The 55,146-nt window shown below is 68.5% G+C and carries 54 protein-coding genes and 9 pseudogenes (1 of these 63 only partly in view); 25 read left to right on the forward strand and 38 right to left on the reverse strand.

The genetic code is table 11. The features are described 5' to 3' along the window. Positions 1-91: 91 nt before the first annotated feature. The 3 genes from ACGFZA_RS39915 to ACGFZA_RS39925 form a co-directional block, all read right to left on the reverse strand. Positions 92-1,060 carry a hypothetical protein gene (locus tag ACGFZA_RS39915; RefSeq protein ID WP_393685839.1) on the reverse strand — a complete coding sequence of 323 codons (969 nt, stop codon included), beginning with the start codon at positions 1,058-1,060 and terminating at the stop codon, positions 92-94. A 357-nt stretch (positions 1,061-1,417) separates the two neighbouring features. Continuing rightward, positions 1,418-1,825, reverse strand: coding sequence for a (2Fe-2S) ferredoxin domain-containing protein (locus ACGFZA_RS39920; protein WP_393685753.1), 408 nt, complete (start codon positions 1,823-1,825; stop codon positions 1,418-1,420). Next, the gene (locus tag ACGFZA_RS39925) at positions 1,822-3,786 is read right to left on the reverse strand and encodes a heavy metal translocating P-type ATPase (protein WP_393685755.1); all 1,965 of its coding nucleotides are present in this window, start codon (positions 3,784-3,786) and stop codon (positions 1,822-1,824) included. Before ACGFZA_RS39925 ends, ACGFZA_RS39920 begins: the two co-directional genes overlap by 4 nt. A gap of 94 nt (positions 3,787-3,880) precedes the next feature. Here ACGFZA_RS39925 and ACGFZA_RS39930 point away from each other — a divergent pair, with 94 nt between their 5' ends. The 3 genes from ACGFZA_RS39930 to ACGFZA_RS39940 all read left to right on the forward strand — a co-directional run bounded on the left by ACGFZA_RS39930 (position 3,881) and on the right by ACGFZA_RS39940 (position 5,385). Beyond that, complete coding sequence (locus ACGFZA_RS39930) at positions 3,881-4,270, forward strand: ArsR/SmtB family transcription factor (RefSeq protein ID WP_385278231.1); 390 nt, start codon at positions 3,881-3,883, stop codon at positions 4,268-4,270. A 162-nt stretch (positions 4,271-4,432) separates the two neighbouring features. Next, complete coding sequence (locus tag ACGFZA_RS39935; RefSeq protein WP_393685757.1) at positions 4,433-4,780, forward strand: transposase; 348 nt, start codon at positions 4,433-4,435, stop codon at positions 4,778-4,780. A 197-nt stretch (positions 4,781-4,977) separates the two neighbouring features. Next, complete coding sequence (locus tag ACGFZA_RS39940) at positions 4,978-5,385, forward strand: SMI1/KNR4 family protein (protein WP_393685759.1); 408 nt, start codon at positions 4,978-4,980, stop codon at positions 5,383-5,385. Positions 5,386-5,550: 165 nt separating this feature from the next. Here the strand turns inward: ACGFZA_RS39940 and ACGFZA_RS39945 are convergent, their stop codons facing one another. Then, positions 5,551-5,745, reverse strand: coding sequence for a hypothetical protein (locus ACGFZA_RS39945; RefSeq protein ID WP_385278227.1), 195 nt, complete (start codon positions 5,743-5,745; stop codon positions 5,551-5,553). Positions 5,746-5,832: 87 nt separating this feature from the next. On the opposite strand from ACGFZA_RS39945, the gene ACGFZA_RS39950 reads away from it, so the two are divergent. Next, positions 5,833-6,966, forward strand: a complete 1,134-nt coding sequence (locus ACGFZA_RS39950) for an FG-GAP repeat domain-containing protein (protein ID WP_393685761.1) — start codon at positions 5,833-5,835, stop codon at positions 6,964-6,966. Between the two features lie 43 nt (positions 6,967-7,009). Further along, the gene (locus ACGFZA_RS39955) at positions 7,010-7,183 is read left to right on the forward strand and encodes a hypothetical protein (protein WP_393685763.1); all 174 of its coding nucleotides are present in this window, start codon (positions 7,010-7,012) and stop codon (positions 7,181-7,183) included. A gap of 237 nt (positions 7,184-7,420) precedes the next feature. Here the strand turns inward: ACGFZA_RS39955 and ACGFZA_RS39960 are convergent, their stop codons facing one another. Further along, positions 7,421-7,630, reverse strand: a complete 210-nt coding sequence (locus ACGFZA_RS39960) for an AraC family transcriptional regulator (protein ID WP_393685765.1) — start codon at positions 7,628-7,630, stop codon at positions 7,421-7,423. Between the two features lie 103 nt (positions 7,631-7,733). Between ACGFZA_RS39960 and ACGFZA_RS39965 the strand changes: the two genes are divergently transcribed. Next, positions 7,734-8,591 carry a hypothetical protein gene (locus ACGFZA_RS39965; RefSeq protein ID WP_393685767.1) on the forward strand — a complete coding sequence of 286 codons (858 nt, stop codon included), beginning with the start codon at positions 7,734-7,736 and terminating at the stop codon, positions 8,589-8,591. 326 nt (positions 8,592-8,917) lie between these two features. Beyond that, the gene (locus ACGFZA_RS39970; protein WP_393685769.1) at positions 8,918-10,165 is read left to right on the forward strand and encodes a lanthionine synthetase LanC family protein; all 1,248 of its coding nucleotides are present in this window, start codon (positions 8,918-8,920) and stop codon (positions 10,163-10,165) included. A gap of 42 nt (positions 10,166-10,207) precedes the next feature. Here the strand turns inward: ACGFZA_RS39970 and ACGFZA_RS39975 are convergent, their stop codons facing one another. Beyond that, a complete protein-coding gene (locus ACGFZA_RS39975) occupies positions 10,208-10,711 on the reverse strand; it encodes a hypothetical protein (RefSeq protein ID WP_393685771.1) in 504 nt (167 codons plus the stop codon). A gap of 1,028 nt (positions 10,712-11,739) precedes the next feature. On the opposite strand from ACGFZA_RS39975, the gene ACGFZA_RS39980 reads away from it, so the two are divergent. The 3 genes from ACGFZA_RS39980 to ACGFZA_RS39990 all read left to right on the forward strand — a co-directional run bounded on the left by ACGFZA_RS39980 (position 11,740) and on the right by ACGFZA_RS39990 (position 13,856). Continuing rightward, a complete protein-coding gene (locus tag ACGFZA_RS39980; RefSeq protein WP_385278212.1) occupies positions 11,740-11,892 on the forward strand; it encodes a hypothetical protein in 153 nt (50 codons plus the stop codon). Between the two features lie 7 nt (positions 11,893-11,899). Next, positions 11,900-13,015: a helix-turn-helix domain-containing protein gene (locus tag ACGFZA_RS39985; protein ID WP_393685773.1), complete on the forward strand. Its 1,116-nt coding sequence runs from the start codon at positions 11,900-11,902 to the stop codon at positions 13,013-13,015. Positions 13,016-13,628: 613 nt separating this feature from the next. Then, positions 13,629-13,856: a hypothetical protein gene (locus ACGFZA_RS39990; RefSeq protein WP_393685775.1), complete on the forward strand. Its 228-nt coding sequence runs from the start codon at positions 13,629-13,631 to the stop codon at positions 13,854-13,856. Here the strand turns inward: ACGFZA_RS39990 and ACGFZA_RS39995 are convergent. The 3 genes from ACGFZA_RS39995 to ACGFZA_RS40005 form a co-directional block, all read right to left on the reverse strand. After that, positions 13,827-14,561 (reverse strand): hypothetical protein, encoded by a 735-nt coding sequence (locus tag ACGFZA_RS39995; RefSeq protein WP_393685777.1) that lies wholly within the window; start codon positions 14,559-14,561, stop codon positions 13,827-13,829. The two genes, ACGFZA_RS39990 and ACGFZA_RS39995, sit on opposite strands and share 30 nt — an antisense overlap. A gap of 968 nt (positions 14,562-15,529) precedes the next feature. Further along, entirely contained in the window at positions 15,530-16,060 is a 531-nt protein-coding gene (locus tag ACGFZA_RS40000) for a proline dehydrogenase (protein ID WP_393685779.1), read from the reverse strand. Between the two features lie 314 nt (positions 16,061-16,374). Continuing rightward, positions 16,375-16,590 carry a hypothetical protein gene (locus ACGFZA_RS40005; protein WP_393685781.1) on the reverse strand — a complete coding sequence of 72 codons (216 nt, stop codon included), beginning with the start codon at positions 16,588-16,590 and terminating at the stop codon, positions 16,375-16,377. A gap of 131 nt (positions 16,591-16,721) precedes the next feature. Here ACGFZA_RS40005 and ACGFZA_RS40010 point away from each other — a divergent pair, with 131 nt between their 5' ends. Beyond that, positions 16,722-17,018 carry a DUF6225 family protein gene (locus ACGFZA_RS40010; RefSeq protein ID WP_393685783.1) on the forward strand — a complete coding sequence of 99 codons (297 nt, stop codon included), beginning with the start codon at positions 16,722-16,724 and terminating at the stop codon, positions 17,016-17,018. Positions 17,019-17,196: 178 nt separating this feature from the next. Here the strand turns inward: ACGFZA_RS40010 and ACGFZA_RS40015 are convergent. The 4 genes and pseudogenes from ACGFZA_RS40015 to ACGFZA_RS40030 all read right to left on the reverse strand — a co-directional run. Continuing rightward, positions 17,197-17,312 (reverse strand): annotated as a pseudogene (locus ACGFZA_RS40015) (LuxR C-terminal-related transcriptional regulator); the annotation flags it as partial. Between the two features lie 38 nt (positions 17,313-17,350). Continuing rightward, on the reverse strand, positions 17,351-18,010 hold the full coding sequence (locus tag ACGFZA_RS40020) for a response regulator (RefSeq protein ID WP_393685785.1): 660 nt from the start codon (positions 18,008-18,010) through the stop codon (positions 17,351-17,353). Further along, the gene (locus tag ACGFZA_RS40025) at positions 18,007-18,387 is read right to left on the reverse strand and encodes a sensor histidine kinase (protein ID WP_393685787.1); all 381 of its coding nucleotides are present in this window, start codon (positions 18,385-18,387) and stop codon (positions 18,007-18,009) included. Before ACGFZA_RS40025 ends, ACGFZA_RS40020 begins: the two co-directional genes overlap by 4 nt. Before the next feature lie 10 nt (positions 18,388-18,397). Beyond that, positions 18,398-19,144 carry a sensor histidine kinase gene (locus tag ACGFZA_RS40030; RefSeq protein WP_393685789.1) on the reverse strand — a complete coding sequence of 249 codons (747 nt, stop codon included), beginning with the start codon at positions 19,142-19,144 and terminating at the stop codon, positions 18,398-18,400. A 131-nt stretch (positions 19,145-19,275) separates the two neighbouring features. Here ACGFZA_RS40030 and ACGFZA_RS40035 point away from each other — a divergent pair, with 131 nt between their 5' ends. Next, complete coding sequence (locus ACGFZA_RS40035) at positions 19,276-20,016, forward strand: class I SAM-dependent methyltransferase (RefSeq protein WP_393685791.1); 741 nt, start codon at positions 19,276-19,278, stop codon at positions 20,014-20,016. Continuing rightward, positions 20,013-20,663 carry a DedA family protein gene (locus tag ACGFZA_RS40040; protein WP_393685793.1) on the forward strand — a complete coding sequence of 217 codons (651 nt, stop codon included), beginning with the start codon at positions 20,013-20,015 and terminating at the stop codon, positions 20,661-20,663. Before ACGFZA_RS40035 ends, ACGFZA_RS40040 begins: the two co-directional genes overlap by 4 nt. Here ACGFZA_RS40040 and ACGFZA_RS40045 read toward each other — a convergent pair. From ACGFZA_RS40045 to ACGFZA_RS40060, 4 genes and pseudogenes are all read right to left on the reverse strand, one after another. After that, positions 20,630-20,993 (reverse strand): annotated as a pseudogene (locus tag ACGFZA_RS40045) (GNAT family N-acetyltransferase); the annotation flags it as partial. The gene ACGFZA_RS40040 and the pseudogene ACGFZA_RS40045 sit on opposite strands and share 34 nt — an antisense overlap. Further along, positions 20,989-21,384, reverse strand: a complete 396-nt coding sequence (locus ACGFZA_RS40050; RefSeq protein ID WP_393685795.1) for a hypothetical protein — start codon at positions 21,382-21,384, stop codon at positions 20,989-20,991. The pseudogene ACGFZA_RS40045 and the gene ACGFZA_RS40050, both read right to left, overlap by 5 nt. Continuing rightward, positions 21,381-21,758 carry a hypothetical protein gene (locus tag ACGFZA_RS40055; RefSeq protein ID WP_393685797.1) on the reverse strand — a complete coding sequence of 126 codons (378 nt, stop codon included), beginning with the start codon at positions 21,756-21,758 and terminating at the stop codon, positions 21,381-21,383. The genes ACGFZA_RS40050 and ACGFZA_RS40055 overlap by 4 nt, the downstream gene beginning before the upstream one ends. 385 nt (positions 21,759-22,143) lie before the next feature. Beyond that, positions 22,144-22,587 (reverse strand): hypothetical protein, encoded by a 444-nt coding sequence (locus tag ACGFZA_RS40060; protein ID WP_385278196.1) that lies wholly within the window; start codon positions 22,585-22,587, stop codon positions 22,144-22,146. 256 nt (positions 22,588-22,843) lie between these two features. Between ACGFZA_RS40060 and ACGFZA_RS40065 the strand changes: the two are divergent. Further along, positions 22,844-23,125 (forward strand): annotated as a pseudogene (locus tag ACGFZA_RS40065) (hypothetical protein); the annotation flags it as partial. Positions 23,126-23,400: 275 nt separating this feature from the next. Here ACGFZA_RS40065 and ACGFZA_RS40070 read toward each other — a convergent pair. After that, a pseudogene (locus ACGFZA_RS40070) lies at positions 23,401-23,636 on the reverse strand (transposase); the annotation flags it as partial. 279 nt (positions 23,637-23,915) lie between these two features. Between ACGFZA_RS40070 and ACGFZA_RS40075 the strand changes: the two are divergent. Beyond that, positions 23,916-24,185 carry a hypothetical protein gene (locus tag ACGFZA_RS40075; RefSeq protein ID WP_385278194.1) on the forward strand — a complete coding sequence of 90 codons (270 nt, stop codon included), beginning with the start codon at positions 23,916-23,918 and terminating at the stop codon, positions 24,183-24,185. Positions 24,186-24,480: 295 nt separating this feature from the next. On the opposite strand, the gene ACGFZA_RS40080 is transcribed toward ACGFZA_RS40075, so the two are convergent. Next, entirely contained in the window at positions 24,481-25,269 is a 789-nt protein-coding gene (locus ACGFZA_RS40080; protein WP_393685800.1) for a class I SAM-dependent methyltransferase, read from the reverse strand. Positions 25,270-25,281: 12 nt separating this feature from the next. Between ACGFZA_RS40080 and ACGFZA_RS40085 the strand changes: the two are divergent. Then, positions 25,282-25,404: pseudogene (locus ACGFZA_RS40085) on the forward strand (NADP-dependent oxidoreductase); the annotation flags it as partial. A gap of 361 nt (positions 25,405-25,765) precedes the next feature. On the opposite strand, the gene ACGFZA_RS40090 reads toward ACGFZA_RS40085, so the two are convergent. Next, complete coding sequence (locus ACGFZA_RS40090) at positions 25,766-26,776, reverse strand: quinone oxidoreductase family protein (protein WP_393685801.1); 1,011 nt, start codon at positions 26,774-26,776, stop codon at positions 25,766-25,768. 137 nt (positions 26,777-26,913) lie between these two features. On the opposite strand from ACGFZA_RS40090, the pseudogene ACGFZA_RS40095 reads away from it, so the two are divergent. After that, positions 26,914-27,311, forward strand: a pseudogene (locus tag ACGFZA_RS40095) (SAM-dependent methyltransferase); the annotation flags it as partial. 271 nt (positions 27,312-27,582) lie between these two features. Here the strand turns inward: ACGFZA_RS40095 and ACGFZA_RS40100 are convergent. The 4 genes and pseudogenes from ACGFZA_RS40100 to ACGFZA_RS40115 all read right to left on the reverse strand — a co-directional run bounded on the left by ACGFZA_RS40100 (position 27,583) and on the right by ACGFZA_RS40115 (position 31,219). Next, complete coding sequence (locus tag ACGFZA_RS40100) at positions 27,583-28,770, reverse strand: PQQ-binding-like beta-propeller repeat protein (RefSeq protein WP_393685803.1); 1,188 nt, start codon at positions 28,768-28,770, stop codon at positions 27,583-27,585. A gap of 518 nt (positions 28,771-29,288) precedes the next feature. Further along, positions 29,289-29,980, reverse strand: a pseudogene (locus ACGFZA_RS40105) (NAD(P)-dependent oxidoreductase); the annotation flags it as partial. 562 nt (positions 29,981-30,542) lie between these two features. Further along, entirely contained in the window at positions 30,543-30,872 is a 330-nt protein-coding gene (locus tag ACGFZA_RS40110; RefSeq protein WP_385278182.1) for a YrdB family protein, read from the reverse strand. Then, positions 30,869-31,219 (reverse strand): hypothetical protein, encoded by a 351-nt coding sequence (locus tag ACGFZA_RS40115; RefSeq protein WP_393685805.1) that lies wholly within the window; start codon positions 31,217-31,219, stop codon positions 30,869-30,871. Before ACGFZA_RS40115 ends, ACGFZA_RS40110 begins: the two co-directional genes overlap by 4 nt. 92 nt (positions 31,220-31,311) lie before the next feature. Between ACGFZA_RS40115 and ACGFZA_RS40120 the strand changes: the two genes are divergently transcribed. After that, the gene (locus ACGFZA_RS40120; RefSeq protein ID WP_393685807.1) at positions 31,312-31,758 is read left to right on the forward strand and encodes a MarR family winged helix-turn-helix transcriptional regulator; all 447 of its coding nucleotides are present in this window, start codon (positions 31,312-31,314) and stop codon (positions 31,756-31,758) included. Between the two features lie 1,331 nt (positions 31,759-33,089). Here ACGFZA_RS40120 and ACGFZA_RS40125 read toward each other — a convergent pair. Next, positions 33,090-33,821 (reverse strand): hypothetical protein, encoded by a 732-nt coding sequence (locus tag ACGFZA_RS40125; protein WP_393685809.1) that lies wholly within the window; start codon positions 33,819-33,821, stop codon positions 33,090-33,092. A gap of 328 nt (positions 33,822-34,149) precedes the next feature. Here ACGFZA_RS40125 and ACGFZA_RS40130 point away from each other — a divergent pair, with 328 nt between their 5' ends. From ACGFZA_RS40130 to ACGFZA_RS40145, 4 genes and pseudogenes are all read left to right on the forward strand, one after another. Beyond that, on the forward strand, positions 34,150-35,502 hold the full coding sequence (locus tag ACGFZA_RS40130; protein ID WP_393685811.1) for a tetratricopeptide repeat protein: 1,353 nt from the start codon (positions 34,150-34,152) through the stop codon (positions 35,500-35,502). 450 nt (positions 35,503-35,952) lie between these two features. Then, positions 35,953-36,165, forward strand: a complete 213-nt coding sequence (locus tag ACGFZA_RS40135) for a hypothetical protein (protein WP_393685813.1) — start codon at positions 35,953-35,955, stop codon at positions 36,163-36,165. Between the two features lie 97 nt (positions 36,166-36,262). Continuing rightward, positions 36,263-36,934: a hypothetical protein gene (locus tag ACGFZA_RS40140; RefSeq protein WP_393685815.1), complete on the forward strand. Its 672-nt coding sequence runs from the start codon at positions 36,263-36,265 to the stop codon at positions 36,932-36,934. A gap of 428 nt (positions 36,935-37,362) precedes the next feature. Next, positions 37,363-37,803: pseudogene (locus ACGFZA_RS40145) on the forward strand (transposase family protein); the annotation flags it as partial. Positions 37,804-37,843: 40 nt separating this feature from the next. Here the strand turns inward: ACGFZA_RS40145 and ACGFZA_RS40150 are convergent. Beyond that, positions 37,844-38,752, reverse strand: coding sequence for an aldo/keto reductase (locus ACGFZA_RS40150; protein ID WP_393685817.1), 909 nt, complete (start codon positions 38,750-38,752; stop codon positions 37,844-37,846). A 385-nt stretch (positions 38,753-39,137) separates the two neighbouring features. On the opposite strand from ACGFZA_RS40150, the gene ACGFZA_RS40155 reads away from it, so the two are divergent. Together ACGFZA_RS40155 and ACGFZA_RS40160 are read left to right on the forward strand one after the other, a co-directional pair. Then, on the forward strand, positions 39,138-39,428 hold the full coding sequence (locus ACGFZA_RS40155; RefSeq protein ID WP_393685819.1) for a hypothetical protein: 291 nt from the start codon (positions 39,138-39,140) through the stop codon (positions 39,426-39,428). A 286-nt stretch (positions 39,429-39,714) separates the two neighbouring features. After that, entirely contained in the window at positions 39,715-40,530 is an 816-nt protein-coding gene (locus ACGFZA_RS40160) for an SAM-dependent methyltransferase (RefSeq protein ID WP_393685841.1), read from the forward strand. Between the two features lie 70 nt (positions 40,531-40,600). On the opposite strand, the pseudogene ACGFZA_RS40165 reads toward ACGFZA_RS40160, so the two are convergent. From ACGFZA_RS40165 to ACGFZA_RS40180, 4 genes and pseudogenes are all read right to left on the reverse strand, one after another. Beyond that, positions 40,601-40,723, reverse strand: a pseudogene (locus ACGFZA_RS40165) (helix-turn-helix domain-containing protein); the annotation flags it as partial. A 143-nt stretch (positions 40,724-40,866) separates the two neighbouring features. Next, entirely contained in the window at positions 40,867-41,091 is a 225-nt protein-coding gene (locus ACGFZA_RS40170) for a hypothetical protein (protein WP_385278163.1), read from the reverse strand. Positions 41,092-41,381: 290 nt separating this feature from the next. After that, on the reverse strand, positions 41,382-42,542 hold the full coding sequence (locus ACGFZA_RS40175; RefSeq protein WP_393685821.1) for a serine hydrolase domain-containing protein: 1,161 nt from the start codon (positions 42,540-42,542) through the stop codon (positions 41,382-41,384). 90 nt (positions 42,543-42,632) lie between these two features. After that, positions 42,633-43,691, reverse strand: coding sequence for an alpha/beta hydrolase (locus ACGFZA_RS40180; protein WP_393685823.1), 1,059 nt, complete (start codon positions 43,689-43,691; stop codon positions 42,633-42,635). A 181-nt stretch (positions 43,692-43,872) separates the two neighbouring features. On the opposite strand from ACGFZA_RS40180, the gene ACGFZA_RS40185 reads away from it, so the two are divergent. Continuing rightward, positions 43,873-46,419 carry a helix-turn-helix domain-containing protein gene (locus ACGFZA_RS40185; protein WP_393685825.1) on the forward strand — a complete coding sequence of 849 codons (2,547 nt, stop codon included), beginning with the start codon at positions 43,873-43,875 and terminating at the stop codon, positions 46,417-46,419. Positions 46,420-46,664: 245 nt separating this feature from the next. Here the strand turns inward: ACGFZA_RS40185 and ACGFZA_RS40190 are convergent, their stop codons facing one another. From ACGFZA_RS40190 to ACGFZA_RS40225, 8 genes are all read right to left on the reverse strand, one after another. Beyond that, positions 46,665-47,090 carry an ATP-binding protein gene (locus ACGFZA_RS40190; RefSeq protein ID WP_385281341.1) on the reverse strand — a complete coding sequence of 142 codons (426 nt, stop codon included), beginning with the start codon at positions 47,088-47,090 and terminating at the stop codon, positions 46,665-46,667. A gap of 231 nt (positions 47,091-47,321) precedes the next feature. Then, complete coding sequence (locus ACGFZA_RS40195; RefSeq protein ID WP_393685827.1) at positions 47,322-48,119, reverse strand: anti-sigma factor domain-containing protein; 798 nt, start codon at positions 48,117-48,119, stop codon at positions 47,322-47,324. 5 nt (positions 48,120-48,124) lie between these two features. Then, a complete protein-coding gene (sigK, locus tag ACGFZA_RS40200; protein ID WP_385281335.1) occupies positions 48,125-48,715 on the reverse strand; it encodes an ECF RNA polymerase sigma factor SigK in 591 nt (196 codons plus the stop codon). A 91-nt stretch (positions 48,716-48,806) separates the two neighbouring features. After that, positions 48,807-49,799 carry a 2,3-diaminopropionate biosynthesis protein SbnA gene (gene sbnA, locus ACGFZA_RS40205; RefSeq protein WP_393685829.1) on the reverse strand — a complete coding sequence of 331 codons (993 nt, stop codon included), beginning with the start codon at positions 49,797-49,799 and terminating at the stop codon, positions 48,807-48,809. Between the two features lie 55 nt (positions 49,800-49,854). Beyond that, a complete protein-coding gene (sbnB, locus tag ACGFZA_RS40210) occupies positions 49,855-50,919 on the reverse strand; it encodes a 2,3-diaminopropionate biosynthesis protein SbnB (protein WP_385281330.1) in 1,065 nt (354 codons plus the stop codon). Between the two features lie 5 nt (positions 50,920-50,924). After that, complete coding sequence (locus ACGFZA_RS40215; RefSeq protein ID WP_393685831.1) at positions 50,925-51,923, reverse strand: TauD/TfdA family dioxygenase; 999 nt, start codon at positions 51,921-51,923, stop codon at positions 50,925-50,927. Further along, entirely contained in the window at positions 51,920-54,433 is a 2,514-nt protein-coding gene (locus ACGFZA_RS40220) for an amino acid adenylation domain-containing protein (protein ID WP_393685833.1), read from the reverse strand. Before ACGFZA_RS40220 ends, ACGFZA_RS40215 begins: the two co-directional genes overlap by 4 nt. Next, positions 54,430-55,146, reverse strand: the 3' portion of a protein-coding gene (locus ACGFZA_RS40225; protein WP_393685835.1) for a Pls/PosA family non-ribosomal peptide synthetase. It continues 1,821 nt past the right edge of the window; the window shows 717 of its 2,538 coding nt (coding positions 1,822-2,538); its start codon lies off the right edge, out of view — the gene reads right to left on this strand; it ends in the stop codon at positions 54,430-54,432. The genes ACGFZA_RS40220 and ACGFZA_RS40225 overlap by 4 nt, the downstream gene beginning before the upstream one ends.

Raw genomic sequence — 55,146 nt, forward strand, 5'->3', positions numbered from 1 at the left:
CAGGCACAAGATCAGCAGACACCTACCAGATCCTGCCGACCCAACACCCAACTGCCAAGCCACCACACCGATCTCATTCTGAAACGATCAGTTAGGCAAGCACCCATCGGGGCGGGTGTCCGGGGTCGGCCGGGCACGTGAAAACGTGCAGGTCCCGGTCCCGGCCGAAGCGGAGCCGGGTGGGTTGGGCAACGGATTGGCCACCCCGGATCGATGCCTGCCCCGTCAGGAGCGGGTCACGGTCCTCCAGTGGCACCCAGCTGTGCGAGCCGCCGTCCATTTCGTAGCCCTCGGCCGTCAGCAGCACCTGCATGGGGGTTGCGCAGGACGCGCAGCCGATGGCTATCGGACCCGTCGACGTCCAGCTGGGGAAGCCGCCGACGCGCCAGCCGGGAGGGATCGACAGGTCGTACTGGTAGCTGAGGGCGTCGGGGCCGTGTTCCGCTGCCTGGGCGTCGTCCCACGCGTCGATGCTCGCGATCAGCGCGGCGGGCAACGTGTCGTCCTCCGCCCAGGGATAGGTGTCCACTTCCTCAGGGTGCAGGACACATGGCTCGGGGAGTTCGTGTTCCCATCGAAGCATGGGCACATGGGGCGGGTCGGCGAGGAAGCGTTCCGCGCCCTCGGTGTGCCTGGCGTGTCGCCACCGCAGACGGTAGCGGCGCTCCAGGTACGGGCCGTGGGTGAACGGACAGCGGAAGAGTTGCACAAGGTCCGCACCGTCGGGCCCGAGGGCAAGGCCGGGGATGTCACGGCGGAAGAGCTGGGCCAGTGCCACGAAGGGCACCGGACCGTCCCGCCCGGGAGCTCCTCTGGAGGACCAGGGCCGGCTCTGGGGCCAGACCCCTGCGGCCCTGGCCCTGCGGATCTCCTCCGGTGCGTACCCCTCGCTCTCGGGCTGGTGCGGCTCGTGGCAGAGCGGCCATGGTTCGCCGTCCGGCCACAGCATCGGCCCGCCGACGTGACTGTCGTGCATGCCGGGCCGCCCCGATCTGGGGTGCAAACGGGTCGTCCGAGCTCGGTAGGGGGCCAGCTCCGGGAACAGGGACTCCACGGACACCGGTCTGGCCGGCGTGGTCCTCGTCATGCGCAGACCGTATGCGGTCGCGCAATCGACGCGCGAGCGGGTTGCCGCAGGACCGGTACAACGAGGCCGACGGTTGGCGCCTCCCGCCCGTGCTCAGCAGGCCGAAGACCGTACCTCGGCTGCCGGCCTCACCTCGTCGTTCAGGGAAGCAGGCGTCCGCTGCTCCCTCCTGCGCCCCGACCCCGCCCAGCGCGGCCGGCTCGTGGAGATCCGTGACAACCCTCTCGATCGGATCGCTGGAGCCGATGGCGAAGGCCGGCTCGGCGAGATCGAATGACTCCGGGACCGGGGAGGGCGATGCGGACGGCCGAAGAGCACAACGTCGCGGGGTTATGTGTCGTGGAGTTCGGCTTGGACGCGGCGGGAGGGCCGGAAGGTGTAGAGGTCGAGGATGTCGGGCGGATCGGTGACGCCGGGGCCGCCGCCCCTGACCCAGGCGGTGATATCGGAGGTGGCGTCGGGGTCGTTGACCAGGCCGAGCCAGACGGGGCGGCCACCGTTCTTGCGGCCTTCGGCGGAGGGCTGGACGACGATGACGTTGGCACGCTCGCACGCGTCGAGGCAGTCCGTGACGCGTACGGTCGCCGTGCCGTCGAGGGCCTGGCGGAGGTCGCGGAGCTGTGCGGTGTGGTCGGGGCCGGGGACTTCGGGAGTGCCGCAGCAGCAGCCGCGGCAGACGGTGACGGTGGGGCGTGTCGTCCCCGGGGCGGGGGCGGCATGGCGGGCGCGTTTGTTCATACGTTGTCCTTGGCGAGGCGGGGCCAGGCGGCTTCGCGCAGCAGGCGCAGGCCGTTGAGGCCGACGATGACGGTGGAGCCTTCGTGGCCGGCGACGCCGAGCGGCAGGGGGAGGGTGCCGATCAGGTCCCAGGCGACCAGGACGGTGATGAAGGTCCCGGCGATGGCCAGGTTCTGGACGACGAGGCGGCGGGCCTTGCGGGAGAGGCCGATGACAGCGGGGATGGCGGCGAGTTCGTCGCGGACGACGACGGCGTCGGCGGTCTCCAGGGCAAGGTCGGAGCCTGCCTTGCCCATCGCGATCCCGGAGTGGGCGGGGGCGTCGTTGACACCATCACCCACGACCAGCACGCGGCGCCCCCGGGCTTCCCATTCCTTGACGGCGGCGGCTTTGTCCTGGGGCAGCAGTCCGGCGCGGAGCTCGGTGATGCCGACCTCGGTGGCCAGCTTGCGCGCGGCGCGTTCGTTGTCCCCGGTCAGCAGAACCGGGGTTCGGCCGCTCAGGCGGGTGAGGGCGGCGACGGTGGCAGCCGCGTCCGGCCGCAGGCGGTCCGCGACGCCGAGCACCCCCACCGGCACCTTGTCGCGCAGGACGAGGACCGCGGTCCGCCCGGCCTCCTCCAGCTCGGCCACCACGGCCAGGTGGACCTGCTGGGCTGCACCGTCCAGCAGCCGGGCGGGCGCCCCGACCGTGATGGTGCGGCCGTCGACGGTGGCGGTGATGCCCTCGCCGGGGGTGGAGGTGAAGTCTCCGGCGTCGGACAGGCGAAGGCCGTGTCCGCGGGCGGCGGCGACCACGGCCCGGGCGAGCGGGTGCTCACTGGGGTGCTCGGCCGACGCCGTCAGGGCGAGCAGCGCATCCTCGTCCAGTCCGCCGGCGGGCAGCGGGCGCAGGTCGGTGACCTGGGGGGTGCCTTCGGTGAGGGTGCCGGTCTTGTCCAGGGCGACGGTGTCGATCCGGCCGAGGCGTTCCATGACGACAGCGGACCTGGCGAGAACACCGCGGCGTCCGGCGTTGGCGATCGCGGACAGCAGCGGGGGCATGGTGGACAGCACCACCGCGCACGGCGAGGCCACGATCATGAACGTCATCGCCCGCAGCAGAGCCGACTGGAGTCCGTCGCCGAAGGCGAGCGGGATCGCGAAGACGGCCAGCGTCGCGATCACCATGCCGATCGAGTACCGCTGCTCGATCCTCTCGATGAACAGCTGGGTCGGAGCCTTGGTCTCGGAGGCTTCCTCGACCATCTGCACGATCCGGGCGATCACCGAGTCCGACGGGTCCCGCTCGACCCGCACCCGCAGGGCGCCGGTGCCGTTGACGGTGCCGGCGAACACCTCGTCGCCGGTCTGCTTGGCCACCGGCAGCGGCTCGCCGGTGATGGTGGCCTGATCGACGTCGCCGGCTCCCACCAGGACTCGGCCGTCCGCGCCGATCCGCTCGCCGGGCCGCACCAGGATGACGTCCCCGACCGCGAGGGCCTCCGTGGCGGCCATCTCCTCGGTGCCGTCCGCGAGGAGGCGGGTCGCGGTGGAGGGCGCGAGGTCAAGGAGTCCGCGGACCGAGTCCGCGGTGCGGGCGGTCGCGACGGCCTCCAGGGCACCGGAGGCCGCGAAGATGACGATCAGCAGCGCCCCGTCCAGGACCTGGCCGATGGCGGCGGCGCCGAGGGCGGCGACCACCATCAGCAGATCCACGTCCAGGGTCTTGTCCTTCAGTGCCTTCAGTCCCTCCCACCCCGGCTCCCAGCCTCCTGTGATGTAGGTGGCGGCGAGCAACGTCCCCCACACCCACACCGGGGCGTCGAGCAGGTAGAGCGGGAGGGCAGCCAGGAACAGGGCCAGCGAGGAGACTGCCCAGCGGGGTTCCGGCAAGGCCGACATCCGGGTGCGCCGCTTCTGCGGAGCCGGGCGCGGGCCGACCGGGGCCGGTGAGGGGCGCTGGCCCAGGATAGAAGACATGACAAAACAACCCTTCACGGGCGGATGAGGCAACACGCGTCACGATACAGGAATATCTGAACAGGTTTTCAGGTGTCATCGGTATGATGGCCACATGGGCCACAAGAACGACAGCGCCAGCCGCGCCACCACCCGGGAACGCCTCGACGCCGCCGGCACCGCAGACGTCGCCGCCACTCTCCAGGCCCTCGCCACCCCCTCCCGGCTCTACATCCTGGCCCGTCTCCAGGAAGGTCCGTGCTCGGTGGGCGATCTTGCCGAAGCCGTCGGTATGGAGGCCTCCGCCTGCTCCCACCAGCTCCGCCTGCTGCGCAATCTCGGGCTGGTCACCGGCGAGCGTCAGGGCCGCTCGATCGTCTACGCGCTTTACGACAACCACGTCGCCGAACTTCTCGACCAGGCCCTCTACCACGTAGAGCACCTGCGTCTCGGCGTCCGCGACGTTCCGGCCCGCGCATCCGAACCGGACGCTTCCGGACAGTAGGGCCCCCGCCCAACACCCCCTGACCGGTCGCTGGTTCAGTCCTGCTCGGGTCCTTCGCTGTCGTCCCCGTTCCGGTGTGTCCGGGTCGCTCGGCGGACGCAGGGCGTCGATGGCCGGGACCGGGCCGTGAAGCTGCAGCGGGCGAGCAGGTTCAGCTGCGGAATGCGGCCTGATCGACGCTGCGGGACCAGGCTCGATCACTCCGGGGTCCGGAAGGTCTGGGCCGACCAGGGCTTCGCCGGCCGCCTCGTCGACCGGGCCGCCACGATCCTCGGCCGCGAGCTGGAGATCGTCCGCAAGGACCCTGAGCAGTGTGGCTTTCAGGTCCATCCCAAGCGGTGGGCGGTGGAGCGAACCTTCTCATGGCTCACCGCCCACCGGCGCCTCGCCCGCGACTACGAGGCCAGCCCCGCCTACTCGGAAACCATGATCCGCTGGGCCATGATCGGCTCATGGTCCGCCGCCTCACCCCGGGCCGAACGGCCACACGGCCAGGCCCCAAACCGCTGATCCGCCTGCGGTAACGCGCGAGGACGCCAGTACTGTGCCGCTATGCGTGACGATGCCGATCGAAGCGGGCCCTGGGACGGTGCATGGGTGCGTGCCCGTGTCGCAGCCATGGCCCAGAAGATCCTGAGCGTCAGCGCTTCGGGGCTTCCGATCATGGATTCCGGCTTCGGCCCCCACTGGCCGAGGAGACGATCCGGATGTTCGAGGTGCAGCACGCTGTCCGACTCCCCGCTTCCTATCGGAGCTTCCTCGCGGATGTCGCCGACGGAGGAGCAGGCCCGGACTACGGGCTCGTTGGTCTGATGGAGGAAGTGGACGACGAGGGGGCTCTGTACGACGTCCGAGAGGAGGACCGACGTGCAGGCTTCCTGTCCACGTCGTTCCCGCACACCAGCGAGTGGCCCGGGCTGGGAAGGGAGGGTAACGCCAACTACCCGGTCGAAGGGAGTCTGGTCATTGCCGAGGTGGGCTGCGGCATGTTCCACCGCTTGGTCATCACGGGGAGTAACGCTGGTCAGGTGTGGCTCGACGACCCCGATTGGGGTGGCTTCACTCCAGGCCCGGACTTCCGCGATTGGTACTCGGCTTGGCTGGCTACGACCTGACCGCTACGGTCCGAGCCCGTGCAGAGGAGCCAGTCGGCAGATCTCGAACGCGGTCTCAGCACGGACCCGGCCTGTACCGGGTTGCAGCGCCCGATGACATCAGGTCGGCACGTGCGCCCTGGGCACCGGACGGCTGGGCGGGGATGGGAACGGTGTCCGGGGTCATCACACCGCTCCCTTGACCAGAGAGGCGAGGACAGCGGACGCCTGCGGGGTGTCGTCCGCGCCCTCGACGTCCTCGGTGAGGTATCGGGCGGATGGCGTGAGGATCAGGCCGACGTCCCAACCGCGCAGTTGGGCCGCGGGTATCGCTTCCGAAAGAGGCCCTGGCTCACCGCCCCAGGTATCCGTGGGCGGCAACAGAGGGCAGAGTCGTCGTGCATCACCCCCGTAACAGAATGATCCACTTTCTTGTGCGGCCCGCGTCCACGCCTGTGAAGTGGGCTGATGCACTTTCCGACGGCCGACGGTCCGTTCTTCCGCCATCTGCGCGTGTGGCACGCCGTGGTGGCCTCTCTCGCCGTAGTGGCGGCGGTGGTGGCGTTCCACGTCCTTCTCCCGTCCGACGACGACGTGCGCTCGGTACCCGGCAGTCCCTGCCGGCCGGTCGATTCCGCGCGTGATGACACTCTCTCGACCCCCGACCTCGACGGTGACGGCTTCGGCGATCTGGTGCACGAGATCTCCCGGTCGTTGAAGGTCGACGTGGTCGTCGTGCCCGGTTCCGAGCGCGGTCCGGACCACGACCGCACGACCGTCCTCACCCAGGACGACCTCGGTGTGCCGGACGACATCCAGGTGGGCGACGACCAGTACCAGCCCACGGTCGCCGACCTGGATGAGGACGGCCACGCCGACCTCGTCGTCAGCAGCGCCGCCCTGGTCCTGTGGGGAGGCCCCAAGGGTTCGCGGGCCGACGGGCCTCACGGGCGCGTCCCGTTGCCGGGCAGCGGCTACCACACCGCGCCGATCGCCGGCGACTTCGACGGGGACGGCCACACCGACCTCGCGGTCTCCAAGGACTCGGGCGAGGGGCAGGGCGAACTGGTTGTCCTCAAGGGACCGTTCAAGCGCTCGGGTGCCCCCGCCCTTACCGTGAAGATCCCCAGCCCGGTCCACGAGGGCGCGACACCCGTACTGGTCGCCGGGGACGCGAATGACGACCGCGCCACCGATCTCGCCCTCTACGACTCGCCGTGGGATCCGCCCCTGCTCTTCACCGGCGGCGCCCATACCGCAGCAGGCCTGAGCAAGGAGCCTGAGCGGCTGCCGGAGGGCGAGAACGTCGTCTTCGGCGACTTCGACGGCGACGGCCGGCAGGACGTCGCCGTCGGCCGGAGCTTCGTCGACAGCTACGACGAGGTCGACACGCCTCACCGGCGCGGCAGGGTCAGCGTCCGCTACGGGAAGGAGCCGGACGAGTGGGTCACCGTGGAGGGTGGCGACTTCAAAGAAGGCTTCGGCAGCAAACTCGCCTCCGCAGACTTCAACGGTGATGGCTGCGACGACCTGGCCGTCCAGCTCACCGCGAAGAAGGAGGAGGGGGACGCGCGGATCGAGGTGAATGCGGGGCGGCTCTGAGTTCGGGCTCGGGTCAGAACCCTGGCGTGCCACCAAGCGCTCCGTGCCGGGGGACGACGGCGCCGGCGACGGCACGCTCTTCGACACCGGCGACTGGGACGGCGACGGCCGCGCGGAACTGGCACTCTTCGGCGGGGAGAGATGGTGGATCACCGACGGCACGGACCACGACGAGGCATCCTTCCCGCTCACCCCACGCAGGAACCAAGGTGCGTAGACACCTGCTCGTTGTCCCGGGCGTGAGACAGCCGGCCGTGGGATGCCGGGCGGAACCGGTACGTGCACGGAGGTTCACGGCACTGGCCCTTCTGGCATGGCCGCTCGCACGCGATCATCCTGTCCGCCGGACTGGACCCCGGCTCGTGGGTGAGCGGGACAGCCCTTAACGACACAGCTCAGCAGTCGAACAAGGTCCACGCTGCGGCCCGTCCGACAAACCCTGGAGGGCTGGGAATTACGGACTGCGCCGGCGTTCGCTCGTGTGCTGCGCGCGCCGGACGACGTCTTCGAAGGCGTACAGCGCCGCCGAACCACCGGCAGGCTCCGGCAACGAGATGCCGGATACCCGTGCCGTCTCGCGGTACACCGTCGGCGGCATCCCGAACCGTGCCCGGAATCTGCGTGACAGGTGGAACGGGCTCGCGTATCCGCAGGCGTGTGCCACCGCTGCGACCGTCGGCTTCGGACACCGAGCGAGTTCTGGCGGGGCCCCGCTTGGCGGCGCTGCTTCCCGCCTTTCCGCCCATCGCCCGCGACCGATGCTGGCGATGGCGGCCGGCTTCTGCGTCGAGCGCGGGGCCGATCCGGCAGTCTGCGCCGAGCCGATCCTCGGCGGCGTCCACCGAGACCTGCTCGACGCTCTGGAGTTCGCCCGCCGCTGGGCCTCCACCGGCGCGGCCGAGGACGAACTTCCGGAGCCGGACGAGAAGATCATCGACGAAGCACTCCTGGCCCGTCTCGGCGGCGACGTGCACGAGGCCACGCAGTTGGCGCTGGCCTGGTGCTCGGTCGAGGAGTGGCAGCCACCCGCGTTGGCCGTGCTGTGTCGCAGCGCCGAGGTGCGCAGCCGGCATGCATCCGTGATCCTTCCCGCCTGCCGCGACCTGGCAGCCCTGGAACGGCACGACCTCAAATGCCTGGCCTACGCGCTGTCGGTTCTGGACGACGAGCCGCTGGTGGTGCTGCACCGGCCCACCGGGACCGGGTTCGAGGTGCGCATCGGCGGCATCGGGGACAACTTCCAATTGCACACGCTGCTCGGCCACGTCCTCGTCGGCGGCGGCCATGTGCCCGGTACTGCTCCTTCGGCGGAGAGCGTCCGCCTGGCCACGGATCCCGAGCCCGCCCGGGGGCGCTCCCAGGTCGCCGCGATTGGGGTCTTCGAGCTCCTCGCCCCGGACGGCGAGCGGATCTGGAACGAAGGGCTGCCCGACGACATCCCCGTAATGGAGGGGCGTCGCCTGCTCGTGCTCGACGAGCCGACATACCGGCGTAGTTGGAACGCCGACCGGTTCTTCCCTCATCTCCCGGGCACGGTCCAGCTGATCCGCGTCCTGACCGCGGATGAGACGCGGACATGGTTCGCCCGCACGGCGCTCGGCAACGGGACCCGCCGGCACTCCTGACTCGGTTGGCCGGGCCGCCACCGCTTCGGGGCTGGTGGGGCCAGAAGCCGCAGTTCGGAACTGGTCCTCTCCAGCGAACAAGCACTGCCAGGGCGCTGTCGGAACCGCGGTTCTGACTCACTTTCCGTGCAGGGCTGACTGGGCGTGATGTCAGCCGTGTGGAGTGGATTGGCCGGTCTTCTGCTGCCGTGTCCTGCTGGGAGTCCGCCTTTCCGTTGGGCCGCGCGAGCCCACGACGACTCGACCTAGACCTGTCGGCGAGCCCATGATGACGAGTGCTGTTCTGGGGCTCGTGGGACACCTGGTCCGTGTGGAACGCTGAGGTGATGACCATCAAGCCAACGGACAACGCGGAGTCGCTCGCCCTCGGAGCCCTTGAGTGGCTGCTCAAGGCCGGGCGCGACACGGACGGCGGTTTGGGCTGGCCGGACAGACTCATCGACGATCAGGTCACCCCGGTTCTGTACAGCGGGACATCGGGCGTTCTGGCGACCCTCCTCGACGCATGGCTGTACTTCGCCGACGACCGGTACGCGGACGCGGCCGTGCGCGGTGCGCGGAGCGTCGCGGCCGCGGTGGAGAACTGGGAGGCCAGCGGCCTCTATACGGGCGTGGCCGGAATGGCCGTTGCCCTGCGAGGTGTGCACCGCGTGCTCGGCGACTCCGCGGCGGGAGCTTCCGCAGACCGCGCTCTGCACATCCTGCGGTCGCGTTACGACGGCACGGCCTGGAACGACTGCTACGAACTGATCGTCGGTAACGCCGGCATAGCGCTGGCCGCGCTGGAGTGCGGCGACGTCGACCTCGCTTGCCTGGCCGTCGAACGCTACCCGCACACCGCCGAAGCCACCACCGCTGGTGTCCAGTGGGAAGGTCGGACCGGCGCGGTCCCACGCATGCACCACATGTCGCACGGCACCCTTGGCATCGTGTACGCGCTCGCCGCCGTGGGGCGGGCCGCTGACCGCCCCGATCTCGTCGACCTCGCACTGGCCGGTGCCGCTGACGTCGTCTCCCGCGACGAAGCCGGTCCGGACGGCTTCCTCGTCCCGCACTCGGACCCGCAACAGCAGCACGAGAAGATAGAACGGCACAGCTACGGCTGGTGCCACGGAACGGCCGGCGACGCCCAGGCGTTTCGCCTCCTGAGCGACATCGTGCCGGATGACCCCGCGTGGCCGGCTCTCGCCGACCGGTGCTGGCACACGCTCGTCAACTCGGGCATCCCGCAACGGATCCGCCCCGGCTTCTGGGACAACAACGGCCGCTGTTGCGGCACGGCAGGCGTCCTTGCCCTCGCCGGCGACCGGCAGGTCGAATGCGGCGACGGCGGAGACTTCGCCGACGTACTCGTCGCCGACCTGGCGGCCCGGGCGGGTACCGACGCCGACGGAACGCACTGGTCCAACGTCGAGCACCGCGAAACCCCCAGCGTCCTTCCGCCGACGACGGGCTGGGCCATGGGTAACGCAGGCATCATCCGCGAGCTTCTCCGCCACGCCCGCATCACCACGAATCGAGACCCGCGCTATGCGGTTCCCTTCCCGGACCAACCGCAGACCGCGTCGCTGTGACCGCAGTTGGACTGGGTGCGCGCGGAAGACTCGTAGATTCGATCAGCCGGTGCCGGACCCATGCACGGCCTCTTCCCAGAGAGCCAGCCCTGCGCGGAGGAGTTCACGCACAGCCGCGGTCTCCTCGCCCGTCCAGGCTCCCTCGCCGGTGGTCGGCCCGAGAGCTTCGCCGCCGAAGATCTTTTCATAGGCGCTGTCCTGGATCGATCCTCGGGAGGGAAGGGGCGGGTCAGCCTTCAGGCTGTGGGAGAGGTCGTCGAAGAAGTTCCACGCGTCCAGCAGCAGTCCTGCCTGGGCCGAGCCAAGGCCGAGGTGCTCGACCCACTGTCGTACGACGCCCAGATCGAGAGTGGCTGCGCCTTCTCGGACGAGGTCCCAGCCCTTCTGATCGCAGTATTCCTGCAGCGTCTTGAGGTCATGGAACGCGAGGAGTCTTCCGAGGCCGTCAACCGCGAGCTCATCGCGGGCGTCGCCCTCTCCGGGTTGCCAGATCAGCGTCAGGACCCCTCTCCTGGTCGCGATCCGGTACGGATAACAGTCAGTCATGCCGAGTCTCCCTGGTGCTGCTGTGGCCCCCGCCGTCTGAGGGCTGTCCCGTAATCCCTGGTGGATCAGCGCGCGGCGTCGGATACGGTGCATCGCAAGGCGGAGGGACGCCCGCATACTGGATGTATTCGGGCGTTCCGAGAACGCGGCGAGGTGCCGTAGCTGTCGTTGTGCGCCTGCCATGGACTACGGGACAGTCCTCAGTCATTCTGCCTGGAATGATCGTCGTGGGGTGACTTCGCATCAGGTGGAGCCGCGGGGTGCGGAGCCGGCAGATCCGGGGCGGCGGGTCGCCGCGTGTTCCGATCGATCCCGACGACGGCCTCCGTGGCCGCCCCACGAAGAGTTCCGGCACGGGCATCACCCGGGAGAGCGCTACAGCCGGTCGGTTGCCGGCAGACGGCCCGTGAGCAGGTCCACGATCGCCGCGTGGACGTCTGTCCACGCACGGGCGGGCGGATGCCCGCTGACCGTCTGCGACAGCCCGAACATGCGGCAGGTGGCGCATCCTCACCGGACGCGCCACCTGGCGGGCGCCGCGCTGGAACGCGGTGTACCCGGACCCTGTTTCATGGTGCAGCCATGGCGCCAGGGAGCCTCCGCCGACAGGTGCCGGAGGTAGCGTTGAAAGGACCATGGCATTCCCGGACCTGGTTGAGCAATGGCACCTGGACGAAAACGCACAAAAAAAGCAGTTTCCATCTTCCCACCTGCTCATTTCGCAAGTTCGGAATCGTACTCGGCCATCCGTTCGCCATCTCCTGGGGATTAGGCCCTGGACGATCGTGCATCAAAGACCTGACTCGAGAGGCCACTCATTGTGATTGTCCCGATGCCGGTGAGAGGATCAGTCCCGCCGACGGGCCGACCTGGAAGTCGCCGCCGGCGTTCACGGTGCAGCCAACTCCCCACGCCTACACAGGGCGTGACACCAAAACAGGCAGGTAGACATGCGTTCCATTCCCTTATGGCAGGATCCCGTCCCCCGACCCGCACATGACGGCCTCACGGCGTCGGAGGTGCGCCTCGTGATCGTGGTCGTGGTCGTGGCCGCAGCTCTCGCGGCCCTGGGCATGCCGGTAGCGGGCGCCCTGGCCTTCGTGGGCGGAGCCCTGGGCATCGCCGCCCACTCCGTCCAAGCCCTGCGCGCGTCACAGGCTCCGCCACCCACCGTCGCCTGAGGCATTAATGGGACGGCGTGAGAACGCCGTTGCCGCCGAAACCCGACAGGCCGAGGCGCTCGCGTTATGGCTCCGTGCCCAACGCGAGCGTCGAGGTCTCACCTATGCGGCAATGGCCCTACTGACCGGTCACCAGTTCACTGCGTCGGCGCTTTCCCGTGGTGCCTCCGGGCGCACGGTTCCCTCCCGCCGCCTGGTGGTCTCCTTCGCGGCCGCGTGCGAGGCCGATCCCGATGAGGCGGTGCGCCTTTGGAAGGCGGCGCGCAGAGCCAGGGAGGAACGTCGGCGTCAAGCAGGCATCTCCCCGGAGTTCCGCGACCTGGCGACCTCGGTGCGCTCGGTGATGACCCACCCCGACGTCGTTGACAGCTTCGGCAAGCTCCACGACGTCATGGTCGAGATGCGGGCGCGCAAGGGACAGCCGTCTCTGAACGAGTTGCAGACGATGGCCGGGCGTACACGGGACGGACGCCACAGGCTGCCCAAGAGCAGTCTCAGCCTCATCCTCAGAGGCGAGGCCGTCCCCTCGCGGGAGCACCTCACGGCGTTCATGGAATCCCTGGAGGTTCCCCCGAACGGCGTGCGCCGCTGGCAGCAGGTCTGGGACCGCATCTCCAGAGCCGAGAGGCCGCCTGCAGCGGCCAGGAAGATGACGTTCCCGGTGGATGCCCCGCGGGGTGAAAGCCCCGCCCGGGCTGACGCCGCGTTCCATGTGCTCGAAGACGAGACCACCCTCGACTTCCGGCGCGGGCAGATTTCTTTGAAGACCATGTTCGCCACCGGCCCGCGTGGACAGCATGGCCCGCGAAAGGCTCACCCGCCGGCCGGGACAACCCGCTCCGGGCTGCCCGTCAGGACGCCATACCGCTATCCGGTCTTGGTTCGAGCCGGCGGAAGTCCTACGGTCGGGATCCTTACCCTGCAGCCCAAGGAAGCACCACTGGAGCTACCCCCGGAAGCCCGCAGCCCTCTTTCTGTTGCCCCGCAGGTTCAGGTCGAGACAAGCGGTGTGCCGCCTGCCCGGTCGCCTCGTCCCGCTGTGTTACGTAGTTTCGGCCGGGCGATCGAGCGCTGGCGCCCGAAGAGCGCAGCATCGGACCACACCCGCTGGCCCAACTTCTGACGACCTGTCCAGAGGTAGGCCGTGGTCCTCGCAGGCATGAGCGACTACGAGCAGCAGCCAGGCGCTGGGCGCGCAGCTGCGAGCGGCCATGCCGTCCGAGGCCCCGCAGGTGCCTGGACGGGCGGCGCAGGTTGCACGGGCCTGACGAAGGCGGCCGGCATCTCGGTCCCGCGGCCCGTTCGGTTCCGTACGGAGGAAAGGCTGTTCAGCAGAGGTGGTCTCATCCTCCACGGGGCTGACGGGACTGAACCTTGGGGTTATCACCTACATACCCGGAGTCGTGTACGCGCGGGCGTGCACATACTCACCCGGCCGCCTAAGCGCTTCTTCGCCGTGTCCCGAGAGTTGCACCTGTCGGCGGGCAGCAGGCAACCAGGCGGCGAAGTGTGCGCGATCCCACGGGGAGGCGATCTCGCCAGGGAAGCCGAAGTCGTCCGGCTGGAGAACACAGGGGACCTCGACTACGTTTTCCAGGCCCTCGACACGGTCACCACCCGCCGGGGGATAGCCCCGCTACGGACGCGACGGCCAGCTCGTCGGCTGCACCAGCCTCGCCCCCTCCGCACCCCGGCTCCTTGACAGTGGCCTGTTCGCCTGACGCACGTTCTGCCTCTTGCCCCACGACCGACCCAGCTGGCCTGCCGGTCTCGACCGCCCCTACACGGCCGGCTCAACCCTCGAAGCCGTCGACCCCCGGACCATCGACGGGGCTGTTCAGCGCAAGGAATCGGAAAGAACGGCGAGCTTCGCGACCAGCCCGATGCAGCCGGAGGCCGCCGGGTTCGAGAGTCAGGGGCTGCTGGGTGCTTGCTCAGCCAGCGGTGACTCGGTCGGCGACTGAGAAGTCGGTTTCGCAGTCGGGGCAGGTCGCGTTCCCGAAGACGTAGGTCAGCACGTGGGCGACTTCGTGTTGGCCGTCATTGAGTGCCATTTTGTGGAGACGCGAGCCGATGCCTTCCAGGAATTCGGGGCTCGTCGGGCGGAGCGGGCGGGTTTCAACCGTGCCGTCCGAGAGGGCATAGTCCTCGCTGGTGCAGAAGAACTCGCGTTCGCCAAGGACGATGAACAGGTTGCTTTCGCATTCTGGGCAGGAGACTTCGTATTCCTCGTTCCCGATTCCCCAAGCCAGGTCCTCGCTCCATCCCGCGACGCCCTCGAAGTCGAGCATGGACTCCAGGAGGTCGACGTACTCGGTGCGGTCCGTCGCGGTTCGGAGATGGCGATTCACCGATGCCAGCAGGGTCGCGATCTCCGCCGAATACTTCGTGTGGACGTGGCCTGCTCCATGTGGCTGCTCCGAGCCCGCCATGATGGCGCCGGCCAGGGCCAGAGCGTTCACAGCTTGCTCCCGGTCTTCGTTCTCGGCCATGTCGGCCAACCAGGGCAGTGCTGCGAAGCTTGCCGAGTAGACGCTGCCTTGATGACAGAGCGCAGACCACAGGTTGTCCCAGAGGCCCCCCTTGGCCTCGGACGCGATGCGCGCCAGCAGGATGGGTATGTCTTCGGCGGAACCGTAGGCGTGGGTGAGGCGCGTCCAATCTGTCATGCCGGGGATCTAACCATGCCCGTGACTGCCGGAATCGAAGAGATGGCTGCTCGCGGCGTGCGACGTGGTCCGGCGCGTGTGCGGCATGCCCTTGTCGGCATCCGACCGCCAGAACGGCTGCGAAGAGATGCCCACAACCGCGGAGAGCGTGCTGACAGCAGACCGACGTTGCATGGAGCCATGCGAGCGAGCGATCTCAGCAGACCCCTCTTCCTGCCCGAATTCCCATCTCGCCCACGCACAGAAATTCCATTGTCCCTTCGGACCAAGGCATTGGGCTCATCTCACCGAAGGTTGAACGAGTCACGCAACTGACAATGGGTTGGTCCCGTTCGCGAAGGTTCGGTCAAACGAACGAGGCAGGTCAGCGGGTGCCCGTTCTAGATTTCTACGCCAAGTCGCCCCCAGCGGCAACGTACTCGGAGCCGGAATCGGCACCAGCCTTGGGACTGGGAATTGGCTGTGGGGCCGGTCTGCCTCGATGTTCCCAGTGGCGTCCACCTCCGGGAAGATCCAACCGGTAGCTGTGCGCGCGTTCTACCTCGCTCCCGCCGCGAGCGCCGCACACCGCCCCGGCGCCCTGCCCGCTGCCCTGGGCGCCTGATCCTCGCGGGGACCAACTGGCGGCGAACCGCTTTGCCGCAGCCATGGGACGGTCTGACCTACGGTTCGGCTTGCTTGCTGACATGTGGTCGATCTCAACGGCCCTCCCTCGTACCCAGGAAGACCGCGAGACCGACGACCCGGCGTGCCTGCGGTCTGCCTTATTGGCCGACCACTCACGGCGACTCACGGTCACGAACGGGCAGCATGCACACGCGAACGGCCCCCTGGCCGATGTTCCTGGTCAAAGGCCCTCGACCTGCGTGGTGGGGTGTGGGAATCGAACCACGGTGACTCTCGCCACGACGGTTTTCGAGACCGCTGGCGGTCAGGGCACCTCGTTCAAGGTTCCTTCGGCCAGACGGCTACGAGACGCGCATCCGTCGGTCGCCGAGGATGTCCGATGCCGCTGCGCGGAGACCCTTGACCGCCTGGTACAACAGGTGCTCCCGTTGGGCAGCGAGTGCGAAGTCCGCAGCCTTGCGGGTTGGGTCACCCGCATGCGCATCACGCACCATTCGCCCCATGACCTCAGCCAAATCGTCGGCCGCATGCACCGCGCGATAAAGCGCCTGCACCACGGATGACGGACCTTCGAGGATGACGATCTCGGCAGCCCGGTGAACGTCGCGAGCGTGGACAAAGTACCGCTCCATGTTCTCGTCAATGTCCCGCAGGTTCGGGCGGTCTGCCTGCAGCGCGTCGCGTACCACGTCCAGGGCGGCATCACGGTCGTACACCGCGGCCAGGTAGTTCGCGTAGGCGTCCCGGCGGTGTTGTCGGCGCCATTGAGCGAACTGCGAGCGCGCAGCCACGCGCCCGGTGACCATCGCGGAGCCGAGGGTGGCGAGTGATCCCACAACGGCGCCCAGCAGTGCAGTCAGTCCAGCATCCATGGCCCAATTCTGCCGATGCCATCGGTTCCGCACCGAGCTACAGCAACTTCAGCAATCGAGCACACCCAGCAGTGCCCCTACGAGGCCCACGCACGGCCTGTTTGCCCTTCACTGACTGCTCCGCACAGAGCTACGGATCAGAAGTTCCCCGTGCCACGACCGTGCCGGATGGGAAGACGGCTCACGGAGAACTGCGGCTGCCGGCGGGGCCGCGGCGGGGTGGCAACGAAGCCGGCTGACCGCAGCTCAGAACCTGAGGCGCCCCACCTTGCTCCGTGAGTAGCCCGCGCAGGCCGTCTGCCAGGCCTGCCATGTTACACGCTTCCTATCCGGGCACGTCCCTCGGGAATGGGGGAGAAGGGTGAGATCTCCGAGATCGCCCACCCGTACGTGTCCGGCAGAGCCTTGCAGTCACCCGGCAGCCTGGCTCCTGGCGCGACTTCGGCAGCAGCCCAGTCGATCTGCTCGCCGCCTGCGAAGTCTGCTGGTACGAGATCGAGCAGTTCGGCGACGTCGGGAAGAATGCCCAAGGCGAAACCCCTTGAGTTCAGTGGGCAGCAACCATAGTGCCGCATCAGACAACGTTCGCCCTGCTCGCGGGGCGAGGGGAGCAAGGCGGTCGGGGCTGGTGATGAAGGACAGTGCCTCTATCCTGTGCGGCGTGGCTGATGATGAGCAGATGGAGCGCTACCGGCACGAGACCGTGGAGCTGACGGTGGGGGGACTGCGCGAAGCCCTCGACGGACTGCCTGCTGAGGCTCCAGTGCGGGTCGACGTTCCGCTGCGTCCCAGGTCGGGTGAAATGCGCGAGTCGGTCGACTCGGGTATCAGCCACTTTGTGGTCAGCGGAGTTGTACTTCATGACGCTGACCAACTCAGGCAGGATGAAGTGGTCCTGCAAGCAGACTTCTCTTCGGAGTGGTACGTCCGTCCTGTCGAGCCGGGGTCTGCGGACTGATCCACCGGAGCATGGAGTTGCAGCTCAGGCGACGTTCGCCCGGCGACCACCCCGCGTAGGCGCTCGTCCTGGGCGTGCTCGTTCCTCCCGATGACGCAGCGGCGGGCGCCTCGGGTATCTGTGAAGCCGAAGAGGCGTTTCTTGTGCGCCTGGTCAGCTGAGTGGGGCGCCGGGCGTGTCAGCGTGTGAGGCCGGCATCGCGTGCCAGGAGTGCGGCTGTACGCGGTTGGTGACGTTCAGGGCGGTCAGGATGCGGCTGACGTGTGCTTTGACGGTGCTTTCGCGCATGCCTAAGGGTTGTCCCGCAATTCCTGGCGGGCGCACGACGACAGCTACGGCACCTCGTCGCGTTGTCGGAACGCCCGAATACATCCAGTATGCGGGCGTCCCTCCGCCTTGCGATGTACCGCATCTGACGCCGCGCGCTGATCCACCAGGAATTGCGGGACAACCCTTAGCCTGTGGGCAATGTCGGCGTTGGTGTCGCCCTTGGCGAGCAGGGCCAGGACGTCCTTCTCGCGGGGCGTGAGAGGCTCGACGAGATCGCGTGCGGCGGCGGCCTGTGGGTGGTTGGTGTGGTGGTAGCGGTCGATGAGGCGGCGAGCCGCGCTGGGGTGGATCATGGCGGAGCCTGCGGCGACGAGGTGGACGGCGCGCAGGATCTCGGCTGGGTCGGTGTCCTTGAGCAGGAAGCCGTCAGCTCCTGCGGCGAGGGCGTTGTAGACGTATTCGTCGAGGTCGAAGGTGGTCAGCGTGATGACTTTCGGCGGATGGGGCAGGGCGCGCAGCCGTGAGGTGGCGGTGATGCCGTCCATACGGGGCATGCGGACGTCGACGAGGGCGACGTCGATGTGGTGGGCGGTGGCCCTCTCGATGGCTGCCAGTCCGTCGGCGGCCTGGGCGACGACTTCGATCTCGTCGTCGCTGTCGAGAAGGTCGGTCAGTCCGAGGCGTACGAGGGCGTCGTCGTCGACGACCATGGTGCGAATCACGTGCGGGAGCCGTTCTGTTCGGTGTTGGGGTGGGGGATGCGGGCGGCCAGTCGCCAGGTCCCGGCGCCGCCTGGGCCGGCGTTCAGGTGGCCGCCGAGTGCTTCGACGCGTTCGCGCAGGCCCACCAGGCCGAACCCGGAGGGAACCGCCGGAGCGGCGGGGCTGCCGGGAGGGTTGGTGACCTCGACGAGAGTGGCGGGTGGGCCGTAGTCGATACGGACGCGGACGGGTGCGTCGGGGGCGTGCTTGCGGGCGTTCGTCAGGGCTTCCTGCACCAGTCGCAGGACGGCGAGCCGGTGCGCGGCGGGGGCCTGTTCCGGCTTGCCGTAGATGGCGGTCTCGATGTGCTGTCCGGCGGTCCGCGCCTGCTTGATCACCTCCGCGGCATCAAGCAGGACCGGTACGAGCCGGTCGGCTGAGGGGGGAGGTGGGGGCGCTGCGCAGGGCACCCAGGACGTCACGCAGGTCGGTCAGGGCGTCGGCGGAGGCGTTGCGCAGCAGGGTGAGGCGCTCGGTGACCTGGGCGGGCAGGGGATCCTTTTTGGCGGTCAGGACGCCAGTGTGCAGGGCGATCAGGCTGAGGCGGTGGGCGAGCACGTCGTGCATTTCCGCGGCGATCGCCGTCCGCTCTGCGTCGCGCGCGGCCTGCTCGCGCAGTTTCCGCTCGATGCGCAGGTGCTCGACCTGCCCGGCCAGGGCCCCGACCAGGCGGCGGCGACTTCCTGCCCACAGGCCGAGGGTGACTGCCAGCGCCAGCAGAAGGGCAGGTCCGTAGGAGCGGGGAGTCAGCAGGCTCAGCGCGGGATCCACCAGAGCGTTGGTGATCAGTGCGACAGCGGCGCCCGCGACAGCCAGCCACGTTCGGCCGCGCGAGGCGAGATGGAACAGGGCGACCAGCAGCGGCAGCACCGGGCCCCACAGCCCTGCAGCGGCCACCGTCACAGCGGTCACCGCCAGAGGCCGGCGCCGCCGTCCGGCCAGCGACAAGCCCGCGACTGCGGCGGCGGCCACCGACGGCTCGCTCAGACCCTGACCGGACGAAATGGCGGCATCCCGCATCGATGACGCGGTCACCAGGAGGACCATCACCACATCGGCCCACGTAGGCCACCGCATCACGCTGTTCCTGTTCACCCCGCCACCCTAGGCAGCCGGGCTTCACCCGCCAGCCGCCGACCAGCCACCGGAACCCCCTACTTTCGTAGGGGAAGAGCGCCGCACAAGGGAGGATTCATAGAGGAAGGGCGATTCGTAGCGTCGAAGTCATGGACGACTGGACCACCTCACACGATCGTGTCCTCGAGCAGCGCAACGCCGAGGGCTGGATGTTCCTCATCGAAGCAGCACGAAGCTTGCGCACCACCGGCGCCATCACCCCCAGCAGCAAAGCCCTGGCCCGCCTGCTCACCGACCCGGTGGACGAACACGGCTCGCAGCCTCTGAACGTCCTGGAGGTGGGAGCGGGAACCGGATCGGTCACCCGCACCCTCATCCGTCGGCTCGCCCCGGGCGGCCGGCTCGACATCGTCGAGGCCAACCCCCGCTTCGCGGCCCAGCTGCGCCGACTCGTCCGTTCCCATCCGCACCTGGGCGACGAGCAGGAGCGGGTCCGGGTCCACCACGCCCTCGTCGAGCAGTTCGAGACCGACCGCCACTACGACGTGATCGTCTCCGGCCTGCCCTTCACCAACTTCACCCCCACCCAGGTCGAAACGATCATGAACCGGTACCTGGAACTGCTGGAGCCCGGCGGCACGCTCACCTACTTCGCCTACCGCGGCACCCGCTACGCCCGCGCCCTGACCGCCTTCCCCGCCGAAGCCCGCCGCCACCGCGCCGTCGAAGACGTCCTGACGGGCTACCAACGCCGGTACGCCATCGGCCGCTGGAGCGTGTGGGGCAACCTGCCCCCGGCAAGGGTCTGGCAGCTGCGCCGACCTGCCCACCCAGCCACCTCCGCAGCCCCCGCGAAACCGCTGACCCTCATGGGCGGCGCGAGCCGGTGAACACGCTGATCGGTCAGGTTCCCGCGCTGACCGCCTACGGAATCCTGGCCGCCGCGGTGCTTGGCGAGTCCTTGCTGCTGATCGGTGCGTTCGTTCCCACCCTGACCCTGCTGCTGACCGCCGGTGCACTGGCTCGCACCGGCGAGCTGAACCTGATCCTGGTCATCACCACCGCCTCGTGCGCGGCCGTCGCCGGTGACGCTGTCGGCCACCGCACCGGACACTTGCTGGGCAGCCGTCTGCGCACCGGCCGTCTCGGCCACCGCATCCCCAAGGCCGCCTGGCAGTGCGCCGATGCCCTCATGACACGACGCGGCGGCCAAGCCGTCCTCCTCACGCGGTTCGTCCCCGTCGTACGCACCCTGGCCCCGCACCTGGCAGGCGTCACCCGGATGCCCTACCGCCGCATCGCCCCCTACAGCCTGCTTGCCGCGCCCTTGTGGTCCGGCGCCGAAGCCGGTGCCGGATACGCTGCGGCCACATCCGTTCAGCGCGTCAACGCCCTCGGCGGCCCTGTACTCGCCATCACAGCCGGCCTGGCTGCCGCCACGATCCTGACCGCGGCCAAGATCCGCCGCCGCAGGCGAACTCGCCCCGCCGGCCCCGATGCCGAGAAGGGACGCAGGTGCTCCTCGAAGTCGACGTGAAGCCACTCGCACCTCGCGGCACGGCCTCTTCGGCCGCAGTCGCGACGAGCGCGGCTCCGACTCCACTCGACTGGTGATGCTTCGCGACTGCGTGTCCAGGGTGAATGCATGAGCTCCACCGTCCCAGACCACGTTGACGAAGCCGATCAGAGAGCCGTCTTCCCGTACACGGATCCAGCCGAGGCTGTGGCGCTCAAGTCGCTCTTGCCAGTCGGTCTGAGTGACCGGGTGACCGAAGCCGTCGACGTGCAGAGCGTTGAGGGAGGCGTTGTCGAAGTCGCCTCGCCATTCGTGTTGAGTCGTCTGAGAGGCGGTCTGGACGGGTTCAATGGTCGTCCGTGAGCGGGAGGACGGGGCGTGGCAGTGGCTGACGCCAGTCGTTCAGCGTCGTGAGGAGGACCTGGCGGGCGAGAGAGCGTATGTCGTCCCACACCGGATCTGCGGCCAGCGCGTTGCCCCAGAGGCCGGCGCGGGAGGGGGCGTCGATCTCGCCGAGCCGACGGCCGATGGCCCGAAGGTCGCGCAGGTCGCCGGGCGCGAAAGCGCCGCGATCGGCGAGTCCTTCGGAGGCGCGGCAGAGCAGCTCCAGTTCTTCGACGACGTCCTTCGTTTGCAGTTCGCGCCCGCCCAGCCAGACAAGCTGATCCGGGGTATCGGCGGCCAGAAGGGCCATGAAGCGCAGCGTCCAAGTGCGCAGGTGTGCGTCGCCAAGAGCGTTCATCCATGCAGGATCTCACCAGGCTCCCGCAACCGTGTTCGATGACGTTGTCGTGGATGATGAGCACCCGGGCCTGGTCGGGGTCGTGTTCGGTCATCCGTCCGCCAGCCTGCCGCAGGCGGAGTTTGGCGCGGCCATCGGTCGCCGACGACGATCGTCGCCTCGGCCAGGAGCCGTCGGTCCCACACCTGATACGCGATCTCAGCGAGCACGTAGGCGGCAGCCGCGCCGGCCGCCCACGCGGCGTCGGCATTCGCCCACAGCACCAGGACGAACAGGCCGGCACAGCCGGCCGTCACCGCTGTACGCCGCAACCGCGGAACGGTCCGCATCCCCTTGTCCGCCGCGTCCCAGCGGAGACGTTCGCTGATGACCATTCCGTCATCATCGGTATTGCCCGGCGCCCTGAAAACCCTCGCGACCCCAGCCGGATTCCGGCACACGTCGGCGCCGAGGCAGAGTCGGAACGTGGCGGATCGGGGGTGGCGTTCGGCCGTTCGCGCCGCGTCCCACGCGCTCACGCCCGCTCAAGCCGTGGTGGCATCGCTGACCAGCGCCGCTGCGTCCCCCTCGGCACAGCAACCGCCCCTCCTCCTTACCTGGCCTGGCTCTGCGCATGCTCGGCCGGACCGCTGCGGGCGGTGCGCGTCGCCGGCGCGGGTACGGGGCGCCGGTGGCGGTTCTCCGTACCCGCAGCACCCCATGCCGCACGTGCCGCGGGGATGCGGCCCATCCGCGCGGTGCAGGGCGCCAACCTACGCGTCAGCCGAGGTCCACCACCACCAGATTGCTGCATGTGGATTCGATGATCTTCTTGGTGCCCCACTCGCCACCACAGGCCTCGAACTTCAGCGTTCCGTACTCGTAGAAGTTCTTGTTGAGGTAGCGCGTGGTGATGTAGCCCGAGGTGTTCCAGACCGTGCCGGAGCGGTACAGCGAGCCGTCGAGCAGGTACATCCGCCACCGCAGGGCCGCGGAGTGGCCGTCCTCCTTGACGTCCTTGATCCGGAACCAGTCGCCGTCCCAGGTGAAGCAGCCGTCGCTGGCGACCACGTTGGCAGATGAGCACTTCCAGGTCGGGAAGCCGGAGGGGCCGTTGTAGTCCGTGGCCGCTTGGTTTCCGTCCGCCGCGACTGCGGGAGATGCGGCCAGCATCACGAGAGCGGCGGCCGACCCCAGAAAGGCCGATACGCGGAACTTGGTCATACGAGTGCCTTCTTGTCTTCTTCGGTAGCGCGGTTGGACCCGGCGCATAGCCCCGATCTGGTTGTCCTGCCGATCAACGCGACGCTGGCGCAGGGAGGTTGCCGGGTCATGATCATCGGCCACCTTGTCACTTACGTCACAGGTGTCAATGGAGATGATCAGACCTGCTCATGCGGAACAATTGATTCCCTGCCGTATCGTCGTCATCCGCCCGGCACGACGAACGCGGTTTGGACCACAGCGCCGGGAGCAACCGGTGCCCGACCCGCAACTGCTCATTCCCGAGGAGAAGCTCACCGCGCGACGCAGCTGCTGTGCCTCCCGCGTAACATCGCGATCTGCGGCTCCACCCACTTCATGGCCGCGATGCACGAGGCCGACCTGCGCGACCAAAGCCGGAAGGATTGTCGTCGAACCGAGCTGTGACTTGAAGTCGCCGCACGCACTGTGGTGCGATCCTGTCGAGGCCAAGGCGCTGAAGGAGCGACTCGACGATCTGCACCGGGCGAAGATCCGGCTCGCTGGCGAGATGCTCGTCGGCGACGTTTGATCGTGGCGTGGACACCCATGGAAAACACTTCTCCATCAGGGCATCAAGCCAGGTCAGCGGCATGTAGGACGTCGCAGCCCGATGGGTGACGCTTGCATGCTCGACCTACCGTCACAAGACACCAGCCCGCGGGCGGGCATCGGAAGAGCCGTCGCACACCGCGGCTCCAGACAAGCCCTATGCGAGTCGCCGGGCACAAGGCGCTTCGGACCGCCCGCGGGCGGTCCGAAGACACCCTGCTGATGCGGGCGTGACATTTGACGAGCCCTTAGGCTCTCCAACAGGTCCTCGAACACGCCGGCGTCACGCCACTGACGGAAGCAGTTGGAAACGGTCGACCAGGCACCGAACTCCTGCGGCATCTCCCGCCGGTCTTGAACCGCCCAATCACACCCTCGAACTGCTGCCGCAGCCGCTCGGGATACGGACCGTACACGCCAACCGGCAAGCGCGACCCGATGAGCTCCCACTCCTCGTTGATCAGTTGCGCACGCGTCACCCAAAACGGTCTACCTCATCAGGCTCCGCGATGCGGGCGAGTCCCGCCGATTGATCGCGACTGGATACGCGTCCTAACGGGCGGACAGGGAGGGGGTCACAGGTAATTCCCGGTGGGCACGGTTCGGACACGCCGCCTCCGCCGGCGCCGGTGCATGTCGAGGCGCGTGGCGGGGCGGGTGGCTGGCCGGCTGTAGTCGACGGGGATGCGCCGCATCCGGGAGGTGGGGGTGGCAGCCGACGGGGTACGTACTCTCGTCGCTTCCATACAATCTCCCCAATGAAGAGACAGGTGCGGTTCACAGAGCAGGTTGCCCGGTTTCGGGACCACTACATGCCGGCCACAGACCGGGAGACGTTCCTGCGTCTCGTGGACAGGATTGTCTCCGACCCTGAAGGTGCCGACAGCCATCTCGCCTTCACCAATGACACGGTGACGCGCGAAGTGCGGGAGGACCACGTGATGATCAATTACGTTGTGACGAGCTACTTCGTGATCATCATTGATCTGGACATCTACGACTGGGCGCGTGGCTTCAACGAGGTGTGACAGCCCGTTGGAGCTCAGGAGGTCTGAAGTCATTTGCTGCCCTCCCCGACCCTATGACACGGCGGCAACGGCGATCCAACCCCTCTGCCAGGACTGGTCCATGAGCAACCCGAGGTCGCGTCGCAGTCAGCCGGCATGTCCGGTGGGACGGCGAGTTGGACGACGCCGCGCGGGCTTTCGTCCCGCCAGTGGCCGCCTCGCCGGTCGACGACGCTGTCGCGGCCCGAGCACCGACGAGAAGAGGCCGACGACGAGAACAGCTGACCGCTTCCCAGCGGTCAGGCCGTTCTGGTTGCTACTCGGCCTGCAGGACGAAGAACAGGAAGCACAGGAAGCGCGGCGCGTCCGCGATGGCCTCAGGGAACATCTCACGGGCGGCTGGATCCGGATCCGGCTCGCTGATGACCGTTACCCGGAAACCGGCCCCGATGAAAGCCTCGATCATCGCGTGCAGCGGCCTGTGCCATCTGCTCACCAGGGCGGTCTGGCCGCCCACGGTCCACTCTACGGTCCATTTGGTGGTGTCGAAGTAGTTGCACTCGGCCTCGCAACCGGCCTCGCGGTGGATGAGGTTGACGGCAAAGGGATGGTCGACAGACGCGATCAGCCGACCGCCGGGCCTGAGTACGCGTCGCAGCTCGGCCAGCGCCGGCCCCCAGTCCTCCAGGTAGTGCAGCACCAGGGACGCCGCTACATCATCGAACGTGTCATCAGCGTAAGGAAGCGGGCTGCCCAGGTCCGCCATCTGCAGGTCCGCACCGTCGCCGAGCCGCTGCCGAGCCAGCTCCAGCATCCCCGTACTCGTGTCGAAGCCACTCACAAGGGCGCCACGGTCGCACAGCGCGGCAAACAAGGCCCCCGAGCCGCAGCCGGCATCGAGGATCCGCCGGCCGACCACGTCTCCAGCGAGGGCCAGCATCGCGGGCCTCTCGTAGTAGGCATTGACCAGGTTGGTTTCATTCGCGGCGGCATACGCCTCGGCGAAACCGTTGTAGTCGCTGGTCTTCGACGGATCCACACCCACCGCGGACGGCGAGACCAGCCTGGTGGAAATCGCGTGCTCTTGGCGCTCGCTTGAGATCATGGTGCGGGAGACGTGCGCTGCAGCAGATCGGTTCCTGGCTGCGGCCGGCTGCTGCGCTGCGTCGTCGCCGAGGAGCCCCACGCGGGCCCAGGGCAGGTACGCATCGCAGTGGGGGCGGCGGGCGTGAGCCTTGTTGCCCTTCCAGATCGTTATCGGGGGCGGAAGCAGGCAGTCCTCGCCCGGCGACGGGTAGGTCAACGGGGCCGGGAGATCGAGCCACCCGTATCCATACGCGTGCTGCCGCATGCGCAGTGGTCTGATGTTCGCCAGCCACCACCGCATGAAGGGCGGCGCCCGGCTGCCTGGCGGGCACGCCGAGCAGCCCGGCGCCGCTTCGACACGTACGAAGAAGAGGAGTGACCCGGATACGCCAGAAACCCGCCGGAACTTGATCCTGGCCTGCTGAGTGCCTGACGCTGTCGGGGACCTGGGCGATGACGGTCGGCGATGCCCTCGACATCTCAGTCTCCAAGATCCCCGACCTCGTCACCCGCGATCAGCTCTGCGTCTCCTCGCGGCGTCCAACGGCGGCCGCATCGGGTACGACGAGCAGCTTGCCGGTGGTACGCCGAGCCTCCAGATCGCTGTGGGCCTGGGCGGCCTCGGACAGTGCGTAGCGGCCCGTTACGGTGACCTCAAGCGCCTTGGAGCGTACCCACCCGAACACATCGGCGGCCCGTCGGAGCAGTTCGGACCGATCGGCGATGAAGTCCCCGAGGCTGGGCCGGATCAGGGTCAGCGAACCGCCGTGGGCGAGCCGAATCGGATCGAACGGCGGCACGGCACCACTTGCCGCGCCGAAGAGCACGAGATGGCCGCGGGGTCGCAGGCTGGCGAGGCTCGCATCGAAGGTGTGCGCGCCGACGCCGTCGAAGACAACCGGTAGTCCCTGACCGCCGTTGAGCCGCTCCACCTCGGCTGCGAGATCGTCGACTGCGGAGGAAAGGATCACCTCGGCAGCCCCGGCACGCTTCGCCAGCTCGGCCTTCGCCGTGGTCGACGTCGTGCCGATCACCCTGCCGCCGAGATGGGTGATGAGCTGGGTCAGAAGCAGCCCCATGCCACCGGCAGCCGCATGCACGAGCACCGTGTCGCCTCCCTGAACCGGGTAGGCGTCCTTGATGAGATAGTGCGCGGTCATGCCTTGGAGGAGCACGGCAGCGGCTGTCTCGAAGCCGATATCGTCGGGCAGCGGCACCAGCCGGGAAGAGTCCACGACGGCCCGCTCGGCATACGTGCCGGGAATCTCCACCCAACCGACCCGGTCCCCGACTGCGACGTCAACGACGCCGGGTCCCACTTCGACGACCGTGCCGGCGCCCTCAGAGCCCGGGGTGAAGGGCAGCGGGAGGCTGTACCGGCCCTCGCGGTGGTAGACGTCGAGGAAGTTGACCCCGGATGCGGCGACCTCCACGACCGCCTCGCCCGGCCCCGGCCGCGGCTGGTCCACCTCGGCCTCCTGCAGCACCTCGGGACCGCCCACTTCGTACACCTGAATTGCTCGCATTACTCTCCAATGATCGGCTCATCCCCAACAACCCCGTTGGTGGGGATCCGATTCCCGGCAGACAGACCAGCCCGCCGCCCCGGTGCCCGAGCTCGCCAAGGCCCTCAACGTCCCCACCCGGCCCGTACGCAAGCACGGCACGGCCTGGGCGGACGCCGACCTCGTCGTCCACGCTGCCCTCTCCCGTGCTGCGTATGGGGCCGGACGCCGACGTGCAGGAGGGGCACACGGCGCTGGAGATCGGCACCGGGACCGGCTACTCGACATCGCTCGCCTGCGAACGCTTCGGCTCCTGCGACATCACGTCCATAGAGGTCGACGGCTGCCGCCCGGAGACGGCGGCGAGCGCGCTGTACGAGCTGGGCTCCACGCCGACGCCGGCGGTGACGGACGGTCTGTACGGGTACCGGCCCGACGCATCGTTCGACCGGATGGTGGCCGCCTGCTCCTTCCGGGCCGTACCGCCCGAGCTGCCGCCCCAGAACCGGCCGGGCGGGATCTGCTCACCTCGTCGGGCTTGCTGTACGGATACGCCCACGGTCGGACAAGGTGCGCTACACGCTCGCCACTCCTCGCTCACTCACCCGGCCGGCGGAATCCTCTCCGACTCGTCGCAGAACGCCTTCCTCCTTGGCGAGGGCTGGTCCAGATACCGCTTCACCAGGTCGATGGCGTCCAACACTCGGCCGGTAAGCAGTGTTGTTGTACTTCGCCGTGCTGACCGGTGGTCACGCCCAGGTCACCGTCAGGCCCATGGTGGCCGGGCCAGGGGGTGGTGGCCGGGCCCGGCCACCACCCCCCACTACTCACTGCCCGTACGCGACCAGCAGATCGGTAGCAGGCACGACCACGAGCCCGCCGCCCGCACCGAGACCGGTCAGCGGCTGGGACACGTTGTGCTCGTCGGGCTCGTCGATCGGCGCGCCGACATCGGTGGACCAGACGGACTGACCGGTGGCGCCGTTGAGCGCCCACAGTTGACCGCTCCGGGAGCCGACGTAGACGTAGCCGTTGACCACGATCGGCGCTGTGCTGATCTGGCCGTCGCCCTCGAACTTCCAGCGAGTGGCCAGGGTGCGGCTGTGCCGCTCCTGGAGGATGCCGCCGTCGACGAAGTAGCCTTGGCGGCCGTCGAAGGCGGGCGCGGGTGACCAGCCGTTGGCCTCGTAGGTCCCGCGGACCTCCCCGTCTGCGGTATTGAGGACCGAGGGAGTCATCCCGGCATCGTCGCGAACCCAGACACCGCCGTCGGCGAGAACGGGGGTGCGCCCCCCTCCGCCGGAGCAGTCCGTCTGGTGGTGCCAGATCGGGGCGCCCGACTTGGGGTCAAAGGCGTATGTCTGCTCACATGCGTACGAGACGTAGACGCCGTTGGCCGTGACGGCGGGTGAGCTGTTGTCCCCATTTGCAACGGGCTGGGTCCACATCACCGCACCAGTGGCAGCGTCCACCGCGTACAAGGTGCCGCCCGAACCGGCGCCGCCCGTGTACACCACGCCGCCGGCGAAGGTGGGCGGAGAGGTGAAGGAGTACTGGTCGGGCAGCTTGACGGTCCAGATCTCCTTCCCGGTGGCCGGGTTGAACGCCGTCAGCACTCCGTCGTAGTTCTGGGCGAAGAGTCGGCCTCCCCCGTAGGCGAGCGCGGACCACCAATAGGTGCCACCGAGGTCGACGGGGTTCCAGGCGTTCTCGCCCGTGGCTGCGTCAATGGCGTAGAGAGTGGTGCCGTACCCGTTCGGCGAAGCGGCGGTGGCGAAGACGCGCCCGCCGGCCACGACGGGGTAGGAGACTTTCCCGCCCAGGTCGCGGGACCACTTCTGATTGAGCGGCGGCGCGCCCACAGCGGGGTCGACGAGGCTGCCGTCGTGCCGGGCGTTGATCTGGTATGTGGTCGAGACTCCGGCAGGCGCCGACTGCGCGCCAACCGGCGACACGAGCGCGGCAACCGATAACGCGGCACCGAACAGAACGGTGATGGTTCTTCGAAGCTTCACTCGGACATCCCTCATCATTCGGCATCGCCATGGCGATGCACTCAGGGCGGACCGGCCCCCGGGGACTGGTGGCCGCGTTCAAGCACCCATGATCCTCCAACTCGTCTCAACCACCATTTATTTTGCAGTAGTTGCGAAGAGCCATGGCTGCCCTCCACTCTTGCTCGGCGCGCGGGACCCGAAGCCTCACTCGCCGGCGTGCAGCCGCTGCCGCCGCCGGCACTGATGCCGACCTCAAGCTCGACCGGGCCTGCCTCGGGCGAGTGGACGCGCCATGAGCTGACTGACGGGTAGGGGCGCAGCGCCTCCCATTCACGGACGGTCCGTAGAGGACGCGTTGGACCGGTTCCACCGAGCCCTGGGCGCGCATCTGGCCAGATGGGCCAAGGAGAGCGCCGCTTTCCCGGACAACGTGCTGTCGGAGGGACGCCGCTGGGGTGCGTTGTGAAAGTGCTGGACACAGAGTCACGTTGAGGACTGTGACCAGCACGAGAGCTTCTGTGGTGGCACGTGGCCGGTCAGTGCACCAGCAGGTCGATCACGCCCGTCAGGTCTTCCTCTGCCCCTGCCCTCGGCCAGACGGCGGCGCATCAGCTCGAAGTAGGGGGCGAGCAGTTCCGGGCTGACGCCCTGCTGCTCGGCGGTGCTCATGAAGGTCGGCCACCTGCATGGCGAGGTTGGAGACGACGCCCTTGGTGTAGTCGCCGCTGCGTAGCTGGTCGGCGGTCCGGCGAGCCGCTGGGGCCATCGCGACGAGCCAGTCGGTGAGCAGCGGGGCAGGCGCCGCGGGGGCGATGTCTTCCTTGCGGATCAGGGCGAAGGCGTGGCCGGCCCTGGCGAACATCCCGTACATGGCGCTGAGCAGGGCCACGTCGTGCAGGGGCCGCGAAGCCCGCGTCCTCGCCGGCGTAGGTGGTGCCGGCGGGGACGACCAGGGTCTGCTGGTGCCGCTCGAACAGCTCCCGTGAGCCGCTGTAGAAGACGTAGCCACCGGCCTCGGGGGCGCCGATCATCGGCGGGACGGTCACGAGCCCGCCGTCCAGGTAGCGGGCGCCGCGCTTACGGGCCCACTCGGCACGGGTGCGGGCCTGGGCGGGGGTGCTGGTGGTCAAGTTGACCAGGTCCCTGTCGGCCAGGTCGGCGCCGGCCAGCACCTCGGTGACCGAGGCGTCGTCAACAGGCAGGCCACGACTAGGGTGTTCGCCGCGACTACGGGGATCGTCTTGCTCATCGAGGCGGGGCTCATCTGCTACGAGCATTGGGGATCCGGCGCGAAACGGAGCCGGGAGCACGACCTCGGTCCGGACAACACCAGCGGCGGAGGCGGCTGACGCCCACGGTTCCGCCGAACCGCCTCAGCCCGAACCTGCCGCCGATCCCAGGACCGCGCTGCAGCCAAGCATCGGACTACAGCCTGGATCTCGCCGGACTCCCCTCGCGATAGATCGGTGCCTTGGGTTACGCGTTGCCGCTTCGGGTTGAGGACGGACGCGGCGATTGACGGCATTCGATACGGGCTGCACCGGGACTTGCGGAAGACCGGCCACGACTTCAACCGTGCGACACCATGCCCGACCGAAGCCCGTGCCGCGGACAGCACGCGGTTGACGGTCTGTTGGGTGGGCATGAGGGCACGGCCTGACGCGCGTCTGAGGGGCGCCCTCACGCCCGAACTTGAAATGCAGTGGGCTTCGACGAAATGGGGGTCTGTCGGTGGAAGTCTGGCCCCGTGTTGGGCGGTCCTCTGCGTTCGTCCGGAGTCGGGTGCCCTCCTACTGGTGCCAGGTCACCGCGAGGCATTTGCTGAGTGTGATGACGACGGCCAGGGCGAGAGCCGGGGCGGTGTAACCGGCCAGCGCCAGGGCAACGGCGCCCACTCCGAACCAGCCGGTCTCGAAGACCACCCGTGTCGCGCCGCGCATCTTGTGGGAGGCGTCGGGCGCGCCGAACATCGACCACAGCGCGATCATGAGGGCAGGGCCGCCGATGCCGGCGACCAGTCGCAGCGCCCATCCCGTGCCGAGCGTGAAGCCCCAGGTGGCGACTGATCCGATGACGGCCAGTTCCGACAGGAAGATGATCAGCAGGTTGAGCGATTTCACACCGCGCTCCCGAGGGCGGGTGTGACGGTGCGGCGGATCAGCCACCAGGCGGTGCCGAGGTGGGTGGCCGCCGCGAGCGTTGCGCCGACGGCCATCCCTGTGACTCCCTGGTCGATGCCGATATAGAGATCGCCCAGCTGTGCGGCGCCGGCCACCGCCAGTACCGGGACGAGGGTGCGGTGTTCCCGTCGGAGCAGGTGCACGAGCGCTACGGCCAGGGGAACGGCACGGACTGCGTACGCCTGGGCGTACATCTGAAGCCCGGCGTTGGGCTCGGTGTCCGCCGAGAGCACGAACGTGGGGTGCAGCACTCCGATCAGGGCCGAGACGGCCGAGCCCACAGCCATGACCGTATTGAGAACGAGCAGCGCGCGCCGCATTCTGTCACCTCGTGAATCATTAAGTCAGTGAATGATTAATCGATGATACGATGTGGGGTGTGAAGGATGTCAAGCAGGAAAAGCTCACCGACACCGTGGCCTTCCGGCTCGGCACGCTCGGCGCCATCACCGCCGACCGGTTCGCCGAAGGGATCGCCGTCCACGGGCTCCGGCCCAAGCACGCCGGGCTGCTCGCTCTGCTGGCCAGTGGCGCCGCGGCCTCTCAACAAGAGATCGCCCGTGCGATGAGAGTGACGCCCAGCCTGGTGGTCGGACTGGCCGATCACCTTGAGGAGTTGGGGGCGGTAGGTCGTGAGCGGGACGCTGGTGACCGCCGCCGTCAGGTATTGACCCTCACCGACCGCGGCCTTGAACTGCTGGCTGCCTGCACGGGGGTCGCGCACACCCTGGACGAGGAGTTGACCGCCGGTCTCGGCGACGCACCGGCCGCAGCCCTGCGCGAGGCCCTCGCCGTATTGGCGGCCCGGTCCGGCCTGCCCGGATAGCGGTCGGCTTCGTGCGGAGCCGAGTACCCATGGGGCCTGGGACGGACCGGCGGCCGCGGCGGCTGGGACGGGATGCTGCTGTCGTGGCTCCGCTCGTCGATCGGCCCACCCTTGAGTCGAGTAGGAGCCCCCGGTGGCTCGACCTCATCTCGACTGTGGAGAAAGCGCGTTGACGTTCCCCGGAAGGTGGTCAATCGTCGCGGCCTATGCTTCAAAGTGAGATGGGGGATGACCGGGCCGCTCAGAGCTATGACACCCCGGGAACAGGCATGTTCGCCGAGGATGTGCTGGGGCCCGCGCGTCGCCCGCAGACCCACTCGCCGCAAGGCGGGCACCGAACTCGTACGCGTCCGCGCGACGGCCTGCTGAATACCCCACCGGCCGAGCCTCCAGGCCGACAAGCTCCAAGATCAGTCGCGGGGCAGCCCGTTGGCCGAAGAAGAGCCAGTTGCCTTGGATGGGCTTGGGGTAGTCAGTGTCGGTGCGGTCGGCTGGCAGGTCGTAGCGGACGTACTGGTCGTCCTTGAGGATGGTCGACGGGCTGGACGCTGAGGTGCACAGGACGACATACGGTCCTGAGCGAGCAAGGAGGTCGCAGGCCGGGCTGCGGTCAGTCGCGGGCGTTCAGGATGACCGACGCCGGCGTCGCCACCTGGCTCACCGACCCGGACGACCTCACGCCCTGACCGAGCGTCCGACACATCACGGCCGCGGGGGATCAGCCATGACGTCCCCGGGGCCGGTTGAGTTCGCGTTGTCCAACGATCGCGCGGCCTTGGCGTCACGACATCGCCAACCGGCTGTCAGTACCTCCGCTCGATATCGACGAGCGATGGACCATCGTGCGACGCCTACTGAACGACGGTTCGGTCGAGCTCAAGGCCCGGGGCGCCGGCCTGCTGGTCCTGCTCCATGCCCAGAAGGCCCCCATGATCTGCCAGCTCACCACCGCACACGTGATCCAGAACGCGCTGGGCGTCGCCCTGAGGTTCCAACAGCTTCCCTTTGAGCTACCCGAGCCCCTCGACAGCCTTGTTCTCCATCTCGTAGACCAGTGCCGGGACCATCCGGCTGTCGGCAACGAGCACGATGCTCCCTGGCTCCTTCCGGGCCAGCGGCCGGCACGACCGTTGATCGCGCGCCGCCTCGGCGCCCGGCTTCGAACGACCGGCCTTCCACCTGGAGTAGGCCGGAAGGCAGCTCTACTCCCTCTCTCCGCGCAGATACCTGCTGCCGACCTCTATCGGCTCCTGGGGATCAGCATCGCCAGCGGTCAGTTCTGGTCGGCAGGAGCCAGCAGGAACGAGTACGCAGCCGAGCCGGCTCGGCGACTATGAGCTTTCCCAGAAGAAACGTCCTTTGCGGTGATCAGGGCTGACGAAGGCGAATCCGTAGCCGTAGCCGAAGTTGAGGAAGTACGGGTCGCCCTCGGCTTGGCCGCCGTCGCTGATCTTGAAGAGGAACTGCCAAGGGGATTCGAGCCGCGCGTAACAGTTGGGGTAGGAGGCGGCACCACCGAGGTAGTCATGCAGGTCCTCCCCGCCGGGAAGATCGACGTCAGGACCGTCGCCACGCATACTCCGCTCCCAGGCTGCGTGCTCATCAATCGAACGGTCGACCTCTGGTGATACCAGTTGGAGATCGACGTGCCACTCGACTGGGAGCTCCGATTCGTCGGGCCCCCAGCGCCAGAGCGTCCGACCGCGCGCTCCGGGCGGCCCGAGGACTGCGAAGGAGGGGATACGGCCTCCGGGCTGAACCAGCAGGACGCCGTCTCCGGCCTCCGGGTCCATCCCACCCATACAGATGTCTTCTTCGTGGAGAAAGAGGTAGGCCAGACGGAGCTCATCGCCGAGGATGGGGAACTGACCGATGAACACCAAGGGGACCTTGGTGCGCGGGTCCACGGGCCACGTGGGTTCGGAGAGCCAGACAGGCTCTCCGCCGAGCTTCGCCACTGGATCAGTGATCGGTCGCCCGGGCGCCCGAAGGACTATCCGCCGGCGCGGCAGGAAGGCGGCGTCGTACGGCCCATCCGCCTGTCCTGTGGGACGCGTGATCATGCCGTGGACCCTACGACACCGTGCTGACTTCGCTGACCTGAGGGACCAGCGCAGTTTCGTCCCCACTCAGTAGGCGCCGTACGTGCACTGGGCTGAGGGGGCCGGTGGTAGCCACTGGGGGAGGCCGCGGCCAGCCTTGGACCGGTCGTTGGCCGCTGTGACAGTGACCAGCGACCGCTCAACCCCGAGGCCGTTGGCGTACTGCTCGTACTGCTCGGCATCCCAGTTCGATGCACCGACTGGCGGGGAGCGCCATTCCAACTGCGCTGTATTCGAAACTGCCAGTGGTATCGGCGGATGTCAGAGGACGCCGCTATGGTGCGTAGCCGTGGACGCTACTGATCTTGACTACCGGGCCCGGACGCGGTCCGGCTGTATCCCGCCCGAGCTGGTCTCTCGGCTGCTCGAACGCGGCCACCTCGACGTGGTGGAGTTGCAGGCCGGACGCGGGGAGTGGTTCTGCGCGCTTGTGTGGGCGCGGCGGCTGGGCGAGCGGGGCCGTCAGGCCGACGCACTGGAGGTACTCGCCCCGTACACCACTACGGGCTGGTGGACGGCCGTGGTAGCGACCGCCGAGCTGCTGGAAGGCTGGGGCCGGAGCGAGGAAGCGATCGAGACCGTCCGGGCCCGGATGGCTGTCGGGCATCCGATGGCGATGGAGGCCTACACGCGGCTGCTTGCCCGGCACGGCCGCGCCGCGGAGGCGTTCACCATCCTGCTGCCGCACGCTGATGACTGGGCGCTCGCCACCGTCCTGGTCGACGTGGCCGCCGTCGCTGGCCGAGACGAGGAGGCCGCCGCGCTGCTCGCCGCCCGGATACGGGCCGACCACTGCTGCGACGGTCCGTGGTGCTGCGGCCTCGACCCCGACACCGCGATCGGCCTACTCGCGACGATTCGCGAGCGCCAGGGCCACATCGACGAGGCCATTGCTCTGCTCAGGCGCCGGCAGATTACCTCGGTCAACTGCCGCGATCAGCTGGCCGACCTGTTGGCCCGGCACGGCCGGATCGAGGAACTGCGCGCTTACGCGGCGACCGAGGGACATGAGGAGGCCGTACAGCGGCTGGCAGAGCTCCTGGAGGAGCGTGGTGACGTTGAGGGCGCGATCGCTGCATACGGGCAGACCGACGGACCCGCGGCCTGGGACCCGAACTCGGCTTACAAGCTCGCGCAGCTCCTGGCCCGGCACGGCCGGGGCGACGAGGCAATCGCCGTGATGCGCGCCCAGGCCGACGCCCACCACGGCGACGACTGGATTCTCCACACCCTGTCCGAACTATGCCTTGACCAGGGCCGTCCCTCCGACGGTCTGGCCCACCTCGACGCCCTCGCCGCCACCCGCGGGGGCGAGGTTGAGTGGGAGCTGTTTTGGATGCGGCTGCCGCTGATTGCCGCCTGCAGCGGGGTCGATGAGGCGGTTGAACGGGCCCGAGACCACCCCGAAGGCACCACTTGGTACGCGGCGGAACACATTGCTCGGCTTCTCGCCGACGCCGGGCGCACCGAGGAAGCCATCGCCGTCCTTCAGCAACATGACCGCAGGAACAGCCACGACCTGGCCGGTTACCTCATCGACCTCGGCCGTATCGACGAAGCCCTGGCCGTCCTTCAACAGCCCCGCCCCCACACGCCCGCTATTCCGACGACAAACTCATCGTTGGAAGATCCACCTTTCTGAGGCCCCGCCCGGTCCGGGCCTGTTGGGATCGCGGCCCGTCACCTGGAGACCGGCGTGCCCATCGCCTAGGGGTTGACCTGCGCCGTTGCTATTCGGCTGGGTGGGTTCCGGTTCGACGGGCTTCGAGGTAGGCGCTCCAGTCGGTGGCGGCGCGTTGGCGCCGCTGCTGGGCGGTAACGATGTGGAGGCCCAGTAGGGGGGGCGAGAACTGCGGGTGGAAGATCCTGGGCGAGTTGGACCAGCGCGGTTGTGCGGGCTGGCTGGATGGGGATGTGGTGGGCGGCCAGGCGCCGGGCGAGAGCGGTATCGGAGACGTGCTGGCTGGGCCGGAGGCCGGGGAAGAGCGATCGGTGGGGTGAGTTCGCGGCCCAGTCGGAGGGCGGGGGTTGGTCCGCGAGTTCGGCCAGGAGGCTGGCGAGGGCTTCGGGCAGACGGATCGGGGTGTGGCCCATGAGAAGCACCCTCTGGCAGTCCACCGTGCGCAGGGAAGCGGCTGGCAGGGCCGCGACCCGTGCGAGGTGCTGGCCGAACAGCAGGAGGACGGCGGACGCGGCCTACGCCGAACTCGCCGAGCTCGTTCACGGCATGCGGTCGCTGCGCTCCACCATCCCCTCGACCCCCACGCCGCTCGCCCAGCCCCTCCACCGCCGCCCAGCCCAGTGACAGTCGGCAATGCCCTCAGCTCGACCGGGACGCGGTACTGCAAGATGGACAGGGGGCGGGCCTGCTGCTTCTGGGGCTGGTGGGTAGCGTCCTTCTGGTGAATCTCAACCTCTTCAACGATGTGCCCGACGGTCTGACTCGGCGAGCTCGATCGTTCGTCCAAGCGGACGGTGTCAAAGTCGATGTCATGCACGTCGAGGACTACAGGCAGTGGTGGCTTGAGCGAGACATCCCGGCGGCGGTCATTGACCGGATGGCGGCTTATGAAGAGCGCTGGGGCGGTCTGGTCCTGCCACCCGCATCCAAGTACGACGGCGGCCCGAGGTATCTCGAAGCGGACTCCCCTGAGGGCTCTGAATCCGAAGGCTGGTGGTTCGAGGCCGGGATGCAGCGGACTGCAGTCCCGTACTCGTTCATGATCGGGCCTTCTGGCGAGTTCGGCATTCACGCAGGTCGGTGGGTGCCGCTCCACGCCACCGTCGAGGGCTGGGTGGAGTCGCTCGCACTGACCCACCACGCGTCTATCTGGGCCAAGCAGATCATCAAGGTCACCGGCGACGATGTCGATGGCATCGTGCTGGACGGATTCGAGCCGGTGCACGAAGTGATGGGCCTGGCCGACACCTGGTGGCGAGGAGCCGACTCCCTGGTGGCGGTCTATACAGGTGAGGCCGAGGCCCTCTCCTTTCCCCGGGGCCGCACCGCGTTGATCTATTCCGGCCTGGATGAGTGGGGCCTGCGAGGAGGCGTCGAGGACAGCACCAGCTGAAGACATCAGGAGTGATCCGGAGTCTCGCCGGCGTCTGACCGGCGGGCCACCTGGGCTGGAGGCCCGAACCTTGATCGTTCTCCTGAAGGGATGTCCCGCTACAGCTGCGGCCTGTTCGACACAGGGTCTGCTGGCTGCAATGGTGGCGCCGTAGCCTTGGTCGTACAGGAGGACATCGTTGGACCCGAATCCCATCTGCTGCTTCTGCTTTCAGATCATCGATCTAGATCAGGACAGGGCAGCGACCGCGCTCACGCTTGGCGCCGTCTATGCGGAACGAGGCGGTCATACGCGGCAGAAGGCCTACTCGCACTCAAGCTGTCTGCGCGAGCGAGTCGACCCGAACATCGACCTCTGGTGGGAGCTCTGAAACCCGGCTGACCTCCAAAGCTGCCGATTTCAGATGCGATGGTCTATCTGCGCCTCGTGTGATCACCGCGTCGGAGCACTCTGGATGGCCTCCGTTCACTGGGCTGAGCCCGTGACGGTTCGGCAAATTGGTGGCGGCTCTACGGCGTTAGGGTGCGGACGCGGTCCGCAAGGGCCGACCGTGGACCCTGCCTCTGGAGGACCGGACCCTGCTGGTCGCGGCATACTGGCGCACCAACCTCACCATGCGCCAGCTCGCTCCGTTGTCCGGGGTGTCGAAGGCGGCGGCGGACCGGATCACCGACCACCTCGGACCGATGCTCGCTCTCTCCAGCCCCGTAAGCGGTTCGCCAAGGGCACCGTGCTCATCGTGGACCGCACCCTGGTCTCCATCCCCGACCACACCATCGCCCGGGCAGTCGAAGAACTGCCGGCACTCCACCAACCATCAGGTCGTCATCGGCGCCGACACCCGGCTGGTCGTCGTGGTCGGCCAGCCGGGTGGCAGGCACAGCTGATCGGCCTGTGGACAACGAGCTGTTACGCGTCAGGCGGGCTCAGCGCGGTGAGACGTGCCATCTCCTGGACGGACAGGTGAATGGCTCCCGCCGCCACGTTCTGTTGGAGGTGGTGCGAATCTCCGGTCCCGGGGATCGCCAGTACATGAGGTCCCTGCTGCAGGGTCCAGGCCAGCCGGATCTGTGCAGGGGATGCGCCGTGTGCGCGGGCGACGGCGTGGACCTCTTCGCTGACACCGGGAACGGGCCCCGCCTCGCGGCCGGAGCCGGCGATCGCGAAGAACGGGACGAAGGCCAGACCCCGGTCGCCGCAGAGTCGCAGCACTTCCCGGTCCTTGGCCGCCGCGCCGATCCCGTACGGGTTTTGCACGCAGACGACCGGGGCGATGGCTTGGGCCTCGTGCAGTTGCTCGGACGTCACATTGGAGATGCCGAGGTGGCGGATCAGGCCTGCGTCGCGCAGTTCTGCCAGCGCACCGAAGTGCTCGCTGATCGACTTGTTCCGCCGGCTCGGTGGTACCCGCAGATTCACTACATCCAGGTGATCACGGCCCAGTTGGCGGATGTTCTCCTCGACCTGGCCCCTCAACTGCTCCGGGTCCGCCCACCACCACGCTCCGGAAGGATCCCGGCCGGGCCAGACCTTGGTGGTGATCACCAGGTCCTTCGGATACGGCGCGAGTGCCCGGTTGATCAGTTCGTTGGCCGAGCGAGTCCCGGAGAAGTAGAAGGCGGCGGTGTCGATATGGTTCACGCCCAGTTCGACCGCCCGCCGAAGTACGCCGATCGACGTGCCCCGGTCCCGCGGCACGCCGCGGTCGAAGGGCTCGGTCCCGGTCAGACGCATCGCTCCGAACCCGACGCGATTGACTGTCAGGTCGCCGAGTTGCCACGTGCCGGTCGGTGGCTCGGTCATGGGTTCTGAGGTCATGGCATGTCTCTCTTCTTACGAGTGATCGGAACGCAGCGGACATGAGGAAGCGGCGCGTGGCACCGGTTTCAAGCTGCTCGGTGGATGAGTGACTGAAAGGAGCTCGCCAGGTCCGGGACAGGACCCGGGGCATGAAAAAAGCCTCCTCGACGGATGAGAATCCGCACCGAGAAGGCTCGCCTGCTGAGCAACACTCTAGCAGTACGTGGGATGGCGCTGCCCGACGGGGTCGCGCGGCCCGGCGGACACACCGGCCGTGCCCGCGTTTGTTCGTTCCATCAGAACAACTTGTGCGGGTGGCCGCCTGCCACAGGGCCCGCCCGCCATCGGCAGGCGTTCTGCTGCGTGCCGCTCTGTTCGCTCCGGCGGTGTCCTGATACCGCCCATGGGCGGTCGCTGGGAACCCGCGGGCCGACTTCGAGAACACTGTCCTCGCGCAAGCCCCGCCCAGCACCTCGCAGCGGCGATCACCATCGGTGACCACTTCTTCGCCTCCTCGTCATCGACGCCCGACTACGACGAATATCACCAGGCGATGCTCCGGCACCTCCAGGTGGACGCGAGTGCGCTGCTCCTCGCCAAACTCCGCCGCAAGGTTCCGACCCCGGTGTTCCTGGAGACGCACCCGGACGTCATGGAGACGCCCTGCTTCGCGGCCCTCCAGCCGACCAGGTAGGTGCAGACGGCGAAGCCGGCGGGCGGCATCGATGTGGCCGTGTCCTTGTCAGCCTGCGTTCGGGCGGCTCAGCGAGCCCTTGGCAACGGATGCGTCGGCGCTATCGGCGTCCTCGACATGGCCTTGGGTATCGACCGTGAGGGCAGGCGCCCGCCCGTGCGACGTGATGAGTCGGGCCGAAGTGACCCGAGAACATGGGTAGGTTCGCACTACATAGTATGTTCAAATGGCTCTGGAAAGAGCGTTGTTGTGTGAACCGAACGTGCCATCGCGTGAAGGAGATCGTGTGTTCCCGAACGGGTCATTCGAACAGGGAAAGCCGCACCCGGCGCGGGTCTACGACAGCCTCCTCGGTGGCAAGGACAACTACCCGGTGGACCAAGCCGTCGCGGAAGGCATCGCCCAGCGCTGGCCGGAAATCCAGCGCAGCGCGCAGCAGAACCGGGCATGGATGGCGCGCGCCGTACGGCATATGGTGAAAGAGGGCGGTGTCACACAGTTCCTGGACATCGGCACCGGCATCCCCACCCGGCCCAACCTGCACGAGATCGCTCAAGGCATGGCGCCGTCGGCTCGGATCGTCTACGTGGACAACGACCCCGTGGTGCTGCGGCACGCCGAGGCGCTGCTCACCCCGGTATCACCCGAGGGCCGATCGACCTACCTGCAAGCCGACCTGCGTGACCCGCGCGCAGTACTGGAATCGCCTGAGGTGACCGAGACACTCGACATGACACGTCCGGTGGGCCTGGTCCTGGCCGCGATCCTGCACTTCCTTGACGAGGACGAGGACCCTGCGGGCGTGCTGCGGGTTCTCGTGGACGCTCTTCCGGCCGGCTCGTATGTCGCGTTGTCCCATGCCTGCGGTGACGCAGATCCCGTCCGGGCAGCGGAGGCATCGGCCTTCTACCGGCAAAACAAAGTCTCCAAGCCCGTGGTGCTGCGCACGCAAAAGCAGATCGAGGAATTGTTCACGGGACTGGAACTGCTGGAACCGGGCGTAGTGACCGTCGACCGCTGGCGCCCGGACGCATCGGTGTCCGAGGGGCCCGACGACATGGGTTTCCGTGGCGGCCTGGGCTTCAAGCACGGAACTGCCTGAGGCGTGAGAGGCGTCGCCGACCGACGGTTGGGGCTGTGGGGGCCGACTCCCGCGAAGGCGTGACCGTCCTCCGTCCCCGCCACTTGCGCACCGTGTTCACACTGATCTCCAGCTCCCGGGCGATGGCGCCGTTGGCGAGCCCGTCCGCTGCCGCGAGCACGATCCGGGCCCGCAGACCAGCCCGTGACCAGCCTTACGACTGAGTGACCGCAGAAGCGTTGCCGGCCGGCCCCGATGTGCGGCCCAGGCCGCCCAGATGCATGTCCGCGGCATGCGGCGGCCTCGTACGGGGAGGTGCGACCCTTCCCGACGCCGGTCGCTCGGGCTGCTGGCGGCCTACCGCTGGCAGCTGGCGACGATCACAAGCAGGAGGAAGGCGATCCCGAGTATCGGCAGGCACCCGAGGGAGTTGGGGTTCTTCTGGTTGATCTCGACGATGCCGCCGAGTGCGAGTCCGGGGTGGTTTTCGGCGTAGTGGGCCGCCGCGAGATCGCCGACCTCGGATTCGGCGGCCCACCGGGTGGCGAACCTGCATTCGCCGCACCGGTATCGGTGTGCCATGTCAACTCCTTGGTGCCGTTGGACATAGAGGATGAGGGAGGAGGGCGTGAACACAGAGCCGCCGGCGTACGAATAGTCCGCCCGGAGGGCGGGCTCGTAGGCAAGGAAGGGACAGAGGCGTGAGTGCGCGGCAACGCGTGTGCTGGACGGGCGGCCGGTGTTGCGTGCCCCCGTCGCGTCGGCCGCGTCCCGTGAGACGGGGCCGACGCGACGTGCACACCGGCCACGTCCGACGGTGGTGCCACGGTGTGGCGAGGGGAGACACCGCGCGGGGGCGCTGTGTGTCGGCGTCAGTCGCGCTGTGGTGCGTCCTCGCACAGCGCCGCGTCCAGCAGCTGCCCTAGCTGCGCATCCGGGTGCTGGCCGACCTGTACCAATAGGTTGGTGACGAGGGAGACGTAGCGGCCGTCGTCCATGGTCAGGGTGAAGGTCTGGTAGCCCGGGACACCACCGGAGTGTCCCCGTGCCGTACCGCCGCAGGAGGGCTCGTACGTCTGGAGGCCCAGGCCGTAGCCCGTGCCGGTGTTCACCTGCCGGACGGTGCGCATCTCGGCAACGCTCTTCGCGGAGAGGACCTTTCCGGTGTTCAGTGCCTGGTAGAAGTCGCTCAGGTCCTCCAGCGTGGAGACCATGGCTCCCGCGCTGCTGTACAGCGAGGGGTCGTACGAGACCGCCGGCACCCACAGGTAGAAGGAGCCCACCCGGACGCCGTGGTAGCCGTTGACGGCCGGCGTGGGCAGGGTGCGGTCACCGGGTGCGGGGAAGAGGGTGTGGGGCAGACCGAGCGGTTCGATGACGCGTTCGGTCACGGCCTTGTGCACCGGCTGTCCCGTCAGCTTTTCGATGAGCATTCCGAGGATGTAGTAGTCGGTGTTGGAGTAGGTGAAGCCTTCACCGGGAGCTGAGACCGGGGGCGACGCGTCCAGCGCGTACCGCACCAGCGTTGACAGGCTGAAGGTGCCGTCCGGGTTCGACGGAGGCGTCTTCAGCCCGGGGGAGGGGGAGTAAGCGCCGAGACCGCCGGTGTGCTGAAGCAGATGGCGCACGGTGATACGGGTGCCGTCGTAGCCGTTGCCGGTGACGACACCGGGCAGGTAGTCATCGATCGGCGCGTCCAGGGAGACGCGGCCCTCCTCGGCCAGCTGCAGCACCACCACCGCTGTGAAGGTCTTGGTCTGACTGCCGATACGGATGTGTTCGTCGGCCTTGATAGGCCGGTTGGCGTTGATGGTTCCCGTACCCGCCGACAGGGTCCAGGACTCGCTGCCGTTACCGGCGTGGACGGCAGCGCCGGGCCCCGCCGCCGCCTGGAACGCCTTGAGCGCGGCGAGCGTGTCGGAGTGGTCGGACTCGGTGGTGGCGGCGTGTGCCCCCGAGCTGGACAACGTCAGTACCGTCGCGCACACGGCGCCGATGACGGAGGCCATTTTCGTACCGTTTCGGGTAGTCATGCGGTGTCTACTCCTCGGAGAGGTCTCGATGGGTCGGGTTCGTGCCGGTCCTGCCGGCTCATTCCTTCGCGGCGGCTTCGAAGGCGGCCTTCAGGCGCGGGATGTAGTCCGCGTAGGCCGGGCCCCAGCACCCGTAGGTGTGGCGGCCGTCGCACTGGGAGGACAGGGAGGCGCCGTTGCCGTAGTCGACGAGCCGGCGCTGGGGATGCCGAGCTGGTCCAAGCGGTTCTTGACCGTGCGAGAGGCCGTCGCGGTGTTGGCGTCGATCACCCCCCGGTCCCCGGTGTAGAGGGTGACCTGGGTGTTCCTGAGCTTGGACAGGTTGGCCGGGGCGGCCGGGTCGTAGGCGTTCCAGCGGTGGTCCGCGCCCAGGACCGCATACGGCGAGCCGAAGACGGCGTCGCTGTCGACGTACGGTCCGTAGGTCGGGCAGCCCTGGCTGCTCGATGTGCTGAGCGCGCACCAGGCGCCGGGCAGGTCGAGCTCCGTGGCGAGTACGGCCGCGCGGACCGTGGCCATGGAGAAGTCGATTCCGCCGGAGAGGGAGGAGGCGTGGCCGAAGAGGTCGGGTCTGGTCTGGGCGTAGTGGAGTGCGCCGGATCCGCCCATGGACAGCCCGGTGACGGCCCGGTGTTCGCGGTCAGGGAGGGTGCGCACGTTGGCGTCGATGTAGGGGACAACCTGTTCGAGGTGGAAGGTCTCCCAGTTGGCCGCCCCCACGGCAGTGTTCTGCATGTACCAGTCGGCGTACCAGCTCTTGAGACCTCCGTCGGGGACCACGGTGATCATGGCGTCGGAGTGCAGGGCCGGGGCCGCGGCGGCATCGTCCACGTTGCCGCCGCCCCCATGGAGGAAGTACGTCACGGGCCATCGCCGGTCAGGGTCGTCGGCGTACCCGCTGGGCAAGAAGATCCGGATACGGTGCGGGCCGGCCACCTTCGGTGTGGTGACGGTGATCGTGAAGTCGGTGCTGGAGCGTACGTCGGTGCCGTCTGCGACCTGACTCAGGCCGAAGCCGTCCGTGAAGTCGACGCCGGGGGCGGCCGGGGCATCCGCCCAGGCGGCCGGTCCCAAGGACACGGCCGGGAGCAGTGCCGCCGCGAACAGGACGCCGACGAGGCGACGGTGGCGGGCTGATGGAGGTCTCAAACCGGTGCTCCCTTGTGTGAGGTGACCGGCGGTCCGCCGGCACGACCACGATGCGGGCCGTCGGGTTCGGAGAACAGGGCATGTGCAGGTCAGGGGGAGGTCATCTGTGACCGGTCATCCGTGACCGGTCGTCTCGATACGCTCGGGCGGTACCGGTGTCCATGGAAGGTGGGAGTCCGGAGTGACCAATGAGTTAGGCACGCGGATGCGTCAGCTGCGCAAACGCGCTCACCTCACCCAGGAGCAGCTGGCTGAGCTGGCCGAGGTGAGCGTGAGCACGATCGGCCGGCTGGAGAACGGCAGGCTCCCCGAGCACCGGCTGAGGACGTTGCAGAGGGTGGCGGAAGTCCTGAACGTGAAGCCGGAGGAGTGGCAACGGCTGACCGCGACCCTGGACGGGCAGCCGGCCCTCGCCGATCCGGTCGAGGTGCTGATACCCGCCGGTACGCGGGGGGAGCCGGCCTCCGCTGCTCAGCCCGAGGAGCTGGTACCGACCGGCCAGCCGGGGGAGCCGGCACCCGCCGTTCCGCCCGTGGCTCAGCCGGGGCCCCCGGTACCCGCCGCGCCGCTTCCCGGCCCCGGGCCGGCCATGTCGCCCGCCGGCCCGCTCGTCGACGCCGCGGCCTCACTGGCCCGCGAGGTCGGCCGACGCTGGCAGCGGGAGGAAAAACACCGTCGCGTCCACGACCCGTTTCCGCTGCCCGTGCGATACCAGCCCGCTCCTGCCGCCCTGATGGACCGTCCGGAGAACGTCCAGCGCCTGCAGCCGGGCGTCCCTGCCCGGGAGCTGGACCTGAACGGTGACCTGCGGACTGTCGCCGACACCTATCGGAGTATCGAGTCGCAGCGACTGGTCATTCTCGGTCGCGCCGGCTCGGGGAAGTCCATCCTGGCCATCAAGTTCGTCCTTGAGCTGCTCGCGGCCCCGGCTCCCTCCCTCCGGGTGCCGGTCATTCTCAGCATCGGATCCTGGGACCCGCTGTCCATCACGCCGCGGGACCTGCTGGTCGACCATCTCCTACGGGACCACCCGCATCTGGCCCGTACGACTCCCGAGGGTGCGACGCTGGCCGCCGAACTCGTCGACTCCGATCTGATTCTCCCCGTCCTGGACGGTTTCGACGAACTCGCCGAAGCCCTGCGCGGCCCCGCGCTGGAAGCACTCAACGCCACGTCCCACCCCGTAGTCCTGACCAGCCGCCAGGAGGAGTACGCCCGAGCGGTCCGCGACGTGCACGCGCCTCTGGTGCTGGCAGCCTGCGTCGAACTCGTCGACCTGACCGTCAAGGATCTGGCCGAGTACCTGCCCAGGACCGACCGCCTCGGTGACTCCCTGGGCAGCCGCGGAGTCACAGGCGTGTGGGGTGACGTCCTGGACGAACTCCGGGGCCGTGACACCCCGGCGAGCAGCCGGCTCGGACAGGTCCTGGGAACGCCCCTGATGGTCACCCTGGCGCGGACGATGTACAGCGAGGTGCCCGGCAACGACCCGGTCGAACTACTCGACACCGCGAGCTTTCCTACCGGGCGCCACCTTGAGGAACATCTGTTGGCGAACTTCGTGCCCACGGTCTACCGGCACCGCACCCCCGAACGGGCCGACCCTGCCTCCGGACAGCGCAACCGCGACCCTGAGCAGGCCGAACGCTGGCTCGGCTACCTCGCCCACAGCCTGACCACCGGGGCCCACGAGCATGGAGACCTTGCCTGGTGGCGGTTCGGCTCGTCCGTACGGCTGCCGATGCGCATCCTGTACACCGCGCTGATCGGCGGGCTGTGCATGTTCGCGGCCAACTGGCTTGTCATACTTTTCACCGTTTCCATCGGGTACAGGCGCTTCGTGCAGGCGCCGGCGATGGTCGAGGTGACGGTGTTCGGGCTCTGCTCTGCGGTCGTCTTCGGTCTCGTGCACTATGCCCTGGCCGCGATGGGCCGTGCCGTGGCCGTTCCGACCCAGGTACGACTCAGGCTGGCGGCCGTGGCCCCCGGGGTCGAGCACAGACCGGTTCGTGAGATCCTCACGCGCTTCGGGGTCGGGCTGCTGGGCGGCTCTGTACTGGGAGTCGCACATGCCTGGACGAACGCGCTGTTTCGCGCGTTGGCCGGAACCTCCCCGCACGTGGATCTGATCAGAGCGGCGATACAGGACACGCTGGCCGCGGGACTGATCTTCGGTCTGACGGCCGGCTTGGCCTTCGGACTCATCGCAGCGTTCGAGGCGCCCGTGGACATCGCGGCCGCAGCCACGCCGATGCGACTGCTGTCCGTCAACCGGTCGACCGCCACCCGGCAGTTCCTCGTGCTGGCTGCCGCTGTCACTGTCGGCCTCGCTGTCTGCGGTTATGTCGTCGTCGGCCTGCTCCAGCAGGTCCTGCCCTGGACGCTGCTGTGGCCGCTGGACGCGGCTCTGCTGCTGGGGGCGGTCGGCGGGCTGGGCGGCTCGGCGGCGTACGTGCTCGCACTCACGGCGTGGGGGCAGTGGCTGACGGTGGCCCGGTTCTGGTTGCCGCTGACGCGCAGGCTGCCGTGGGACACCGCCGCCTTCCTGGACGACGCCTATCGCCGGGGGGTGCTCCGGCAGGCCGGTGCCGTGTACCAGTTCCGGCACATCCGGCTGCAACAACACCTCGCGCGCGTCCACGGTCGCTCCGGCCGCGTCACCAGCCACGTGAAACCGGGCCCGAGGCGCCGCGCAACCGATGAGAGGGCGTCGTCGGAAGGCCGTTGAGGGTCCGGGAGCGAACTGCCGGCCCCGCCGGGCCCGAAACGCGCGCCCGCATCCATCAGAGCCCGACGTGGTCGCTCCCCTCCCCGACTGGGCCCGGAGCGCGTTGGGTCTGCCGCGGCTGCCGAGGCCGCTACAGGCGTGCGTGCCCCAACGGGACACGCCCTGACCGCGGTCATCCGAGGGGGCATCGCCCACTGCGTGATCCCGCGCACGGTTGTCGACCGGAGCGGGATCACAGGGCGGCGTCATGCGTCATCGAAGGCGGCGTGCACGCACTTTCCTCCGGGCACGAACTCGGTCGATATCCGGGCCCCCAGGTCACCGATGATGTGAAGGCCCATCCCTCCGGTTCCGCAGCTCAGATCCGGGGCGCGTGCGGCCGGTTCCGCGCACGAGGTATCGGTCACCGCGATGTCCAGAGTGTGCGCGGTGGTGGTCAGGGTGAGGGCGCGTGGGCCGGGGGTGTACCGGACCGCGTTGGTGACCAGTTCGGACACGACCAGCAGAACGTCGTCATGCCGGTCGGGGTCCAGCGAGGGCTGTGTCCGGTGGAGGTACGCGGATGCTGCCCGGCGGGCCTGCGACGGGGCTCCCGGCCCGGTCGCAAGGGGGATGGTGTGCGTGCCCGGCCGGACCGGCGCGGTGCTGCGGTGCGTGACTGTGGTGGTCATGGCAGTGTCCGAAGAGTGCGGTGGCCCGAGGTTCCGCCCGTTGGCACGAGCCGCGCCCGGGGCGGGCCGGCTCGAAGTTCGGGCCTCAGGCCGTGAGGGGCCTTGCACAAGAGATTCGTAGGCACCTGCGGAATTGTTTGGGGTGGTGTCGAAATCGAACCGGAAGACGCGCGCGAGGAGTACGTCTCTCCGTCGCGTGACAGGGCGGGGCAGCGAAGCCCGCATCCCGCCTCAGACGGGGAGATCGACCGCGCCGAGAGGCTCGGTGCTCGGCTGCGAGGAGCCGCCGCTGGGTTCGACGGACAGCGCCACCGCGGTGGCATTGTCGACGGGCCCGTCCAGCAAGGTCAGCCCGGGTATGGGGCTGTTGCCCAGCAGCCCGGCCGGCACGGGATTCCCGTCCTCGATGAACCAGGCCTCATAGGTCTTGTCCGCCGCGAGGGGCGGTAGCCCGGAAACGGCAAGCGTGGCCGCGTTCTCGCTGCGGGAGAAGGCGACTGCGGCCGTGCCGCCGTCACGCATCTCCTCATGTTCGAGTCTGACGTCGGGCGCCGTGAGCACGCGCGCGACATCGTCCTGCTGCTCGTGGACCTGTTCCGCCGTGGTTCTGGCGTCCTGGGCCTCCTGGTACTGCCACGTGGCGATGCCGAGGCAGGCGAGCACTGCCGCCACGCAGGCCGCCAGCACGACGCGGGGCGGCTGCCGCGAAGGGGCGTGGGCCCTGCTGCCCGCCGTCGAGGCGGCGGGCACGGGCTGGGCGGCGGCGGGCGCGCGTGGCGGCGGTGCCGTTTCCCGGGTTCTGACAGGTGCCTCCTGCGGCGTGAGGGCTACCTTGCGGAGGAGCTCCTCTCGCCAGTGGGGCGGCGGAGTCACCGCCGTGGCCTGTCCCAGCAGCGCGGCCGTGGCGCGGAGTCCGGCGACCTCCGCTTGACAGGAAGCGCAGCCCCTCAGATGCCGCTCGAATGCCAGGCGCTCGTCTTCGGGAAGGGCATGCAGCGCATAGGCGCCGCTTGCCTCGTGTGGATCCATGACGTTCACGTCCTTCCTCCGAGGCAGGCGCGAAGCCGGAGCAGCCCGTCCCGCAGGCGGGTCTTGACCGTGCCCAGCGGCACGGACAGCGAGTGCGCCACTTCCTTGTACGTGAGCCCTTCGTAGTAGGCGAGGGCGACCGTCTCGCGCTGGAGATCGGTGAGCCGGTGAATGCACCGCCGCACACGCTGCCACTCCAGATGGGTCTCCACCTGCTCGGCAACCGGGTCGAACCGCGCATCGGATTCCAGTAGCGCCGCCCTGCGCTCGCGGTCCGCTCCGGCCTGCGACGACCGCACACGGTCCACAGCGCGGTGGTGCGCGAGGGTCATGATCCAGGTCATCGCGCTCCCGCGGTCCGGCTCGAAACGCCCGGACGTGCGCCACACCTCCAGCAGCACGTCCTGGACCACTTCCTCCGACTGCGCCGGGTCCCGCAGAATGCGGTGGACCAAGCCCAGCACGGGTGCGGCGGTCCGGTCGTACACACCGGCGAAAGCCTCCTGGTCGCCCGCGGCGGTCCAGAGCAGCAACTGGTCCAGATCAGCCTCGTCGGTACGCTGTCCGGCATTCCCTCCGTCATCGGCGGCTTGCACCTGGATACCTCGCTGACGTGTCGACACCGAGAACAGGGATCATTCCTGGGCGATACAAGCACTCACCGGCGCCGATGGCGATTCGTGTGCATCAAAGCGGTGAACGCGCATGATGCTGGGCCGGGTGTGCGGTGTCGAGCGGATCTGCGCCGAACAGCTCCTCGACCCAGTTGTCCTGGTACACGGTGTCGAGATAGCGCTCGCCGAGGTCGGGGGCGATGGCCACCGACGTGAGACCCTGCCCCTCGTGGCGCGCCAGCCAGCCGACCGCGCCGCTCACGACCGTGCCGGTGGAGCCCCCGAAGAGAAACCCGCTCCTGGCCAGTCGACGGCAGGCGCGGATCGTGTCCGCCTCCTCGACCCGGACCACCTCGTCCACGTACGAGTCGTCCAGAAGCGGTGGCCGCATGCTCATGCCCAGCCCGGGGATCATCCGGCGGCCAGGGGCGCCTCCGAACGCCATCGAGCCGACGGTGTCGACCGCCACGATCCGTACGGGGCGATGCCAGGCACTGAAGTACCGTGCACAGCCCATCAGGGTTCCGGTCGTCCCGGCCCCCACGAACAGCACGTCCAGCCGGGGGAACGATCGGGCGATCTCCGGTGCTGTCGTCCGGTAGTGCGCTCTCCAGTTGGCCGGGTTGGAGTACTGGCTCAGCCACACGTAGCGGTCGTCGGAGGCGCACAGGCCCCGGACATGATCCAGCCGGGCGGCGAGAAAGCCGCCGTTGGCCTCCTGGCCGGCCACGATATGAACCTCGCCACCGAGGGCCTCCATCATCAGCCGGGTGGCCAGGTTGCACCGGGAGTCCGTCACGCAGACGAACCGGTAGCCCTTGCTTGCCGCGATCATGCTCAGGGCCACGCCGAGGTTGCCGGAAGAGGACTCGATGAGTACGGAATCGGCTGTCAGGGAGCCGTCACGCTCCGCCGAGGCCACCATCTCGGCGGCGGCCTTGAGTTTGATCGAGCCGGCGAAGTTGAAGCCCTCGCACTTGAGGAGCAACGCCTGTCCGAAGATCCGCTCGATGTCCACATAGAGCTCTGCTTCGTCGAAGGCCTGGGGAACAGTGATGACCGACACGGTGAACTCCTCTGACGAATACGTCCTGCGTCCTGTGGTGGGGCGGCCGGGCCGTTCATCCGTAGCGGCTTCGTTCGTGGAAGAAGCCGTCGACGGTCCGGAGCTCTCCGGCGCGTGCGACCCGGTCGTAGACGAAGCCGCCGACCGCCAGATCGAGCACCCCGAGACCGAACGGCGAAAAGACCGCCGGCCGGTTCCGCGGCACGGTCACCCGCCCGGCCGTCACGTCGTCCAGCGTGCCGTGCACGAAGTCCCGGCTGCCGGTGAGCTGCTCGGTCAGATGGGGGGAGGTGCCCGCCCGGAGGCAGTGCTCCACGTCGTCCACGATGTTGGTGGAGGCCAGCAGGATCTCGGGGGCGAGATCGCGCAGCGACACGTGCAGCACCACGGGGTTGTGGTCGAACCACCCCGGATCCTTGACATGGGGTTCGCCGGCGACGGTCGCGAAGACCACGAGATCGCTGGTACGGATGAGCTCCTCCGGAGAACGGTGCACGGTGACGGGTGCCGAGGCGCCGGACTGCTCCATGTACAGCCGGAAACCTGCCGCGCTCTGCGCCGACACGTCGTAGAGCCCGATGGCGTCGAACGACCATCCCGTGCCTTCGAGGAACGTGTGGATGTACCGGGCGATCAGACCGGTCCCGAAGAACCCGACCCGCGTGGCCCGTGGACGGTCGCGGCTGAGGCCGCAGGCCGCCGAGACCGCGGACGCGGCCGTTCTCGTGGCACTGATGATGGAACTCTCCAGGCAGGCGAACGGATAGCCCGTGCGGGGGTCGTTGAGGATCAGCACGGCCGAGGCGCGGGGAACCCCGGACCTCACGTTCGCGGGAAAGCTGGAGATCCACTTCAGCCCGTCCACCGGCGTCTCGCCGCCCAGGGAAGCGGGCAGCGCGATCATCCGGCACGCCGCCCGGTCCGGGAAGCGGAGGAACGACGAGGGCGGGTTCACCGTCCGGCCGTCGGCGTGCAGCCGGTAGGCGGCCTCGACCACCTCCACGATCTGCTTCTCACGTCCCTCAAGGGCGTGCCGGACCTGGCCGCCGGGGATCACCGCGAACGACGGCACGGTGACGTCCTCGTCGGCGGATACAGAAGCGCTTCGGTACGTGTTCATGGCGGTCACACCTCGATCGTCGGTGAGCAGGTGTCCGGCCCGTCCGGTGCGGCCATGGCGACGACGACGTCGCGCGGCCCCTCGTAGGCGTCCCTGCTGTGTGCGGTCCGGATGTTGTCGATGAGGAGCAGGTCACCGGCCTGCCACGGCGGTCTCACGGTGCGCTGCGCGTACGCCGAGTTGATGATCTGGACGACGTCCTCCCCGATCGCCCCGCCGTCGCCGTAGCGCGTGTTGAACGGGAGACCGGCGGGCCCGTACTCGTCGACGAGGTACTCGCGCACCTCCGGAGCGAGCGTCCACTCGTTCAGGAACGCGATTTGATTGAACCAGCACCGCCGCCCGTCGGCGGGGTGCCGGACCACCGCGCTGCGCCGCTGCTCGGTGCGCAGTACTCCGTCGGGCTGCCAGGCGTACGCGATGGCGTGGGCGTCGCAGTAGCGCTCCACCTCGTCACGCTCGTCGGTGCCGAACGCCTCGGCCACCGTTGCTCCGATCTCGCCGTTGTAGCTGCGGGTCAGGAGCCAGCCCTCGCGTTCGAACCGGTCCGTGAGCGTGCGGGGCAGGGTGCGGAGCACGTCCGCCGCGTCGGCGAGGCCGATGGTCCCGCCCGTGATGGGCTCCGAGAGACAGGCGAAGAGCAGCACATGGGGGAACCCGAGGGTGTAGCTCAGCTCGTGGTGCATGCACATGGGTTGGTTCGGTGGCCAGGCGGAGGACGAGTGGACACCGGGGGAGTGACACTGCCTGGGGGCGAAGGCCTCCTTCTCGACGACCGGTTCGACGCCCAGTTGCCCCAGGACGGCGGCGACGTCGCCGGGGGTGCGCAGGTCCAGACCGCGCACCAGGACAGCACCGTGTGCTCTGAGCGCCGTGTGCAGCTCGTCCCGGGCTTCTGCCGCCCAGCGGGCGGGGTCGTCGAACGTCGGCGCTCGCATCGTCGCGGGCATGCCCGGTCCCTGTTCCGGAGCGAGCGGTGAGACGGTCCTCTCCGTGGAAGTCATCGTGAGCTCCTGGAGGTTGTAGTGGTTTCATGGATGGAGCGTGCGTCGAGGAGTGCGGCCAGGTCGGTGAGCACGGGATGACGCACGAGGTCCTTGAGCGAGACCGCCCGGTCCAGCGCGATCGCCACTGCGACTGCCGAGAGCGAGGTTCCTCCGCGGTCGAAGAAGTTGTCCCGCCTGCCCACACCGGCCGCCGGGACATCGAGCGCCTCGGCCCAGAGCGACGCCACACGCCGTTCGGTGGACGTTCGGGGCAGGTCGTCGGGACCTTGCGGACCTGCCGTGTGCGCCAACCCTTCGGCAAGTGAGGTGAGTTCGGCGCGGTCCGTCTTTCCGTTGGCGGTCAGCGGCAGAGCCGCCAGCCAGTGGAAGGCCGACGGAATCATGTACGCCGGCAGGCCGGTGGCGAGCCGGTCCCTCAGGGCTTCGGCGCGCAGCGGGCGTTCACCGCTGTAAAAGGCGGTCAGCTGTCGTTCCCGCCCTGCCCTTTCGGCGACCACCACGGCGCTGTCGCGCACGCCGGGTTCGCGGAGCAGAGCGTTCTCGATCTCACCTGTCTCGATCCGGAACCCCCGGATCTTGACCTGTGAGTCCCTGCGGCCGAGGAACTCCAGTTGCCCGTCGGGCAGCCAGCGCCCGTAGTCCCCTCCCAGATGGAGCCGCTCGCCCGGATGGAACGGATCGGGCATGAAGGCCGCCCGGGTCCGGTCCGGGTCGTTGATGTACCCCCGGCCGACACAGAGCCCGGCGAAGGCGATAGCTCCCGGGGCGCCCAGGGGCACCGGGGAGAGATGGTCGTCGAGGACATAGACGCGTACGTTGTTGACCGGACGGCCGATCGGCACGGTGTCCGTCTCCGGCACCCGGTTCAGTACCGAGTGATTGGTGTCGTCGGAGGTTTCGGTGAGCCCGTAGGCGTTGACCAGTGGCTTTCCGGGGAAGGCGCCGAACCAGCGCTGGACGAGTCCCTTCTTGAGGGCTTCGCCCGTGACCGATACACAGCGCAGGTGGGGAAGCGCGCGAGGGTGCCGTTCCAGGAAGGTCAGGACAGCGTCCAGGTAGGTCGGAACCACCTGCAGAACTCCTGCCCGGCCCTCGTCCAGTGCGTCGACGAAACGGGGTACGTCCAGGACCGCGTCCTGGCCGACCAGCAGCGTGCAACCCCCTACCGGCAGGGCCGCCAGGAGCTGCCACACCGAGATGTCGAAGCACTGGGGTGCGGTCTGGGCGACCACATGGCCCTCCCCGATTCCCAGGTCCTCGATCTTCGCGAAGAGGTGATTGAGCATCCCCGCGTGCTCCACCATCGCGCCCTTGGGCTCGCCCGTGGAACCGGAGGTGAAGATGACGTACGCGAGATCGTCGGGGCCGACCCGTACACCGGGGTCGGACTCGTCGTGGTTCTTCTCGCGGAGCGTGACGATGCATGAGGTCCGCACCCCTGGCAGCGTGTGCACGGCGCGGTCGAGGGTGGTCGTGCTGCCGGGTTCGGTGAGGACCAGGCCACAGTGCGCGCGTGTGAGCATGGCGGCGATACGGGCGGCGGGGAAACGCGGCTCGATGGGCAGGTAGACGCCGCCGGCCTTCAGCACCGCGAGGACCGCGACCAGCCAGTCCAGGTTCCGTTCGGTCACCACGGCGACGACCTGCTGCCGGCCGAGCCCCGAGTCCAGCAGCGCGTGTGCCAGCCGGTTGGCGCTGCGGTCGAGTTCCCCGTAGGTCAAGCGCCTGTCACCGTGGACGGCCGCGACCTTGTCCGGGTCGGTGTGCGCCCGCTTGGCGAAGAGTTCGTGGAAGCGAAGGTCGGGGAGGGGACGCAGCGGTCCGGCGAGTCCGTCGATCTGGTGGCCGAGCTCCTCGGGCGAGAGCAGGCTCTGCCCTTCGTGCGATGCGTCGGGATCGGACGCGATCAGCCTCAGCGCGGTGAGGTGGTAGCCGGCGATTCTGGTGGCGGATGCCTCGTCGAAGAGCTCGGTCGCGTACCGCAGCCGGAGTACGCCGCCGGTCGCGTGGCGGATGACTTCCAGCTGCAGGGCGGCCTCCCGAACCGGCTTGCTGCCGCCGGTCGGATCGAAGGTCACCGCGCGGTCGGTGGCGGGGAGAACCGGCTCATCGTCCGCAGCGTCACCCGGGACGTTCACGTCGGCCAGCAGTTCCGACTGCTTACGGTCGGCGTGGAGGACCAGCGAACGCCAAGAGCGACAGCTGGTGCTCAGCCGGCACGGAAGGGCACCGTCGGCTGCGGCTGTCAGATATCCGGTGGTGACGGTGGTGTCCCCGGTCAACGAGGCCAGCACCCTGGCGTGAGCGGCCAGAGCCGGAGCGGTCGGGCTGACGCCCATGGACCTCGTCAGCCGGTCGAGTGCGGTGACGAGCGTTTCCGGGACAGCTGCCTCGACCACCGAGGTGCCGGGCACCGGGTCGCACGTCCAGCGTGCCGGTGACGTGGCGCCTTCTGCGGCGAGCACATCGTGCCGGCAGGCCGAACCGGTGGGAGTTGCGGTGTTCATCGGGTCGCCTCCTCGCCCCGGGCCGTGTCCCGGGCGATCTGGTGCGCTGGATTCCCGCCCCACAGGGCGTTCGCGGGCACTGATTCCCCCTTCATGAGGAAGGAGTCGGGCGCGAGTACCGCTCCGTCGCCGATCGTGACGCCGTAGTGCACGAAGGCTCCGACTCCGAGGGTGGAGCCTGCACCGACCCGGGAGCGGTCCGACTTGAAGGCTCCGTCCTCCTGCGAGTGGCATTGGACGACACTTCCGGTGTTGAGCGTGCAGCCGTCCCCGATCGTGACCATCGTGCGTTCCGTGAGGTAGCAGCCGTCGTCGAAGACCTGGCGCCCGATGCGCACACCGAGCGACCGCCAGATCAGCCCCTTGAAGGGGGTCCCGTCGAAGGCCTTGAGGAATAGTTCGGACGGCACCTTCCAGAAGCGCTCACGGCGCCAGAAGCGGAGGTCGTAGATCGAGCAGAAGAGCGGGCCAGGTGGGCGGGAGGACGTGACCGCTCGTTCCACGAGGATGAAGTAGGCGGTGCTGATGAGCAGGACCAGTACGTTGCTCAGTGCGACGGCTATGGCACCGGCCGATGTGTACAGCTCTGCGGAGGCCGAGACGACCAGGGTGACCAGGAGCGCGTAACCCCACCTGACCAGCAGATACAGTCCCATGGTGGCCGCGTTGTGCCGGTTCTTGGCGGCCAGGTGTGCGGTGAGTCCGCCACCGTA

The organism is Streptomyces sp. NPDC048211, from assembly GCF_043202315.1.
Classification (GTDB): domain Bacteria; phylum Actinomycetota; class Actinomycetes; order Streptomycetales; family Streptomycetaceae; genus Streptomyces.

Bases quoted from the DNA above. Each gene is read 5' to 3' on its own strand.
- ACGFZA_RS40150 (WP_393685817.1), bottom strand. From the start codon at position 38,752: ATGACCTCAGAACCCATGACCGAGCCACCGACCGGCACGTGGCAACTC.
- ACGFZA_RS40055 (WP_393685797.1), bottom strand. From the start codon at position 21,758: ATGGTCATCAGCGAACGTCTCCGCTGGGACGCGGCGGACAAGGGGATG.
- ACGFZA_RS39920 (WP_393685753.1), bottom strand. From the start codon at position 1,825: ATGAACAAACGCGCCCGCCATGCCGCCCCCGCCCCGGGGACGACACGC.
- ACGFZA_RS40050 (WP_393685795.1), bottom strand. From the start codon at position 21,384: ATGAACGCTCTTGGCGACGCACACCTGCGCACTTGGACGCTGCGCTTC.
- ACGFZA_RS40155 (WP_393685819.1), top strand. From the start codon at position 39,138: ATGGGCGGTCGCTGGGAACCCGCGGGCCGACTTCGAGAACACTGTCCT.
- ACGFZA_RS40220 (WP_393685833.1), bottom strand. From the start codon at position 54,433: ATGAACACCGCAACTCCCACCGGTTCGGCCTGCCGGCACGATGTGCTC.
- ACGFZA_RS40115 (WP_393685805.1), bottom strand. From the start codon at position 31,219: ATGGCTGTGGGCTCGGCCGTCTCGGCCCTGATCGGAGTGCTGCACCCC.
- ACGFZA_RS39985 (WP_393685773.1), top strand. From the start codon at position 11,900: ATGGGACGGCGTGAGAACGCCGTTGCCGCCGAAACCCGACAGGCCGAG.
- ACGFZA_RS40060 (WP_385278196.1), bottom strand. From the start codon at position 22,587: ATGACCAAGTTCCGCGTATCGGCCTTTCTGGGGTCGGCCGCCGCTCTC.
- ACGFZA_RS40195 (WP_393685827.1), bottom strand. From the start codon at position 48,119: ATGGATCCACACGAGGCAAGCGGCGCCTATGCGCTGCATGCCCTTCCC.
- ACGFZA_RS39995 (WP_393685777.1), bottom strand. From the start codon at position 14,561: ATGACAGATTGGACGCGCCTCACCCACGCCTACGGTTCCGCCGAAGAC.
- ACGFZA_RS39935 (WP_393685757.1), top strand. From the start codon at position 4,433: ATGCGGCCTGATCGACGCTGCGGGACCAGGCTCGATCACTCCGGGGTC.
- ACGFZA_RS40035 (WP_393685791.1), top strand. From the start codon at position 19,276: ATGGACGACTGGACCACCTCACACGATCGTGTCCTCGAGCAGCGCAAC.
- ACGFZA_RS40135 (WP_393685813.1), top strand. From the start codon at position 35,953: ATGAGAAGCACCCTCTGGCAGTCCACCGTGCGCAGGGAAGCGGCTGGC.
- ACGFZA_RS40000 (WP_393685779.1), bottom strand. From the start codon at position 16,060: ATGGATGCTGGACTGACTGCACTGCTGGGCGCCGTTGTGGGATCACTC.
- ACGFZA_RS40090 (WP_393685801.1), bottom strand. From the start codon at position 26,776: ATGCGAGCAATTCAGGTGTACGAAGTGGGCGGTCCCGAGGTGCTGCAG.
- ACGFZA_RS40190 (WP_385281341.1), bottom strand. From the start codon at position 47,090: ATGACCACCACAGTCACGCACCGCAGCACCGCGCCGGTCCGGCCGGGC.
- ACGFZA_RS40125 (WP_393685809.1), bottom strand. From the start codon at position 33,821: ATGATCACGCGTCCCACAGGACAGGCGGATGGGCCGTACGACGCCGCC.
- ACGFZA_RS40170 (WP_385278163.1), bottom strand. From the start codon at position 41,091: ATGGCACACCGATACCGGTGCGGCGAATGCAGGTTCGCCACCCGGTGG.
- ACGFZA_RS39970 (WP_393685769.1), top strand. From the start codon at position 8,918: ATGACCATCAAGCCAACGGACAACGCGGAGTCGCTCGCCCTCGGAGCC.
- ACGFZA_RS39965 (WP_393685767.1), top strand. From the start codon at position 7,734: ATGGCGGCCGGCTTCTGCGTCGAGCGCGGGGCCGATCCGGCAGTCTGC.
- ACGFZA_RS40080 (WP_393685800.1), bottom strand. From the start codon at position 25,269: ATGATCTCAAGCGAGCGCCAAGAGCACGCGATTTCCACCAGGCTGGTC.
- ACGFZA_RS39975 (WP_393685771.1), bottom strand. From the start codon at position 10,711: ATGACTGACTGTTATCCGTACCGGATCGCGACCAGGAGAGGGGTCCTG.
- ACGFZA_RS39930 (WP_385278231.1), top strand. From the start codon at position 3,881: ATGGGCCACAAGAACGACAGCGCCAGCCGCGCCACCACCCGGGAACGC.
- ACGFZA_RS39950 (WP_393685761.1), top strand. From the start codon at position 5,833: ATGCACTTTCCGACGGCCGACGGTCCGTTCTTCCGCCATCTGCGCGTG.
- ACGFZA_RS40075 (WP_385278194.1), top strand. From the start codon at position 23,916: ATGAAGAGACAGGTGCGGTTCACAGAGCAGGTTGCCCGGTTTCGGGAC.
- ACGFZA_RS40215 (WP_393685831.1), bottom strand. From the start codon at position 51,923: ATGACTTCCACGGAGAGGACCGTCTCACCGCTCGCTCCGGAACAGGGA.
- sbnB (WP_385281330.1), bottom strand. From the start codon at position 50,919: ATGAACACGTACCGAAGCGCTTCTGTATCCGCCGACGAGGACGTCACC.
- ACGFZA_RS39925 (WP_393685755.1), bottom strand. From the start codon at position 3,786: ATGTCTTCTATCCTGGGCCAGCGCCCCTCACCGGCCCCGGTCGGCCCG.
- ACGFZA_RS40175 (WP_393685821.1), bottom strand. From the start codon at position 42,542: ATGACTACCCGAAACGGTACGAAAATGGCCTCCGTCATCGGCGCCGTG.
- ACGFZA_RS39940 (WP_393685759.1), top strand. From the start codon at position 4,978: ATGTTCGAGGTGCAGCACGCTGTCCGACTCCCCGCTTCCTATCGGAGC.